This is a genomic window from Streptomyces sp. NPDC050439, assembly GCF_040655335.1.
In the GTDB taxonomy this organism is placed as follows: Bacteria; Actinomycetota; Actinomycetes; order Streptomycetales; family Streptomycetaceae; genus Streptomyces.
Genome location: NZ_JBFAJT010000006.1, coordinates 495,376 through 550,449 on the forward strand (window position 1 = coordinate 495,376; position 55,074 = coordinate 550,449).

Here is a 55,074-nt window from a genome sequence, read left to right on the forward strand (position 1 = left end):
CGCGCCATCGCGGACTCCGGGGTCAACATCGACATGATCGTCCAGAACGTCTCGGCCGCTTCGACCGGACTCACGGACATCTCGTTCACCCTGCCCAAGGCCGAGGGCCGCAAGGCGATCGACGCCCTGGAGAAGACGCGGTCGGCCATCGGCTTCGACTCGCTCCGCTACGACGACCAGATCGCCAAGATCTCGCTGGTCGGCGCGGGCATGAAGACGAACCCCGGCGTCACCGCCGCCTTCTTCGAGGCGCTCAGCGACGCGGGCGTGAACATCGAGCTGATCTCGACCTCCGAGATCCGCATCTCGGTCGTGACCCGCGCCGATGACGCGAACGAGTCCGTGCGCGCCGTGCACACCGCCTTCGGCCTCGACTCCGACACGGACGAGGCCGTGGTTTATGGAGGCACCGGGCGATGACCGGAAAGCCGACGCTCGCGGTCGTCGGAGCGACCGGGGCCGTCGGCGCGGTCATGCTCCAGATCCTGTCGCAGCACGCCGACATCTGGGGCGAGATCCGACTCGTGGCCTCACCGCGCTCGGCCGGCAGGAAGCTGGCCGTGCGCGGTGAGGAGATCGAGGTCCACGCGCTCGCCGAGGAAGTCTTCGACGGCGTCGACGTGGCGATGTTCGACGTCCCCGACGAGGTCAGCGCGCAGTGGGCGCCCATCGCGGCGTCCAAGGGCGTCGTCGTCGTGGACAACTCCGCCGCCTTCCGGATGGACCCGGACGTGCCGCTGGTCGTCCCCGAGGTCAATCCGCACGCCGCGCGCGTACGCCCGCGCGGCATCGTGGCCAACCCCAACTGCACGACGCTCTCGATGATCGTGGCCGTCGGCGCGCTGCACGCCGAGTTCGGTCTGCGCGAGCTGATCGTCTCCTCGTACCAGGCCGTGAGCGGCGCCGGGCGGGACGGCGTGGACACCTTGCGCCGCCAGCTGAAGCTGGTGGCCGGTTCAGACCTCGGCACGAGCCCCGGTGACGTACGACGCGCTGTGGGCGACGACACCGGGCCCTTCCCGGAGCCGGTGGCGCTGAACGTGGTGCCGTGGGCCGGGACGCTGCGGGACGACGGCTGGTCGTCCGAGGAGATGAAGGTGCGGGACGAGTCCCGCAAGATCCTCGGCCTGCCCGACCTGAAGGTCGCCGCGACCTGCGTACGCGTGCCGGTCGTGACCACACACTCCCTGACCGTGCACGCGCGCTTCGAGGACGAGGTCACGGTGGACCGCGCGCGCGAGATCCTGGCCACCGCCCCGGGCGTCGTGCTGTTCGACGACCCGGCCGCCGGGGAGTTCCCGACGCCCGCCGACGTGGTCGGCACCGATCCCACCTGGGTGGGCCGGGTGCGGCGCGCACTCGACGATCCGACGGCCCTCGAGCTCTTCGTGTGCGGGGACAATCTGCGCAAGGGGGCCGCGCTGAACACGGCCCAGATCGCGGAGCTGGTGGCGGCGGAGCTCACCGGGCGCCAGCGCTGACCGGACCTGATCCCGTCCCTGACCGGACCTGATCTCGTAGCTGACCGGTCCCGATCGCATCCCTTGTCCGGTCCCCGGCGCGGGGGTGTCTGTGGGATCTGTGTAAATTCTGTGTCCAACTTGGTGGCCGGGATCGCTTGATCTGGACCATTGCCGCGTTCGAAGATTCGCAATAAGCGTTCGAAGATATTCGTCCCCGTCCTCTGCAACCAGCAGCAGGGCGGGGCGCGTCTTTGCGAGCGCCCTCCCGGGGGCGTGACCTGAGCGCTGCGAAAATTGGGCATAGGGGAAGAGCTGGTACGCATGGGGGCAATTGATGCAGCGTCACCGACGGCGACGCTGCCTGCCGCAAACGCGCCGCGCGATGCGTACAACCCTCCAGGGGGTAGGCGTGTCCAACTGGCGTGGCAGAGGTTCTCGATTTCACAGCGGTACAGGCGAGGGGTGCGACCCTGCGCCCGCCCCGCCGTCCCCGTGCGCCCGCCGGCATGCCGGTGATCGCCCCCATGCCCACCACGAGATCGGCCCGCATCCCGACGCAGCGCGAGGGCGCTGAAGAGGCGATGAGCGCGGGCACCACAGTCGACCACCTGACCGAGACCTACCGCGCCCACTACCGGTCGCTCCTCGGCCTGGCGGCGCTGCTTCTCGATGACACGGCCTCGTGCGAGGACGTGGTGCAGGAGGCGTTCATCCGGGTGCACTCGGCGCGCAAACGCGTCCGGGACCCGGAGAAGACGCTCGCCTATCTGCGGCAGACCGTCGTGAACCTCTCGCGGTCCGCGCTCCGTCGCCGCATCCTCGGGCTGAAGCTGCTCTCGAAGCCGATGCCCGACATGGCGAGCGCCGAGGAGGGTGCGTACGACCTCCTGGAGCGCGACGAGCTGATCAAGGCGATGCGCGGCCTCCAGCGCCGTCAGCGCGAGGTTCTGGTCCTGCGGTACTTCGCGGACATGACCGAGGCGCAGGTCGCCGAGACCCTGGGCATATCGCTGGGGTCGGTGAAGGCGTACGGCTCGCGCGGGATCGCGGCTCTGCGGGTCGCCATGGAGGCACCGGCATGAGCAAGCATGAGTACGGGCGCGAGCAGGACGAGAGCGCCGAGTTTGAGCAGCGTGCTGGGGACGGAACTGTGGAACACGGCCAGGGCGACGAGCCCACCGCCTCCGAGAACGAGTCAGGCGCGGCAGAGGGCGCGGCGGAGTCCGAGGGTTCCGGGGCCGAAGAGGCCGCGGAGGCTGTCGAGACCGTCAAGTCCGTCGAGACGGTCGAGACGGTCGAGACGGTCGAGACGGTCGAGAGCAAGGGTTCCGGGGCGGGTTCCCCCTTGGACTCGCTCTTCGGCGGTGACGAAGGCTCCGGTGCCGACGAGCTGGCGCTGCGCAGGATGATGCGCTCGGCGGTCCAGGAGATCGAGCCCGGAGACCGCGCCCTGGAGCGTCTGCGGCACGCGGTCCCGGCGCGGCGACAGCGCAAGCGGCAGGCCGTGGTCGGCATGGCTGCCGCCGCGCTCTTCATCGGCACCGCCATCCCCGCTCTCGTGCACGTGACGAACTCCGGCGGCGGCTCGGACGACCGGCCGTCGATCGCGGGCAACAGCGAGCAGACGCAGGGCGGTTCGAGCCAGGGCAAGGACGCCGGCGGCGGGGAGAAGGGCGAGAGCAGCGGCTCCGGCCCCTCCAAGTCCAAGGACAAGAAGGACAAGAAGGGCAAGAAGGACGGCAAGGGGAAGGGTGAGGCCAGCGGCGGCGCGACCGGCGGCCCCGACCCGGCGGGCACGGAGTCCGCGGGCTCACCCGCCTGCGCGGTGGACCAGCTCGGCAGCGCCTCGGGCAGCGCGGGCGTGGCCGAGGCCGACGGCAAGGTGTACGGCACGTTCCGCGTCGCCAACGTCTCCGGCAGCAGTTGCACGGTCAGCGCCCCGGGCAGCGTGAGCACGGCGACGACGGGGGCGGCCGACCCCGCGAAGATTTTCGTCACCGAACACGTGGCGGGCGACGCGGCGACGGGTCTTCCGGATCCCTCGCAGGCGGTCAGCTCGCTGGTCCTCCAGCCGGGTGCCGCGTACGAGGTGAAGTTCGCCTGGGTGCCTTCGGAGGCATGCCCGACGGACAGCGGAGAGCCTTCGCCCGACCCGACCCCCACCGAGAACGGCGGCGGCACGGACGGCGGCACACCCGGTGGCGCCGAGCCCCAGATGGTGCGCGAGGACGGCGGCGTACAGGACGGCGGCGTGACGGTGTCCCTGACCGCCGCCCAGGGTTCGCCCGCCGCGGGGGCGACAATCGTCAACGCGTGCGCGGGGACGGTGTACCGGACGGGGATGCTGTCGGCGTCGTAGGCGCGGACATACGGACGACGGACAGAGACGGCCGGGGCGGAACCTTTGAAAGGTTCCGTCCCGGCCGTCGGCGTATGGGCGGAGTCAGCCCGCGCGGACTCCGGCAGCTGAGTCACTCACGCCGTCACCCGCGGCCGGATCCTCCGGCAGCAGCCCCAGCTCGGCGTCCCGTGCGAACTCCCGCTCCCGCCGGAACAGCCGGAACCACATGAAGACGACGAACCCCGCGAACACGAACCACTCGCCGGTGTAGCCGAGGTTCTGGAAGGCCTTGAGGTCGAGCCCGGAGTTCTCCGGCGCGGCCGCGGGCACCGCCTTCATCCCGGAGTCACCCTTCGCCAGGGTGACCCAGGCGTCGTACACATCGTCCTGGACCACGTTCACCAGCGAGGCCGCGCTGATGGCGCCCAGCTGTCCGTCCGGCAGCCCGCCGGCCGCGCTGACCCCGTTCGACCCGGGGCTCTCGGAGGCCTGGAGCGCGCCGGTCACGGTGACCTCGCCGGAGGGCGCCGCGGGCGCCTTCGCCGCGCTCGCCCTGCCGGGGAGCCAGCCGCGTACGACGGGCAGGTCCTTGCCGCTTTCGGTACGCAGCAGCGTCAGGACGTAGTACCCCGACTTGTCGTCCAACTCCCGGCCCGGCACAAGGAGTTGCCTGCCGTACCGTCCCGTGGCCGACACCTGTTCCCCGGACGTCTCCTTGTCCACGGGGAGCATCGAGTCCAGCGGCCGGGCCTTCTGCTCGGTCCGGGTGGGCGAGGCCTGCCGGTCCGCCTGCTGCTGTGCGGCGTCATGCGCCTCGACACGGTCCTCGAACCGCCCCAGCTGCCATGACCCCATGAAGACGCAGAAGGGGATGGCCAGCAGTACGAAGACGTTGATCCCCCACCAGCGGGGCGTCAGCAGGAACCGGTACACACCCCCACGGTACGGGGGCGTCCGCGGGGGAGAGGCCGCGGGGTTGCCGAACCCGCCGCCCCCCGACGCCCGACCCTCCGCCCCCCCCGGGGACTCCGCGCGCCCCGGGCTAGCGGAGGTGCCGCTCGGCGAAGTCCAGTTCCAACCGCACCTGCTTGATCCGCTCGTCCACGACGAGCGATCCGTGCCCGGCGTCGTAGCGGTACACCTCGTGCACCGCGTCCCGCGCCTTGAGCCGGTCCACGTAGTTCTCGACCTGGCGGATCGGGCAGCGCGGGTCGTTCACGCCCGCGGAGATGTAGACCGGGGCCTTCACCGCGTCCACGTACGTCAGCGGGGACGAGGCCTCGAAGCGCTCCGGGACCTCCTCCGGCGTACCGCCGAGGAGCGTGCGGTCCATGGCCTTCAGGGCCTCCATCTCGTCGTGGTACGCCGTCACGTAGTCCGCGACGGGGACCGCGGCCAGGCCCACCGCCCAGGAGTCGGGCTGCGTGCCGACGCCGAGGAGCGTGAGATACCCGCCCCAGGAGCCCCCGGCCAGGACCATGCGGTCCGGGTCAGCGAGGCCCGACGTCACGGCCCACTCCCGCACCGCGGCGATGTCCTCGAGCTCGATCAGGCCGACCCGGTGCTTGAGGGCGTCCGTCCACTCCCTGCCGTAACCGGTCGAGCCGCGGTAGTTCACGCGCACCACCGCGTACCCGTGGTCCACCCAGGCCGCGGGGCCCGCCGCGAACGCGTCGCTGTCGTGCCACGTCGGGCCGCCGTGGATCTCGAAGACCGTGGGGAGGGGGCCGGTCGCGCCGGCGGGCTTCTGTACGAGGGCATGCGCCCGGCCGCCGGGACCCTCCACCCACACGTCCTCCACCGGCACGGACGCCGGTGCCTTCATGCCGGGCGGGTCGAGGACGACGCCGCCCGACGTCGAGCGCACCACCGGCGGCTCGGCGGCCGACGACCACAGGTACTCCACGCTGCCGTCCGGCCGTGCCGTCGCCCCCGACACCGACCCCGCGGGCGTCTCGACCCTGACGAGGTCACCCGAGGCGAATCCGTACCGGAACAGCTCGCTGCGGGCCTCGAAGCTGTGCGCGATGAGCAGGGCGGAGCCGTCCGGATACCACTCGGCGCTCACGTCACCCGGCAGGTCGAGCGCCAGGTCCCTCTCCTCGCCCGTCGCGACGTCCCACACCATCGGCTCCCAGCGGCCGCGCCGCTGATGCCCGACGAGGAGCCGCGTGTCCCCGTCGACCGGCGCGAAGCCGAGGACTTCAAGGCCCAGCTCGACCGTGCCGCCCTCGGTGTCGTCGAGCTCGGCGACCGTGGAACCGTCCGGCCTGATCACCCGGAGGGTGGAGTGCATCGCGTCGCCGTGCTCCGTGTGCTCCACGGCGATCAGCGAACCGTCGTGGGAGAGGTCGCCGACGCCCGCGGACTCGCGATGGCGGTAGATCTCCACGGGGTCCGCGCCGGGGGACCGTACGACATGGATCGTCGAGCCCTCGTCGTCCGTCGAGCGGCCGATCACGGACATCCGTCCGTCACGGGCGAGCACGAGACCCGCCGGATACGACGGGTCGAGTCCCGGCACCGCGGGTTCGTCGGTGCCGCCGCCCGTGAACGGCTGGCGCATCCACACGCCGAATTCGTCGCCGTCCGTGTCGTTGAACCACCAGATCCACTCGCCGTCCGGCGTGAGCAGCCCGTCCGTCGTGCCGTTCGGCCGGTCCGTCACCTGGCGCTGCTCGCCGGTCGCGCGGTCCCACGCGTACAGCTCGTACGTCCCCGTCGCGTTCGACACGAACAAGGAGCGGTCAGGGGCGTCCTCCGCCCAGTCCGGCAGGGAGACCCGCGGCGCACGGAACCGCTTCTCCCAGTCCGGCATCGGCGCACCCGCGTCCCCGCCCGCGCCCGTGTCCCCGCCCGCTGCCGTCGGCGTCGTCTTCCCTGCACCCGCACCCAAGTCGCTCATGGACCCCATAGTGCACGTACGCGCCGACAATCCGCTGGCGAGGGTCCCCAGCCTGTGGATAACTTTCTGGAATGTACTCACCGACCCCGTCCGACTGGCGCGAGGCCAACCGAAAACGCTGGGACGAGCGGGTGCCCCTCCACCTGGCCAGCGACTACTACGACCTCTCGGCCTTCCGCGCGGGAAAGGACCCCCTGCGCGCCTTCGAGCTCGCCGAGGTCGGTGACGTCACCGGACGCTCCCTGCTCCACCTCCAGTGCCACCTCGGCCTCGACACCCTCTCGTGGGCCCGGCACGGCGCCTCCCGCGTGGTCGGCCTCGACTTCTCCGAGCCGGCCGTGGACGCGGCCCGCGACCTCGCGGCCGAGCTCGGCCTCAGCGCCGACCAGGCGTCCTTCGTGGCCGCGGACGTGTACGACGCGGCGGATGCGGTGCCGGACTCCTCGTACGACATCGTCTACACGGGAGTGGGCGCCCTGTGCTGGCTCCCCGACATCCAGCGATGGGCCGAGACCGCGGCCGCGCTCGTCGCGCCCGGCGGCTTCCTCTACCTCTCGGAGTTCCATCCGCTCACGGACATCCTGGACGACGCCACGGGCTCACGGATCGAGTACGACTACTTCGCCCGCGACGCCTGGATCGAGGAGACCCCCGGCGGCTACGCGGACAACACCACCCCCACGGTCCACAACCGCACCGTGGAATGGCAGCACCCGGTCGGCGAGGTCGTCTCGGCCCTCGCCTCGGCCGGCCTGCGGATCGAGTTCCTCCACGAGCACGACACGACGCTCTTCGAGCGCTTCGGCACCCTCGAACTCCGCGACGGCCACTACCGGTTCCCGGCATCGCGCCCCCGCATCCCCCTCATGTACTCCCTGCGGGCGAGCAAGGACCGCAAGGCGAGAACCTGAGGTCGCGCCTGCTTGCGAGGCAGCTCAGGGCCGCGCGCCCGTCGGCCGCACCCACCCCTCCCACACGAGCCCGTCGGGCTGCGCCGCCTCGCTCTCCCCTCGGCGGGGCGGGGCCGTAGAACCTGGTCCCGCCGGATCGAACTCCCCGAGCTTCGTCCAGCCCCACGAGCGCAGGACCTCGCGCCCCAGGTCGTCGTCCCGCTTGATGACCGCGACGACCAGATCCGTGGTGTGCCGGATGAGCAACAGGGTGCGCAGGCGTTCCGAGATGCCGAGGCGCCGGTAGGCGGGCACCACCATCAGCTCGGTCAGGAGGAAGACCCGGCCCGAGGCCGTGCTCTCCTCCACCTCTACGGGCAGAACACCGCGGAACCCCTTCCACCAGTCGCCGGTACGGTCCGCGCGGTAGCCGTAGAGGCAGCCGACCAGGCCCGCCGCGTCGGCGACGACCATGTCGAAGTCGGGCCGCTGCACGGTGCTCTCGAAAAGCCGCAGGAACCCCTGCCGGTCGCGGTATTCGGCGCCCGCGTCCCCTTCGTAGGCCTCGACATAGACGTCGGCGACCGCTTCCCGCTGCTGCTCCGCCTGCCACCGGGTCAGCCGCCGCAAGAAGACCTCAGTCATTCGTTCCTCCGCCCGCCCCCGTCGAGGGTCCCCTCGACACCCCTCGACACCCCTGGACTCCGCATGGTGACACCACGGAACGGCTAGCGGAACGGGGCGTGTGGGGGCCATTTCCACGGCGACGTCACGAGGGGGAGCCGGCGGCGGGGCGATTGTCGAGGGCGGCGGCGAGAAGGGCGCGGAGGTGATCGGCCTCCGGGAGCAACGTGGCCTCGATCTCGTCGTCGGTACGGCCGGCCAGGGTGAGCTCCTGGATACGCCGGAACAGGAGCCGGTCCGCGGCGGCGATCAGGGCTGCGTCGGCGCGGTGGGAGATGTCCGGGGCGGAATCCGAAGGGGCGGCGGCGGCCAGCGCGGCGGCGAGTGACTCCTCGCGCAGGTCGTGCAGTTCTCGCAGGCGGGCGGTGAGGGTGGGGCTGTCGGCGACCATGCGGGCGAACGCGAGGCCGGTGAAGCCGACGACGGGGCTGTGCGCGAGGAGGGCGGCACGGAACGTCCGCCCCAGGGCGGTGAGCGGCTCTTCGCCGGGCTCACGCTCGGCGACGGTCCGGGCAAGGCCCTCGGTGAAGGCCTCGTGGTGGTCGAGGGCCAGATCTTCCTTGCGAGGGAAGTAGTTGGTCACCGTCTTCTTGGCCACGCGGGCCGCGGCGGCGATCTCGGTGATGGTCGTCTGCTCGAAGCCCTGATCGATGAAAAGCCTGGTGGCGCAGTCGGAGATCAGCTGCCTGGTCTCCTGCTTCTTGGACTCGCGGAGCCCCATCTCGGTGGTGGTCATGAGGGAATCTTACACTCGGGGCAAAATTATGCTTGACCGACTGGGTGGGCGCGGCTAAAGTTACGTCCGTTGCAAAGTTATCCCGAGGAAACGAACCTAGACGCAAGTCCGCCCGCTCAACTGCCGACCGAAACCGCCGAGTTCACCCGGCCGCAGAGCCCGCGCGCTTGCTCGCCCCCATCACACCCCGACCTGCCAGGAGATGCCCTGAACGTCACCGCTTCCACCCTCTCCCTCACCGTCGCCGACGTGGACGCCTCGCGTGAGTTCTTCCGCACCCATCTCGGCTACGAGGTCGCCATGGCCGCCGAGGGCTTCGCCTCCTTGACCCGAGGTGACGGAGCCGCCGACATCGTGCTGCTCCGTGGCGGCAGCGAGGTGCTCCCGCCCGAGCAGCGGGACCAGCGGGCCACGGGCCTGATCTTCGCGCTCACCGTCACCGGAATCGAGGCCGAGGAACGCCGCCTGCGCGAGGCCGGAGCCCCGATCACCATGCCGCTGCGCGAAGAGCCCTGGGGCGAGCGTCTGTTCCAACTGACCGACCCGAACGGCGTCGTGGTCCAGTTCGTCGAGTGGGCGACGCAGGACGCACCCACGCAGACCGAGTAGCCAGACCCGGGCCCGGACGGGCTGTGACCATCAAAGGTTCCACCGATCCACAGCCTGAGATTAAAAGGTTACAAAGGCGAAACGCCTATCATTCAAGGGAAATTGGAGGCGGAATTATGGCTTCCGCCACAGCGTGTCCGTTCTGGGCGTGATGGAGTTGATCTTGACCATAAGGCCCGACTAGCACCCCTCGCCCCCACAGGGCCGGGTTGCGAGCATTGCCTGCAAAAGCACGTTCAAAGGAGTACGGCGCGTGCAGAACAGCACACACCGTCACCAGCTCAGCAAGCTGTCCCTGGCTGCTGTGTCCGCCACCGCCGGGGCAGCCCTGTTCGCCTCGGCGATTCCGGCCAACGCGGCCACCACCACCCGGCATTCGGATGGAGCGGCCCGGGCTGCCGCAGTCGTGGAATCCGCTACAGGGACAACTGACATCGCCGCGTCGACGGCGGCTCCGGGCACGCCGGCCAAGGCGGTAACCGCCGGGGACGGAGCCGCCCTCACGGTCACCGCACCGGAGAAGGCGAACGGCGCCCTGCACGCCGCCGACGACAACGGCTCTACGTTCGGCCTGACGCTGCCGGGCGCCAAGGACGTCGCCGGAGTCAAGGCCGGCGCGGGCACGGTGATCTACCCCGACGCCGCTCCCGCCACGGACATCGCCGTGCAGCCGACGAAGGACGGCGGAGCCCGCACCCTGGTCACGCTCAAGGACGCCAAGGCCTCCGGGACCCACCGCTTCCGGCTCAACATCCCGCAGGACGCGAGCATCACCGAAGACGGCCAGGGTGGCTACGAGATCACGCGTGAGGCCGGCGAGGGAGTCCACGTCCCGGTCGCCACGATCGACGCACCGTGGGCCAAGGACGCGAACGGCAAGAGCGTGCCCACGAGTTACAAGCTGGACGGCACCGACCTCATCCAGACGGTCGAGACCACCTGGAACACCGCGTTCCCGGTGGTCGCCGACCCGAAGATGACGTGGGGCATCGTGACGGGCACCGCGTACTTCAACAAGAAGGAGACCAGGGCGATCGCCACCAACGGCGCTCTGTCCGGCGTGGTCTCGGGCTTCCTCCCGCCAGGCCTGAACATCTACTGGAGTGCGCACGCCGCGGTCATCACCACGACGGCGCTGAAGGCGAAGAACGCCAAGAAGTGCATCAAGGTCAAGTTCGCGGCAGGAATCTTCATCCCCGGCCAATACTCCGGCGGAAACTGCAAGTAACACCACTAGCAACACGAGCACCACCAGCACCACAAGAAACACGAGCGGAGATCGGCTTTGAGCAGCACGTGGCTCATCTACGGCGGAGCCCTGATGGTGCTCCTGTCCATAGGAACCCTGTTCTTCACAGGCAGACCCACCACACCCGCCTGGCGTGACACCACATCGATAGCCTGCGGCGTCGTCGTCTTCGCCGTGGTGTGTGTCCTGGCGCTACTCCTCGACGCACCGGCCGGAACCGCGGTGTCCGGCGCCTGCTTCTGGATGGCCGCAACCATCACAGCCACACACGCGGTACGAGGCCGCACCACCACGCAGAACTGACCCCCACACACGTGAGCCCCTGACCACCGCCACCGGCCAGGGGCTCACGCGGGTCCACACGCACACAGAAACAGGTGAGGCGCCTACCGAATCCGGTAGGCGCCTCACCTGGTATTCCAGCTGTCGGGGTGGCGGGATTTGAACCCACGACCTCTTCGTCCCGAAGAAAGTCCCGGAACGTCGCTGACCTGGTCTACTTCGCTCCAGTGCAGGTCAGGGTATTGGTCTGCGTCGGTCCGGAAGGGTGGGGTCGACGCCGCCGTTCTTGATCCACTCCCCGCTCACTCCCCGGGGAGTGAGCGGGGAGTGGATCAGAGATCAGAGGTGGAGCATCGTCATGACCTCGGGGCTTCGCACACCCGTCGAGACGGCAGGGATCTCTACACCGGGGCGGATCCAGCCGGAGCGCTCTGCTGCGGCGACAGCCAGCTTCTCGGCTTCGTCTGCTAGGGAGTTCAGCGCTTCGTCCGCGCCGAGAGAGCTGGCTCCCGCCGCAGCGGATGCAGCCAGTGAGGCTTTGAGCGCGGCCTTGCATGCAGCGAGCGATGGTTCGGTGTCGCCGTCGACGAGCTGCCCCATCTGGGAGGCCTGCGCGGCGGAGGCAGCCGAGTTTCTGGCGCAGCGAGAGTCTGCGGCTGGGTCGGGTGGGATCTCCGAGAGCACTGCGAGCGCTTGTGCCGCTACACGTGCGGCGTGAGCTGCCTTCCAGATGGCGTTCTCGTCGGCTTCCTTGCCGTCCGGCCGCTCTCGCGCGACGCGCTCGATGTAGTGGCTGATGGCTGCCGCCCGAGCTGCTGCACTCTCGGCTCGTGCGGCGTGCCCTTGTCTGAGGGCTGATGCCTCAGGTCCGTTCATCTCCCGGTCGCGTTCGCTCATCGGCCTCTCCTCATCTGCCAGAACGATGGTGCGCCGTACGCAGGCTGCCCGCCCAGCGTGGTCCACGGTCCGTGGAAGGCGGATGTGCCGGGCAGGGTGGCATGCCGCGGCGCAACAGGCCAGACAAGCGCACGAGAGGAGGGCGAGTTGCGCGTCTTGGACGCCGGCGCCCAAGCCGTCGGCTTCGGGACCAACTCGCCTAACGGAACGTGGCTACGGATTCCGCGGCGATGGCGGGAGCAACAGGTCCCGCTCCGGGTGCTGTTCGCCCGTCACACTGCCGCTCACACCGAGGTCCTGGCGAGCGGCGTCGTGGAAGGCGGTGATCGCGCGGAATACCGCTCGGTTCCGGTCCCGCCACTCCTCAAGCGTTCCCGACACCTTGCCGTTGGCCTGCCAATCAATGCTGAGAGCAACGGCGTTCAGCCTGTGTGCGGCCTCAATGACCTCGTCCCCTGCGAGCAACAAGATGCGTTCGAAGGCACGCCCTCGAAGATGGCTGGCCTCCAACACCTCGGCACGGACATCCCTCTCGCTCTGCTGACTCTCGCGCAGGCCCTCTCTGAGCTCGTAGAGATGAACAGCGAGAAAGACGGAGGTGCGGACCGTATCGATGTATCCCTCGTACGCGTCCAACTTCCTGTCGTCCCAGCGGACCAGGAGCTCATGCTTCTGGCGGCTGCGGTTCATGAGGTAGTTGGTCAGGTGCGTCGTCAACGCGCCCAGCAATACCGCTGCGACTGTTACGAGCTGCTCACCCGTTCCCACCGTTCCCCCAGGTCAGCACGACTCCTAAAGACGACTGGACGATGTTACGAGTGCAGCGGGGGAAGGGGAAGCCGATGGCTGAAACACGGGGGGCCATGGCTTGTGCGAGTCGATCAGGCCAGCGGAACGGGGTGGGTGACGCTGTGACGGGTGTGACACCCCGTGTTGCAGCGCTCTTGATGCGCTTCGTTGGGTTCGCGGTGGTCCCACGTCGAGCGAGGTGCAAATAAGCTCCGTATGGCTCGTAGCAGAACGGCGGCCCAACGTGGCGATGGGGAGAGGCTGTTGACCGAATACATGGGGCCCGAGGATCAGAGCAGGTTCAGTCGCTTGCTGAAAGACCGCAGGCTGGTCCTACTGCGATTCACTGGTGCGGAAGCGGCCGCAGCGGAGGTCAAGGCGATCGAGAGGGCCCTCCATCGCCTCGCCGCCGCGAACTACGGGTGGTGCGAACTGTGCGGAGCGGAGATCGGCCACGTGCGGTTGGAGCAACAACTCACGGCCACTGCGTGTGCCGACTGTCAGAAGCTTGGGAGTTCCGAAGAAGGTCAGGCTGGAGACGCTTCCGATAAGGCCTAGGTCGGGCCTAGTCCAGCAAACCGGGCTCGCTGTCCGGTCGACAGTGCGGTCAGGCATCGATCGGTTCGTACAGGGCTCCGTGTGATCCTCCCTGCGCCTCGTCCTTCGCTCGGACCCTAAGGTCACGCAGGGAGACTGGACCGTTACGCCTCTGATGCACTACGTGAAGTGTCCGTTCCATTGCATAGCGTGACAGTCGTCACTTCGAAAATCCCTTGTTCTGTAGTGCTAATTCGAAGCACGATGATCATCGACTGATCGACCAAGGGGGAAGTGCGTGAGTCTGGATCGTAAGATAACTGTGCCTTTCATTGTCGCAATGGGGGCGGTGACCATCTCGCTCTGTGCGCCTGCGGCGAACGCACAGGTTCAGGATTCTGGTCGCATGGTGCAATCCGTGGAGACCAGGGCCGACAAGTGCAAGAACCAGAACAGCAAAAAGATTGCCTACACGTTCAACCGTGGGCCTGCACGGATACCTCTGCGCTGTGGCACCGTGAACTGGGGGCACAAGCACCTCGTCGAGCGCGGCAGGTGGAGCACGTCTTTCAAGAACAAGATCAATGAGACTCTCTGGAAGGGGTACGAGAAGAGCCCCGGCGTGATCTTCCGGTACAAGCCGGGTACCGGGTGCTCCCCGAACCCCAGGAAGAACTTCAAGGTGGTGTACAACAAGGGTCCGCTCGGCGGTAGGCCCGGCGGGGTGACGCCCCAGGGGGTCATCACGGCTAGCGTCGAATACACGCCGCGAAGTGCGAGCGCTTGCTAGAAGGATGATTTATGGCCACCGCGGAACAGGTGCAGGAAAAACTCGGAGAAAAGCTCCTGGGGGTCCAGAGGCAGGGGCCGGGGGTCCCTATCGAAGTCCTACGGTTTCAGGTAGATGGCGTTTCGCCTGCCCTGCTGATCGAGCTTGATGTTCGGGTTTCAGGTGAGGTCTGGCGCGTTTCTCTGCACTATAAGGGTGAAGAGGCAAGCTTCGTCAGTGGTGACCTATTCGACGAGACGCTTGAGTATCTCGCCCTGCTGCTGCGAACCCACCTTTTCGAGTGGTGGCACACGAAGGACACTGAAAAGGTCGCCAAGCGTATGGGCGTGAGGCTGGAATAACTGCAGTGACGGCTACGCCGACTCCGCAGGGGTTCCGCAGCGTGCTGTGCCGCTCGGTTCTCGGGTCCGCATGATCAAGGGCTCGCGGGAGGGGTCGGGGAGCCGCCATGAGCGGCTGCCCGACCTTTGCTGCTTGAGGGGGTAGTGGTCGGTGCTTGACGATGAACAGGCCGATCGGTCCGCTGTCCCGGCCGGAGCCGAGCCGCGGTGGATCTCTAGAGGAACAGCTCGAATACCGAATCGAGCGACCAGACTTGCCAGCTCATGCCGAGGAGAGCGGCGACCGAGATCAGGGCCATCATGAAGTTCTGCCCCTGCTCAGCCCAGTCGTGGATCATCAGCACGAAGTAGATCAGGTTGAGTACGAGGCCGCCGACGAGCGCGATCGGCGTGAGGAAGCCGAAGATGAGGCCAAGCCCGAGGGCCAGCTCCGCGTAGGCGACTATGTACGCCATCAGCTGCGGCCGGGGCCTCACCGTCAGGTCGAAGCCGGACCGGACGAACTGCCAGCGGTGCTTCTCGGCAATGCCCACGGCCCAGCCGATGCCGCCTCCGGTGAACCAGGTCTTCTTGTCCTTGTGGCGCCAGCTCTCCAGCCACCACAGGCCGAGACCGATCCGCAGTACGGCAAACCACTCGGCTCCGCTGAGCCACATCGTCTGCATCGCGCGTGCCCTCCCTCAACCTGACCTGACGGCTCGTCAGTTCAGCCGATCTCGACCGATCGCGCAAGGGGTCGAGTTTCAAGCGGACTGTTGCCGTCACCGGTGTGACGCCATAACCTCAATCTGATGGTCCGTCAGATGCATGTATGGGAAACCGGCAGGTAGTAGGGGGCAGAGCAGTGGAGAACATCGAGGTCGGGGCCAAAGAGCTCCCCCGCGTCATCAGCGTGGATGACCACGTGATCGAACCCGCGCACCTCTTCGAGAAGTGGCTCCCGAGCAAGTACCGCGACCGGGGCCCGAAGCCCTTCACCGCAGGTATCGGCGAGCTTGAGTACATCGGCGGTAAGTACAAGTTCACGACGGACCCGGAAGGGCAGGTCACCGACTGGTGGGAGTACGAGGGAGAGATCTTCCCGTACAAGCGGATCATCGCTGCCGTGGGCTTCTCGCGGGATGAGATGACGCTCGACGGCATCACGCGTGAGCAGATGCGCCGTGGCTGCTGGGACCCGAAGGCCCGCCTGGAGGACATGGACATCAACCATGTCGAGGCCTCCCTCTGCTTCCCGACGTTCCCGCGCTTCTGCGGGCAGACGTTCTCTGAGGCCAAGGACAAGGAGGTCGGGCTCGCTTGCGTCCGGGCGTACAACGACTGGATGGTGGAGGAGTGGTGTGGTGACAGCCGCGGAAGGCTAATCCCACTGTGCCTCATCCCGCTCTGGGACGTGGATCTCGCTGTCGCCGAGATCAAGCGCAATGCTGCTCGCGGCGTGCGAGCAGTGACCTTCAGCGAGATCCCGACGCACCTCGGGCTGCCGTCGATCCACTCCGGCTACTGGGATTCGTTCTTCGCGGCGTGCGAGGAGACCGGCACGGTCGTGAACATGCACATCGGTTCGTCATCGCAGATGCCGGCGGCATCGCCCGACGCGCCCCCCGCCGTCCAGGCCTCCCTGAGCTTCAACAACGCGATGGCCTCGATGATGGACTTCCTCTTCTCCGGGGTCCTGGTGAAGTTCCCCCGCCTCAAACTCGCGTACAGCGAAGGGCAGATGGGGTGGATTCCGTACGCCCTGGAGCGCGCCGACGATGTGTGGGAGGAGCACCGGGCCTGGGGTGGCGTCAAGGACCTGATCCCGGAGCCCCCGTCGTCGTACTACTACCGGCAGATCTACTGCTGCTTCTTCCGGGACAAACACGGTGTCGCCTCGATCGAGACCGTGGGCGTCAACAACGCCACCTTCGAGACCGACTATCCGCACGTCGACTCCACGTGGCCCCACACGAAGGCAGTGGCTGAGGATCACGTCGGCCACCTCCCTGAGGACGTGGCGTACAAGCTGCTCCGCGGGAACGCGATTCGGATGCTGGATCTGCCGTTTGACCGGGATCTCTAGGGGCGTCCGCTCGTGGTGGGCCGGTAGGGGCCGGCTCCACCGCCGGGCTAGCGCTCGGTCAGCGCAGCGTCTCGGCGTCGATGCGAGAAAAGATCAGCTCGGTCTCACCGACGATGGGGCCGCGCCATCGAACCGGAGGCTCCGGCCGGCGCAGGGCGCGGGGGTAGTTCTCCGGCCTGTAGTCGGTCGGCAGCCGGTAGGTATGGAAGCCGTGCTGAGCCATGGTCTCCAGCAACTCGTCGATGGAGTCGCCGAGCTGGGCCATGCGGTCTGGAGTGACCTCCACGGCGATCTCCACATCCGGGCGGAGCTCCTCAAGGGCGGGGGCCAGCCCCCTGATGACGCCGCCCTCGGCACCTTCTACGTCGATCTTGATCACGCGGGCCCTGCTGAGTTCGTCCTCGTCCAGGACCTCAGGCAAGGGGAGAGCCTCCATCTCGAAGCTCGACTCAGCCGGACCGTCGTACGGGATGATCGAGTTCGCGCCCATGTTGTTCGAGCTGGCGAGTATGAACGTCAGTGTCTTGTGGCTGTCGGAGACGGCCGCGTTGACGGCGCGGACGTTGTCGCAGTCGTTGAGACGGACGTGCTGCAGTACGCGGTTGTGGAAGGTGGGTGAAGCCTCGATGGCCACCACCCGCCCCGTGCTGCCGACGAGGCGTGATCCCAGGACCGCGAAGTAGCCGATGTTGGCGCCCACGTCGATGAACGTGTCTCCGATGCCCAGCCGGCTCTGCAGCCACCGCGTCATGTGCGGCTCCCACACCCCGTAGAGGCTGATGAACCGCTGGATGAGATCGCGGGAATCGCACGCGAAGCGCGCGTCGAACCGCGCCTCGACCACGCGCTGGCGCGGGTGGTCACGGAGGTACGGGTTGAGGTAGTGGGCAGCTAGCGGGCCCTTGAGCAGCGAGCCCGGTGCGTTGCGTACGTAGCCGCGGCCGAGAGTGACCAGGAGTTCTGAAGCGCAGCGGAGAAGAGCGGGAGGCATAGCACGTGACCGTACGAGTCTGTTCCAGCATGGGCAAGATCGGATGGCGGCAGGCCGCGCCTCAGCCGCTACGCGCGTGGTGGCAGGAAGGGCGGTGCCAGGATCAGTCTGCGTGGCACATGGCGGCTTTACCTGCATTCTTGACAGGGACTGCATCTCCGTCGGTTTCAGCGTAACCGCTCTGCATCGAATGCCGAACGAGTGAGCCCTGTAGGTTCCTTATCCATCCGCTACCGTCTGAGGTGTAGAAGGTGATCCCTACCAGGTGGAACGGGTTTTTTCTCGGCTTCGGATCGCCATATGGGTTCCTGATGATACTTGCGAGCTTCGCTACTCTTAACATGTCGATCTTGCTGTGAGAGCAAGGAGGAAGAGCTGTAAGCAGCGTCATCGGAGTCGTATCCCGCAAGTCCATTCGCTCCAACTCGTACCCGTTGATCCGTACCTCGTTGGCAGATTCTTTGTAGAGAAGTCCCCAATTGACGACGGGGTCCGGTGACCGATTAATGAGGTGGAGATCCTTGTATTCGCCTTTGTGGGTCTCGATCCAGGCGCTGACCCGACCCGCTCGGGAGCGCAGGGCTTGATTGTCCTCGCTTACTGACTGCGTGCGTTGGTCGCGAAGTGCGGCGACGGTTGCCCAGGTGGCTACCCCGCTGACGAGTAGTCCGGCAGCGGCGGCCATCGCTGAGATGAAGGTGCCCCAAGTGGTCAGTCGGTCTCGTCCTGAACTTCCGGTCCTGGGCCTTGCCCGTCGACTGGCAACCCGCAGGGCTCGGCGGGTGAATGCGTGCACGCTTCCCCGGCCTCGGGTCTCCCGCCCCCCGTTGCTCCCTCGGCGTGGTTGAGTCACGGATTGTCAACGAGGGCGTGCTGCACACGGTGTTGGGCGCTCAGCAAGTCGGCAGTGCACTATCAGTTCAGTCGGCTGCGTGAGCGCGGCCTGGCTGTACGGGACAACCTTCGTAGCCGCTTCTCAGAGCTGTCTTGACGGACCCCATAACTACCGGGATCCAGCGGCCGGCGGGCGGGGTTGCCGGAGGTATGCCCCGGCAACCCCAGCCCTGGTCTATGTCGGTGAAGCGGATCCGCCCACTGCCGGGTCGGTGATCGTGGCGTTGAAGTACTGGAACGCCGACAGCTCATAGTCGCTGTGCCGCGTCATGCCGGCGTGCCTGAGGCACCACAGCTGGGCGTCGTCCGGGTCGGCCGTGTCTACCGAGCGTTGACTGCACGCGAGGCACTTGCCGATGTGGTGCACAGACATGGCGGGCACAGCCGACAGCGTCCACTCGATGGGCCGGTATCGGCCCCGATCCAGGGCGCTGTCCTCGCTCATCCGAACGCCCCGGCAGGAAGGCGCGGCCCATCGTCATCCGGGTCGTCGTCCGAACTGATCGCGTCCGGATCATCATCGGGCAGCGTCAGCCGTGCACCCCTGCTGTCCGCGATGCGCTTCACGTCGCGAAGTGCCTCGCTCGTGCGCGCGAGCGCGTAGCGGAGTTGATCGCTGCTGGCCTTGGGGTCCGTCAACAGGTCGTCCGTGTGGGCAAGCAGTTCGTCGGCCATGCCCAGTTGAACGGACTCGATGTTGTCCGCGACGCGGGACAGGTAACTGCCCGGGTCGTCGCTCGCCAGGTAGCAAGGTTTCCCGTCCGGGGTGGACCACGGCAGTAGGCGCGTCGCCTGTGTCGGAATCATCGGGCGCCCTCCAGATCGGGGTCCGGAGTTGGAGCATGCGCCGTGAAGACGGCCTCTGCGCTGTGGCCGGGGAGCACGAGGAGAGACGCCTCCACCACCCGGCCGGCGGAATCGGTCGATACCCGCTCGATGCCGAGTACGGGTGTACCGGCGCCGATGCGGAGGGCCCAGGCCTCCTCGGGGTCGGGGAGCCGGGCGGTTACACGCGAAGCGCTACTGGCCACGTGGACCCCAGCCTTCTCCAGTAGATCCAGAACGTCTTCTCCCAGCGGTGAGCCGCTCGCCCTGGGGACGTCGACCCGCGCCACGTCGCACGGCACGTAGACCCGGGCCAAGGCGTACGGGAACTTCATGTGGTGGCTCAAGAAGGCGTACTCGATCAGTGCGGTGGCCGGTGGCGTGCGCAGCAGCGAGGCTAGTTCCTTGCCGGCCGCTGTCTCCTTCGTGCTCACGTTCACCTCTATGGCGGCGTTGACGGCTGCTCGCCGCTCCCGGGACAGGCTGTCCGCCGCGTACGTGATCTGCCCGGACGTGTGGCGAACGAAGTTGCCGCGTCCATGAAGCCGCATGATCAGGCCCTCGTTCTCCAGCACGGAGAGGGCGTCACGGATGGTGGGTCGGCTCGCCCCGAACAGCTTCGTGAGTTCGCTCTCGGCGGGGAGCTGGTCGCCCGCCGAGAACATGCCCGTGGTGATCTGCTGCCGGAGCTCGCCCGCGATGGACGCGTATCGATTGAATGCCATGCGACGCGTCACCCCCTTCTGACTGCCCGGGTCACGGACAGCCGCGTCTTGGAGTGAATGGTCAGGACCTCACCCGTGGTGAAGCGCAAACCCTTTGCCTGGCCGTGGAGTTCGAACATGTTCAGCACCTCAAAGCGCTGGCCGCCGATGTCCACGACGTCGTGCTGCTGGATCGTTTGCGAGGTGACCTCAAGGGTGGTGACGGTGATGTTCCGGGGGTTGATCACTGGTCCTCCCCGCTGGCGTGCTCGGCGGGAGGGGATGCGCTGGACCAGGCCCCCGCGGCGTGTGCGGAGGGCCGGGCGCGTCGCTGCCTGGCCCATGGTCCGGGGCTACGGATACGGTCGAACACGCTGTTCAGCTCCCTAAGGCTGATGGCCGTGCCCCCGGACGAGTCGGATCGTCGCGGGGGTTTCCTTGCGTACGGCGGCCCTTGCTGTGGTGCCGCTCGCGGTCGTGTCGAGCCCGAATCCGTCGGACGTCATGAGGAGCGTGAGAAGCCGCTGCCATGACTCGGCGGAGACGGAGCTCGGCACCTTCGTCTCTATGGAGATGCGGTCCGCGTGGTGCTGCAGCCGCGGCGTGAATCCAGCAGCAGAGAGGCCCGCCACGATCTCGTCGGCGCGAGCTTCTGGTGAGGGCACAAGGCGTTCCTCCATGACATAGATCTAGATAGCTAACTAGAAGCTAGCTATCTAGATTAGAGGTCGTGGACTAGATTTTCTATATGCGTGACCAACCGCCATACCTTCGGATCGCTAACGTGCTGCGACGGCGAGTTGCCGACCGCGAGTGGACGCCAGGAGACCGGTTGCCTTCGCGCGCGCAGCTCGCGCAGGAGTGCGGTGTCGGCGAGGCCGTCATCCGCCGGGCGCAGGAGACGCTGATTTCGCAGGGCGTTCTGGAGGGGCGTGCCGGCTCGGGCACTTACGTTGCCGAGCCCCGCGAGCGTCTGAGGATGGTGCGCTCGCAGCATCGCGAGCAGTCTGGCGGATCTCCGTTTCGCGTGGACATGGCCGCGCTCGGCAAGGACGGGACATGGGAGAGCCGGAGCGACGCCATGATCCCGGCGCCGCCGGACATCGCCGCTCGCCTCGGTATCGCCGAGGGGGAGTACTGCGTCCGCACCGCTTATGAGTTCCTCGCCGATCGGCGGCCCGTCCAGGTGTCCACGAGCTGGGAGCCGTACAGCCTCACTTCCGGCTCACTCGTGGTGCTCCCCGAGGGCGGTCCGCTCGCCGGAACTGGCGTGGTGCGCCGCATGGCGGAAGTTGGCATTACGGTCAGCCGAGCCGTGGAGCAGCCGGAGCCCGGACACGCGAATGCCGAGGAGGCTGTGCTCCTCGGCATCCAGCGCGGTGCGCTCGTGACACGCATTCAGCGGACGTACTACAGCGACGACGGACGCCCGGTCGAGACGGCTGACATCGTCGTGCCCGCTGCCTCCTGCGAGATCGTCTACGAGGTTCCGGTCAATCAGTGATGATCAGTCAGAGCTGACGGGGTAGCGCCACTGGAAGTAGTCCAGTGCGCGCGCCCTCGCCTCGACGACGGCCATGCGTGCATCGCGCTCCGCCGTGTCGACGTGCGCTGCCTGGCCGGTCGCCTGACCTTCCCACTTGCGGTAGAGCAGGCCGACCTCGGACGAGAACCAGCCGCGTGAGGTCGAGTTCAGGGCGAGCAGAAGGCCCGTGTCCTCGGACGCCGGCAGCGCCATCCAACCGCCGAGGGCCATGAGCAGGTCGCGGCGCACGAAGAGGGTCGCCGGGTGAACCTGCGCGCGATAGTCGTGAGACGCCCAGTAGTCGAGCACCTCCTGACGCTCGACCGGCCCCGGCTCCGGGTCGCCGGGGAAGCCGACGGTGGATCCATCGGGGAGCAGATCGAGTACGCGAGACGTAGCCCAACCGATGCTTCGATCAGCTTCGAGGGCCGCGAGGTCGCGAGCCAGGGTGCCCGGCGCCAGTTGGTCATCGGCGTCCAGGACCTTGACGTACTCGCCGTCCGCGTGGGCCAAGGCGATGGTGCGAGCAAGCCCGGGGCCCCCATGGCGCCCCTGCCTGAACGTGATCCGGTCGTCCTCAGGAACGTGGGGCGCGACCTGATCAGTCTTCCCGTCCTCCTGGATCAGCCAGTGCCACTGCCAGCCGGCGGGCAGCTCCTGCTCGCATATGGACTTGTACGCGTCAGCCAGGAAGTGCGCCGACGGTGCATGGACGGCCGTGACGATGATGATGCGCCGGCTCACGGCTCACCACCTTTCCAAGGGAGTCGTGAACAGTATTTCTGTGCGGTCGCCGGGGAGCGTGATGTCGGACATCTCGACGATGCGGTTGTCGGTGTCGTACTGGGTTTTACGCAGGACGAGAACCGCGGTACCGGGCGGCAGGCCCAACTCCTCCGCCTCTTCGACCGTCGGAGGCCGGGCCGTCACACGCTCTTCTATGCGGTCGATCTCGATGCCCACGGTGTACAGCTGGTTCCCCGTCCCGCCTGGCCACGGCTCCTTCGTGTCGTCAAGGAGGTCGGGGTTCCCCTTGACGATGTCGCGGATCAGGTACGACGTGACGAGGTTGAACGGGTTCCGCTCGGCGCTGTATCGCGTCCGGTAGGACCGCTCGACGAGAGCCGTGCCTTCCTCGACGCCCATGGCCTCTGCGATCTCCTTGGGAGCCTCGATCTCGCGGTACGCGGCGTGAAAGACGAGGTCGTCGACCTCAAGACCGGTGTCGTGCTCGGTCGCTCCTGTTTCCAGGCGCTGCTGCTCGGGGGCGCGAGCACGGTCCTTCTCCCACTGGTGCCGCGTGTTCGCACGCTGAACCTTCGTGCGCGGGCGGCGCACGAAGGTTCCGCGGCCGTGCTGCTTCTCGATCAGCCCTTCCGACTGGAGCAGGCGTAGAGCCTGTTGGACGGTCGGCCCGCTGCGCCCCGTGCTCTTTATGAGAGCGGCTTCGGAAGGCAGTCGGTCCCCTGGGCCGAGCTGGCCTGCGCGGATCTGTGCGCGGAGTTCGTCCGCGATCTTCTCGTAGGCCTTTGCCATCCGTGCTCACCGTCCTGTCGTTCAAGCGCGCCTCAGCATACGACTCCTAAAGAGGTCTTGACGAGTGGAGGAGTGATACGTCATAGTCCTAGCAACTCCTAAAGAGGTCTTGAGGACTTGACCTCTTTAGGAGTGGCCACGCACGGAGGAAAGCCCGAGAGGGTCAGTACGAAGGAAGCGTCCGGTCCTTGAGAACTCCACATCGTCTCGAAACGAACGAGTGCTTTTGATCCGCGGCGTCGTCAGCGCAGTTGGCGTCGTCGCAGGTCATGACCACTCGTCGACTGAGTGGTCTCCCCTGAACCACGCCGGCGTGGCCTCGTGCCCGCTCGGTTCCTGCCTCTACTCCCGAAGGGGGACCTTCATGCGTCTTGCGATTGGCGACGTGGTCCGTGATCGCAACGACATGGTGATCGGGACCGTCGCGAGTCTCGACACAAACGCCACCCGGCTCGTCGTCATACACGTGCCGGGCAGCACGCCACGCGTCACCGATGCCCGGGACCTGCAGATCGTGGCCCGCAACTCCTGCCCTCCGACGACACTGGATCGCCTCTTGGCCCTGTTCACGTTGGTCGTCGCTCTGCTGGCCGCGTACGTCGCGGCCCGCTCTGTCCTGGGGCTGGGAGGTAGTTGGCTGCTGACGTTCATGGCCGCTCTCGGCGGCTTCACGATGTTCGCTGTCGCGTACCACTGGGGGCTTCGCCTGACTGGGCCTCGACGCATCCGCATCTGAGCACCGCTCAAGCCGGTGCCGGTGGCCGCCGGGTCACATCAGCCCACCGCGCTGGCTTCCCCATCCCTTCCAGGAACTTGGAGAAGTCCATGTACTCGTACGTCGGTAACCAGCGGTTCCTCGGCTCCCTGGAGTTCGCCGAGCTCGCCCAAGGGTTCGACGACATTCAGGACGCGACAGCGCCGGACCTTCCTGACGATTTCCGGGACCTGTTTGTCGGTGAGGTCGGCGAGTCCGAGAAAGCCTTCGCTGCCCGAGCGGCGGCTGCTGAGGACGTGTTCGCCGAGCTGATCGAGATCAAGCAGGCGGACGAGAACGACTCGATCGCCGCCCTCAACGCGCTCTATGCGTCGAGCCTTATGCACGTGACGATGCTGCGACCCAACAGCCGTACGCAGATCGTGGGTTCGCCGCGGAAGGCAGCCTGAGCGTGGTTTTCGCGAAGGCTGAACAGACACCCCCACTGACCCAGGGCGAGAAGCTGCTCCTCGGCTTCGCCGTGGTTGCCGGGGTGGGCGTCGGGGGCCTCGGCCTCGCGTCCTCATACGACTCACTCAGCGGGGCAGCGGCCCGGTGGGGCTTCTCCGATCCGTGGATGGTGCCGGTCGGGATCGACGTCGCCATCCCGGTGTTCACCGCGGCTCGACTGCTGTTGATCCGACTGAACATGCCACTGGCCTGGGTGCATCTCGCACCGTGGGCACTGACGCTCGTGACGTGCTGGCTGAACATCGCGGCCGGCACGACGGTGTCCGCGAAACTCGCTCACGGCTCCATGCCGCTTTTGTGGGTGGGGCTGAGTGAGATCGCTGCTCACGTCTACGCCGTCCGTATTGGCGCGGCGACGGGTCGGCGGATGGAGCGCATCCGACGGTCACGTTGGCTGATCGCTCCTCGCACGACGCTCATGCTGTGGCGCCGGATGGTGCTGTGGGAGACCACCGACTATCGCAAGGCGCTTGCCCTGGAGAAACAGCGGCTGTTGGTCCGTGCGGAACTCCGTGAGGACTACGGTCGGGGCTGGCGAAGGAAGGCTCCGGTTCGGGACCTCGTCCTTCTGAAACTGGGCGAGCTGGCTCCCGACGGATTCGTCCCGACTGACGAAAGCGACGAGCCAGAGTCGGTTGATGAGTCGGGCGAGACGCGCAAGCCTCGTCGGCGACGACCGGCGAGGACCGACAAGAACAGCCCGCGCATGACGTGGGACCAGGCCCTCGCGAAGGCCCGCGAGAAGACATCGGACTGGCCGGCCGATCGCCTGGACGCCGAGCCGATTCGCAGAGTCGTCGGCTGCAGCCAGGACCGGTCGCGCCAGCTCCGGGACGCGCTCCGCGCCGAGCGCCAGGAGGCCGAAGCGCCGGCCGTCGGCGCGGGCTCCTGAAGCCCCTGGCGATCTATCTCATCTCAACTTTTCAGCACAGGGCCCGCCCGCTGCTTTGGCGGGTAGGGGCGGGCCCTGGCAATCCCTCCAGTCCAGGAAGGAAGTGTCAGTGAAGCACGAGGACCACGGAGATTCGGAGAACGAACTCTTTGAGCGCCTTGAGAAGGAGATGGGGGAGGCCGACTCTGGCGGGCCGGTACTCGACTTCCTCAAGCGGAGATCGGGACGCGGAGGTTCGGATGGTCGGCCCGACTCGGAACCGACCGACGTGGGCGACTCCGATCCGACCAGCACCACCAACGTCGACCGACCCGGCGGCCCTTCGGGCGTCGGCTTCATGGAACGGGTACGTGGCGCCAAGCGTCGCGCGGTCATTCCCGAGTGGGTCCGCTCGATCGAAGAGTTCAAGCAGGCGGGCAGGGGCGTCGTGGATTACGCCTGGCACATCGCCTCGTATCACGCGATCCGCACTCCGTGGTACGCGGCGAGGCTCCTCCTGCAGTCGCCTCGCGGAGCCGCTCGATTCATCGGGGACAGCCTGCGGTGGATGAAGGACGCCGAGGGTGACGTCTTCCGGAAGGAAGCCGCCGAGAAGGCCGACATCGACCGCTACCTGAAGCTCTCCCGCCAGCGTGACCGGCGGGTCCGGTGGCGGACGGTCGTCGGCGTCGCGGCTTCCATCATCGGATTGACCACGGCCCTCGCCCTGTACGTTTTGGCCCCGAACTGGCTGCTCCTCGCGGTTGGCGCGGCGGCCGGGCTCGCGCTGGGGTGGCTCGGGCAGGCAGCAGACGCCCCGGTTATCCACAGGTCTGTGGAGATACCCAAGGCGACGAAGCTCACCAGCGACATCGTGCTTCGGGCGCTCGGTTCCCTCGGGATCGCGGCGATCGGCCAGGCCCAGGCCAAGGGCGAGGAGGGCTTCACCTTCACCGCCCCGATCACTCGCGACGGCCCCGGCTGGATGGCGGAGGGCGATCTTCCGTACGGCGTGACTGTTACGGACGTCATCGAGCGGAGGCACAGGCTCGCGTCGGGACTTCGGCGGCCGCTTGGGTGCGTGTGGCCCGAGCCTGTGCCGGACGAACACACAGGTCGGCTTCGGCTCTGGGTGGGCGACCAGGACATGTCGCAGGCCGAGAAGCCCAGGTGGCCGCTCGCCGAGTCGGGGAGCGTCGATCTCTTCAAGCCCGTCAAATGGGGGACTGACCAGCGCGGACGCTGGGTCGGGCTCACCCTGATGTATATCGCGGGCATCATCGGAGCCGTGCCCCGCATGGGCAAGACGTTCCTGCTCCGCCTGCTTCTCCTCATCGCGGCGCTGGACGTACGAGCTGAGATCCACACGTACGACCTCAAGGGAACCGGTGACCTCGACAGCGTCGGCGACCGTGTTGCCTACCGGCACCGGGCAGGCGACGAGATCGAGGACATCGAGTACGCGGTTGCCGATATGCGGGAACTGCAGGGCGAACTTCGTCGCCGGGCGAAGGTGATCCGCTCGCTGCCCCGCGACATGTGCCCCGAGTCCAAGGTGACCTCAGAACTCGCCTCCAAGAAGTCCCTCGGGCTCCACCCCATCGTTGTTGGCGTGGACGAGTGTCAGATCTGGTTCGAGCACCCCAAGCACGGCGCCGAACTCAAGGAGATCTGCACGGACTTGGTGAAGCGCGGACCGGCGACCGGCATCGTCCTCCTGCTCGCGACCCAGCGGCCGGACAAGGACGCCATCCCCACGGCGATCAGCGCGAACGCCTCGGCCCGCTGGTGCCTCAAGGTCATGGGCCAGATCGAGAACGACATGGTGCTCGGAACCGGCTCCTACAAGCGCGGTGTCCGCGCGAACATGTTCGCCTGGGGCGACAAGGGCATCTGCTACTTCCTCGGCGAGGGAGCGGACGCCCGCATCGTCCAAGGGACCTTCGTGGACGCCGTGGTGGCCGACCGCATCGGCCTTCGAGCCCGCGCTCTACGCGAGCGCGCCGGCACCCTCTCGGGACACGCGCTCGGGGAGCAGCTGGAGAGGGCATCGGTCACGGTGCATGACGTCCTGAGCGACGTCCTCGCCGTCGTCCCGAGCGAGGAATCCAAGGTCTGGTCCGAGACGCTCCTCGCTCGGCTCGTCGAACTTCGCCCTGACATCTATGGCGAGTGGACGTTGGAACAGCTCGCTGCGGCACTCAAGCCGCTCGGCATCCGCACCGGTCAAGTGTGGGGCACCACTGGGAGCGGCAAGGGCGTCAACCGGCGCGGTATCAAGCGCGCCGACATCCTCAAGGCCGTCGCGGTGCGTGACGGGAACGCCGAAGCCGCGTAGCCGATTCGACCGCTGGACCTAGCAGGCACCCCTGCTAGGTCTAGCACCCCCGCTAGCGCCCCATATTGCCTCTGACCTGGGTTCTAGCTTCTAGCGCCACCTTCCGAGCACCTACCCAAAACCGCCCTGAGAGGGGTTTTGCATGCCCGCGTGGCTCTCGTACCTGCCCGGTCTCCTGTTCATCACGCTTTGCTACACGGCGATCTGTGCCGTGAGCCCGTTCGGAACCTGCCGCAAGTGCAAGGGCTGGGGCTCGAAGATCTCCGTCGGCCGCTTCTCCGGACGGTTGAAGCGAGGCCGCGAGTGCCGTCGCTGCCGCGGCTACGGATACCGGCTCCGCATAGGCCGCCACATCTACAACGCCACGATCCGCCTTCGCCGCGAAGGCAACCGCTGACCTTCCGAAAGGGGACCCCGTGGCCTTCTCCATCTCGGCCGTCGTGCTCTTCGGCTTCCTCCTGGGGCTGCTGATCAAGTTCAAGACCGTCGGCCCTGGCTCCGCCGTGGTCGGCGTGCTCTTCGGCTACTACCTCGCGAACAGCGGCGCCGCGTCGACCATCGACGACCTCATGTCGTCGCTCTCCCACACGATCAGCTCCTTCTGAATGCCCAGCTCGAACTCACCCCTGGGGGAAACCGTGTTGCACGCCAAGTCCACCGCCCCGCCCCGTATTTCGCTGATGGCCTCCGGCGAACTTCGCGACGCGCTCACCGCCGTCGAAGAGGGCAAGGGCCCTGCTGCGATCGCGGCGCTCATGGCCATCGACTCCGAGTCTTGGCAGGCGATCGAGCACCGGCTCACCGCTGTCATCGGCAGCGATCTTCGAGAGCTGCTCTTTGCCGCGACTGATCGCGGCTCCGATCAGTCGACCTTGGCCTGACGCATCTCCGTGGGTCTCACCCGCCAGCCGGTTGAGGCCTCGCGGAGGGACGGACAGACCGGCCCGCGCTCACCCTGAGAGGAACCTCGATGTCCGACACCACCCGAGTGTGGTTCCACGACCTGACTGAGAGCGTCTTCGCCGTTGGTGCCGCCGCTCGTGAGTACCGCACGGCACACCAGGCGGCTCAGGCCGCCGCCTGGCACTTCGAACCCGCTCGGATGGCCCCCGAGGACGGAGCCGTGAGCGTGGTCGGGCGGTACTTCAGTCACCCCCACCACGAGGCGCTCAGGTACCTCAAGGAGATCCAGGACTCCACGGAACTGCGGATCAAGCTGCGGTACGAGAACACCGCGCTGGCGTACGCGTACGGCACAGCCTGCGCCGTGGCGGGGGTCGTGAACGGTGAGCGTCCCCGGCACCTGGAGTTCGTGCGCCGTGATGGCCTCTACGAGCTGCCCACCGAGGCGCTGCCGAATTTTGAAGACGCACTTGCCGAGTGGTCGGGCGGCCCGAACCTCGTCGCGCTCGGCGAGATCCTCACGGAGCACGTACGCGCTCGCGACCTCGCTCGCGAATTCTCCTTCTACGAGGACTTCGCCGACTGCCACAGCCCTGAGGCGGCGGAGGCCTCGGAGTTCGCCGCTGGCCTGGCAGACGCCGCGTACGTCTACGGCGTAGCGGCCGAGCGTGCTCTTCAGTTCGTGCTCCTCAACCTGCAGAAGCACCACGTCGCCGAGGAGAGCAAGTGACCGACCCGAAGCGCCTCGCGCCCGAGGCGGCATACGCCGACGCCCCCACCATCGCGCAGGAACTTTGCCTGATCGCCGAGGCGTCCGACTCCCATCCCACCGACGTCAGCACGGACCGCGAGTTCCGCCTTCGTAAGGCCGCGCTCCTCGACCGTCTTGCCCTTCAGGAGCAGGCCCGGAACGGCAGGCTCGCCGCGGCGGACGCCGACGAGGCAGCAAACGTCGCTGCGGAATGGCTCGTCGAATACGACGTAGCGAACCGCAGCCTGAGCCGCAAAGGAATGGACCTGGTCCTCGCCGAGGACTACCGGGACTACGTCCGGGCGGAATACGCCGCCTGGGGTCCCTCGAAATCTCGCTGAATCTGCCCGGAGCAGCGGCCGACGGGTCAACGAAGCCCGCTGCTCCGGTCCTCCCCATCCCCTTCCAGGAATCAGGAGGTGCCTCAAGGATGCACCAGAACTCCTCTGTCCCGCTGCCGCGCGCCGCGCGCTGCGCGGCCGAGCGCGGATGGCACGTCTTCCCGCTCGTTCCCGGCACGAAGCGCCCTGCCATCCGTGCGTGGGAGCAGCGTGCGACCACGGACACCGAACGGATCGACCGTTGCTGGTTGACGGCGGACTGCAACCTCGGCATCGCGACGGGCCCGTCCGGCCTCGTCGTCGTCGACCTCGACGTACCCAAGCACGACCAGGACGTGCCCCCGGCCGGCGCTCAGAACGACGTCGTCGACGGAGCCGGTGCTTTGGCACTCCTTGCCGAGAGGCACGGTCAGCCGTGGCCCGGCAACACGTACACCGTGCGTACGCCGAGCGGTGGCACGCACCTCTACTTCGCGGCTCCGGAGAGCGCGAAGCTGCGCAACACGGCTGGGTCTCTCGGCTGGAAGGTGGACACCCGCGCGGCCGGCGGCTACGTCGTCGGTGCGGGCAGCACGGTGAATGGCCGGTCCTACACCGTCGTACGCGAGCGTGAGGTGGCCCCGCTGCCCGAGTGGTTGACGAGGCTCCTCACCCCTGCGCCGCTTCCGCTGCAGCGTCCGACGACTGTTCCGCTGGTCGCCAACGGCCGACGCGGTGCCTACCTGGCCGCCGCCGTTAACGCCGAGATGGCACGGGTCACCGACGCGTACGAGGGCAATCGCAACAACGCGTTGTACCAGGCATCGGTAGCCCTTGGGCAACTCGTTGCCGGGCATGAGCTCAGCGCGACGTACGTGTGCGAGCGGCTCACCGAGTCTGCCCTCTGTGTCCACCTGGACGAAGGCGCCGCGCGCCGCACCATCGCATCCGGCCTCCGCGCCGGCGCCCGGAAGCCGCGGACCTTCGGGCGAAGGGATGCGGCATGAACCTCAGTGTTCAGGACACGTACTTCGGCTGGCGCGGGCTGGCACACCGCTCCGACTGCAGGAGCCCCGCGTGGTCCGTCGACGTACGTGTGGACGAGGGCTTCCGCCCGTCATATGGAAGCGCGCTTGGACAGCACGTCTGCTCGGACGAGGACTGCGACCACAACAGCAGCTACACCCGTACGACGCTTCGTGTGATCTGCCCGTCCTGCCACACCGCGCACGTCATCCGTGGCGAGGCGATGACCGACGCCCACACCACGACGAAGGCTGTCGGCTTCGGCGAAGAACCGCGCAAGATCGCGGGCCTGCTCCTGTGGCCGGGGGGAGCCTGGTTCGACGGCGAGCCCCACGAGTGGATCGTCACCGGGCGGAAGATGGCGCGGGTCCAGCGGTCGGACGTGATGGGCCAGATCAGCGAGGGTCGAGGCCCGCGCGGCGGCAAGCAGGACGCGGCCGTGGCACTGCCCACGCCCGACGGCACATACGGCTTCGGCAAGGACCGTTGGGCCCGTGCCCGCAATGGCTTCAAGTCCCTTCCCGCCGCTGCGAAGTGGATCGCGGAACAGAACCACGAGGGTGTGGAGAGTAAGTGAGCGACAACCCGTACGACAACGAAGCGTCGCCCCATCTGAACTCCCCATACCCCGCCCCTGAGCCCCAGCCGTTGCAGCCCGCACAGCAGCGCATCCGTACGGCCTGGACCGCCGACGAGCTCATGAACATGCAGTTCCCGGATCCCAAGTGGGCGGTACCGGGGCTCATTTCCGAGGGAGTCAATCTCCTCGCTGGTCCGCCGAAGGTCGGCAAAAGCTGGCTCTCCCTCGGCCTGGCTCTTTCGGTCGCGGCCGGAGGCACGGCGATGGACACGGTTCCCGTGGACGGCGGGCCGGTCCTGTACCTCGCCCTTGAGGACACGCCGCGCCGACTGCAGTCGCGCATGGGCAAGATCCTCGGAGATAGACCGGCGCCCTCCACTCTCACGCTGGCGACCTCGTGCCCACCGATTCCGCAGGGCGGTGGCGAGCTCATCGGCCAGTGGTGCGAGCGCAACCCGGAGGCCCGCATGATCGTGATCGACGTGTTCGCGAAGATCCGCGGAACGTCGGCCCCTGGCTCGTCGGCCTATGACGCGGACTACGCGGCTGTAGGCCACGTGAAGCGGATCGCGGATCACTACGGCATCGCCGTGGTCCTGGTCCATCACGTCCGGAAGGCAGGTGCGGACGACTTCCTCGCGGAGGTCTCTGGCACTAACGGCATCGCGGGAGCCGCCGACGCCACTCTCGTGCTGAAGCGGTCCCGTGGGCAGGCCGACGGCGTACTGCACGTCACGGGCCGCGATGTCGACGAGTCGGAGTACGCGCTTCGCTTCTACTCGGAAGCCGGCGCCTGGCAGCTCCTCGAAGGACCCGCTACCGACCACACCATCGGTGACAGTCGGGCCACGATCCTGCGATACGTCCGAGAGCACCCCGGAACCAAGCCGAAGCAGATCGCCGAGGGAACCGGGCTGCAGTCCGATCTCGTACGGCAGACCTGCTCGCGCATGGCGAAGGACGTCCAGCTCATCCGCAAGGACGGGGGCTACGTCGTCCCCGGCGAGAACGGGGGACAGGCATGACCAGTCACACCAGTCACAGTGTCACCGCGGTCACCCTGTCCCAACTGCCTCAGCTCTACCGGCCATCAGAGATCGCCGAGGCGCTCGGGGTCTCCGAATGGTGGGTGAAGGAGCAGGCCCGACAGGGGCGCATTCCGTTCACGAAGCCCGGCGGTTCCTACCGCTTCACGGCTGAGCACTTCGAGGAAATCGTCAGGCTCTTCGAGGAGCGACCGGGACGAGTCCAGGTGCCGGCCCAGATGGACCCGTTCACACGCGCTCGCGCACCGAGGCGGATCGCCCCGACCGCTACACCGCGCCTCCGAGCAAGGAGGCCGCGCCGGGGTGTCCGTGCTGAGTCTGAAGCAGCAGTCGCCTGAGGGTGTGAAGAAGGAGTTGGTAAACGTGGGATACGGAGAGAAGCGCGGCAGCTACTACCGCGGTCGGTACTGGCTCGCTCCGGGCGTACTGCGCACGGTCGTTGACGACAACGGCCAGACGGTGCGGTTTACCACCAAGCGCGAGGCTGCCAAGGCAGCAAATGACCTTGAAGCCAAGGTCAGGGAAGGCAGTTGGCGAGACCCGAACGCAGGAAAGATCACCTTCGCCGAGTACGTGAACGAGTGGTACGCGGCGCAAGAACTAGCCGCGTCCACCATGCAGAACTACAAGCGTCACATCGAGGAGCATCTGCTCCCGGAGTTCGGAGAGGTCAACGTCTCAGACATCGAGCGTCGTCACGTAGGGGCCTGGGAGAAAAAGGAACGAGAGCTGTACGCGGCTTCGAGCGTGAAGACCTGGCACGGCACGCTGCACCTCATCATGGGCGACGCAGTCGAAGAGGGGCTTCGGGACAGCAACCCAGCGAGCAAGCGGCGGGGAAGGGGCAAGCGGGCCGGGCGGTCCCGCAATCGCGCACCGGAGAAGGCCGTGACGGACGCCCTCGGCATCTTGCTCATCGGCGAACGGATGTCCCTTCTCTCCGGCCGTGACGACGAGTTCGTGGCCACAGTCCTCAAGGGCTATACCGGCAAGCGCTTCGGCGAAATCGTCGGGCTGGAAACCAAGTTCGTTCGCCCTGGCTCGATTCGGGTGGAGTGGCAGCTGTACGAGCTGGACTCCGGCGAACTACACCGCTGTCCGCCCAAGGACGACTCCTACCGGGACATCGACACCCCGGAGTGGCTCGCTTCTCTGGTCCTGGACCACATCGGACGGACCAGGCCAGGCCCGTGCTCCTGCCACGGCTTCACCTACGTCTTTCAGGGGCTCAGGGAATCCAACGGGGCTGCCCGGCAGGCGGGCCCGAAGCTCGTGGACGTGGCTCGCCGTGCCGGGGTATCCACCGGCACGGTGTCCAACGTCCTCAACCGGCCGGCGGCAGTCGCGGAGTCGACGCGAATCAAGGTCGAGCTCGCCATGGCGGAGCTTGGCTACGTATACGGCGGCCCACCTGGAGAGACTGCCGCGCACTGGCGGCGCAATGGATTCGCCACTTGGTTGTTCCAGCCCGCAACAACGGGCTGGTACCCCAAGAAGGCACCGCAGGAGGCACGCCCGGCTCCCGTGATGGCCGAGCCCTGGCCTGGCATTCCGGTGCGCGGGCGGAATGCCTCTGGCCGGGCGGACGCGTGCTGGCTCCCGATCGCTAAGGGACTGACGCCGCATGGACTACGACATACGCACAAGACGGTCATGGAGGAGCTTGGGACCCCACCGAAGCTCATGGACGAGCGGATGGGCCACGAAGATGGTTCGGTCCAGGCGCGCTACACCCACATCACACCGGGCATGCGCCGGCGCCTGATGGATGGGCTGACCGAGCAGTGGGAGGCAGCCCTGGCCGTACGCGCTGCGCTATCTGCGAGCTCGCCGGTCGCTGCGCTTGATGAGCTGCTCAGGTCTCGCCGGTAGTCAGCGTCCAAAGCCAAATTCGCTGCATTTTCAAGCCATCATTCAGGCCCGACTCGCTAACAAGTGAGCCGGGCCTGATGTGCGTTACACGAGACCCAGCGTCGCGAAGCATGGCCCCACCACTCAGTTGGCTCACCGGTACTTAGCGGGTGCTGTCGTAATTTGGGCCACCTGGCCCCTCGTTCCCAAAAGTATCGGGAACTGGGTGCCTAGCAGATGGCGGCCCCAAGGCGCCGCTGAGTGGTGGGAGCACGAAAGCGCCCGACCGCTGGCGACGGGGGATGCACCAGCGATCGGGCTATGGCCAACGGTAACAAGGCTGTTCGAGTAAGGGGAGGCAACTACTCCGTCAAAGTGTGGAGTTGTGACCGGGATCACGTAGCGTGATCCGCAAGGGGAAGGTGATGAATCGCTACTCATCGCAGGGTGGCGCGTACGAGAGGCGAGGCAGATACTCCTGCCATTTTTCCTGAGTCAGAACGCCTTGAGTGGTTGAGCAAATCCGGCGAATCGCCTCGTCGGCGTCCAAGTTCCAAAGCCGGACCGTATCCGTACCGCTCGAAACTCCGAGCATCTCGCCCCTGGGACTGAACGACAGGAAGCTGCCCGTCTTGGCGTTGGGGCTCATGGATTGACCAATGGGGGAGGCGTCAGAGGGGTGGGCGACATCCCAGAGCCGGACCGTGTTGTCGTCGCCGCCACTCGCCAGAGTGCGACCGTCCCGGCTGAATGTCAGTGACACCACCGCGTCCGTGTGGCCCGCGAGCGAGGAGCCCAGCTGGGCTGCCTTGAGAGGGTCGGCGACATTCCAGAGGCGAACGGTGCCGTCGTCGCTGCCACTGGCCAACGTACGGCCGTCCGGGCTGTAGGCGAGCTCATTGATGGGGCCCAGATGCCCCCGGAGCGGCTTGCCGAGTCGGGCGGCATGGCGAGGGTCGGCGACGTTCCAAAGGCGGATCGTGCTGTCCGCGCTGGCGCTGGCCAGAGTGCGTCCGTCTTTCCCGAAGGCAAGGGAATTGACGTAGCCCTTGTGGCCCGTGAGCGGCGTGCCGAGCTTACGGAGACGTGACGGGTCGCTGACGTCCCACAACTGAATGGTGCGGTCCGTATCGGCGGTCGCCAGAGTGCGCCCGTCCGGGCTGAAGGCGAGCGCAGCCGCGAACCGCGTCCGCAGGGCCACAGGCGGCCCGTCGGGGACGGGATCCGTGGGATCGGAGACGTCCCACAGCTGCACTGCGCGGTTTCCCGTCAGTACTGCCAGTGTGCGGCCGTCGGGTGAAAACACCGGCGAACGCACCTCGCCGTCCCGGGGCTTGAACGGTTTACCCAACGCCACGGGCCGGTTGGGGCGCTCCACGTTCCATAGCCGGAGTTGCTCGTCGCGCGCAGCGGTGGCGAGCACCTTCCCGTCAGGGCGGAACGCTCCGATCCTGCCCACCACGTCCGACGTTGGTATCGACCACAGGCGGACCTTGTTGTCGCCGCTCCCTGTGGCGAGGGTTCGCCCGTCGGGGCTGAAGCCCAGGGCGTAGATCTCCCCGCTGCTGCCCGCGAGAGGCTCGCCGACCTGCGACGGATGTGCCGCATCGCGGACGTTCCACAGGCTCGCCGTGCTGTCCGCACTGGCTGCAGCGAGCATGGTTCCGGCGGGGTTGAAGGACACGGACCATACCGCGCCGGTATGGCCTGTGAGCGGTGCGCCGAGGGGTTTCGCATGGCGGGGGTCGCGCATGTTCCAGAGACGGATGGAGTTGTCTTTGCTGCCGCTGGCGAGAGTGCGGCCGTTAGGGCTGAAGGCCACTGAGTGCACGGTTCCCGTGTGGCCGGTCAGTACGTTGTCGACTGGCTTCGGGCGACGTGGATCTGCCACGTTCCACAGGCGGATCGTGCCGTTGTCGCCACCGGCCGCCAGTGTTCTGCCGTCGGGACTGAAGGCCACGGAGCGCACAGCTGCGGTGTGGCCGGTCAGCTTGCCGAGCGCCTTCGGTCGGCTCGGGTCGCTCACGTTCCACAGACGAACGGTGCGGTCGTCACTGGCCGAGGCCAGAGTGCGCCCGTCGGGACTGAAGGCGACCAGATAGATCGCACCCTTATGGCCGGTCAAGGGCGAACCCAGCGGGCGCGGGTGGCTGGGGTCGCGAACGTTCCACATCCGGACCGTGCCGTCGTCCGAAGCGGTCGCGAGGGTGTTGCCGTCCGGACTGAAGACCGCGCTGCTCACCCAACTCTTGTGGCCAATGAGGGGCTTGCCCAAGGGCTTGGGATGAGACCGGTCCGACACGTCCCACAGCCGCACGGTCCTGTCGTAGCTGGCGGTGGCCAGGAACCGTCCGTTCGGACTGAACGAAGTGAGGTAAACGGCGCCCTTGTGGCCAAGGAGCTGCGTGGCCAACGGCGCGTTCACGATCGAGAGCAGCCGGTTCTTCGTGTCCTCGTCATCAGGCCGCAAATCATGTGCCACCAGGTCGAGCTGTGCCGACAGCGACGGATCTGCGTCTTGGACACGATCAGCCTCGGCGACCACTTGCTCGAACACTGCATCGTCTCGTTGCTGCCACGCGACGACCGCGGAGACGACGGCCACCATGGCGAGAACGACCAGAACCGCCACTGCACCGCGGATGATCAGGACCGTGCGCCTACGGAGTCGGGCCGAAGCAGCCAGGAACTCCACCGCCCCCTTGGTCAGGAATGTGCCCCCGGCGGTCTTCCTCCAGGCACGGGCTTGCTCAAGACGGGAACCCCGGTAGAGCAGCGACGTATCGCGGCCGGAGTCCTCCCAGGTCCTGCCGTCTTCTTCAAGGCGCTGTCGCAGCAGGTTGTCGTTTCTGTCCTCGTCGATCCAGTCACGCAAACGGGGCCAGGCGTGGAGCAGCGCTTCATGTGTGATCTCCACGGTCTCGGCGTCGAGAGTCACCAACCGAGCACGCACCAGCGCTTCGAGCGATTCCTCGGTCTTACTGGGGTCCGTCGATTCCTCGGCCAGTTGCCGCCGCGCCCCTCGCCTGCGAGTGGCCTGCGTGTCTTCGCCGAGCCGGACCAGCCTGAGGAGGAGCAGGCGAGCGGCCGTGCGCGCGGCCGGGTCGAGGTCGGACCAGGCACGCTCGGCGCTGGCCGCGACCGCCCCCTGAATTCCCCCTGCCGCGCGGTAGCCGGCCAGCGTCAGCCTGCCCGTCTTCCGCCGCTGCCAAGTAGCGAGCAAGGCGTGGGAGAGAAGCGGCAGCACTCCCGCGTCGTGCGTCCCGCGGGGTCCGTCGGTGCTCACTTCCCGAACGATCAGTTCCGCAAGTCCCGGTTCGAGCTCCAGCCCCACGGCTTTGGCCGGGCCGGTCACGGCGTCGCGCAACTCCGTGGTGGTCAGTGGCCCGAGCACCATGTGCCGATGCTGCAGCGCATCGGCCAACTCGGGATACCTGAGGCACTGCTCGTAGAAGTCGGCGCGAATGCCCAGAACCACGAGCGCGGGAGCCGGCTCATCGGTGTCGCTTCGCGTGCTTGCGGCCTGGAGGAGCTGGATGAAAGCACGCTTGCTCGCCTCGTCGGAGGAGAGGGTGAACGTCTCCTCGAACTGATCAATGATGAGGACGGGGCGAGCGATCGAGGACGTCTGGCGTCGGGCCCAGGCTGTGACGGACTCTTTCACCGCCTTCGCGGAAAGCGGAGTGCCAGCCTCCTTCACCGCCGCTGCCGCTCCCGTTTCCTCGGCAGCGGAGACGGCATGCGCGAGCTCAGGTATCTGGCGGGTCAGCTCGGCGAGGGGGTCGCCTCCCGGCACGAATTGCAGCACCGGGCCAGGTTGGCTGCCCTCGTCGCTCAACACGCCGTTTTGCAGAGCGGGCACCAGGCCGGCGTTCAGAAGGGAGGACTTCCCCGCCCCTGAAGCGCCGACGAGCATGACCAGGCCGCCCGTCTTCTCTGCGGCACGCAGTTGAGCAACGAGGGCGTCTGTACTCCGCTCTCGTCCGAAGAACCACCGGGCGTCTTGCTGACGATACGAAGCCAGCCCTCGGTAGGGGCACACACCTTGGACGGCAGCCGGAGTGTCGGCCTGAGGCTGTTCCTGATCTTCTGCGGAAGCAGGGGCGGAGCGACCGTTGGCGGGGTCAGCCACCGCGCGCTCCCAAAGGAGCTGCCACTGGGCCATGTCGTACAGGCCAGTGGACACCGGCACGGGCTGCTCGCGACGTGCTTCAGGAAGCAGCACATGGAGCACCGCTGAGAGAGCAGCAAACTGGGCAGGCACGTTTTTGGCCCGGCGCCAGTCGCTGATCCGCTGTGCGGATACCCGTACGATCCGCCCGCGTTCGTCGACCCGCTGATGCCGGACGACGGCCTCGGCCACGCGCTGGAGGGGAGGATTGCCAGCTTCCTTGTACAGCAGCGCGAGACGTTCCGCGAAGGCTGTGCGTGCCCCTGAGTCGGGACTCAAGGCCTCCACCCCTTACTTCCCCCGCACGTGGACATCCGGACCGGAAAACTCACTTTATACGGCTGACCTGCGCTTACGGGGGCCGGACGTTGACGGAACCTCCTCTTCCAGCACCCCTACTGGCAGGATCACGAACCGGTAGCGAACCAACCGCGCAGCGTCAGGGCAGGTCATCAGCACGAGGTGACTCGCTGAGGTAGATCGCGACGCTGCACGTGCTCGGCTGGTTTTCGCCGATCACCTCCGGACCGTTGTCGCGTGGACTGCGGATCCGCCTTTCCTCGATCCGCGCCCTTACGCCGACATGACGCGGATCGATGCAGCCCGTCGTTCGGTACCGGTCCCCACAGGGGAGGGACCGGTACCGAAACGACGTGGCGAGGGCAGAGCCCGGGCCCGTAACTGACCTTCTGTCGCCAGCATGATCACTTGCCGCACCTTCGACAGTGCTGCGCGCCTTCATGCACGAGGTGCGGTGGAACGGGCTGGCCCCGCAGCGGCCCGACCTCGCAACACGCTCTCCAACTGTGGTGGTGGTCCCAGGGGCTCTGGACGGGGCCGTTCACCTGCGTTCATGGACGACCGGTCGTCTGGGCAGCTACCGCCTCCGGTCCCGTCTGAACGGCTGTGAATGGCGCTGAATGAGACGGAAACCGAGACGGCCGTCCGCTTCCACCGCGACCACGGGGACCACGCTTGGCTGCTGGTTGGTGCTGCTGTTTTTGGTCGTTGATGTCAGCGAGCCCGTGAGGGGCTGTGATCCACAATCGCACGGCGAGCAACGACGTCTTGCCGCCCAGCCCCACTAGTTCCGGCGCACGTCCCGATGCCCTTGCGGGAGTGCATGGTTGCTGGATGCTGGTCACCGATGAAGCTGTGCTGTCAACTGAGAGGTCGGCTAGCTCGACACTGTTCTATGGTGAATCGCCTCAGGCGTCGACTAGGGGGTTGCGATGTTGAGCGAGGTCTTGGCAGCCGTTGCGGCAGCGAGCGGGACAGCGGTGGTACAAGCAGCCGGAACAGACATTTGGATGGTTGTACGTACCCGGGTAGCGACACTGTTGGGTCGAGACAATGCGGCGCAGCAGGCTGCACTTGTACGGCTCGATCGGACCGTGACCGAACTCCAAGATGGTCGCCAACCTGATGAACAGCGGCAAGTGCGACTTGCGGAAGCGTGGCGAACGCGATTCGAGGACTTTCTGGAAGACCTTCCGCCCGAAGAACAGGAATGCGCGGCACAGGCACTCCGAGACATCGCCGCACTGGGAGCGTTGGGGCAGAGCAACACCTCGTCTGGTGATCAAGGGCTAGCAGTGGGCCGAGATCTTCATGTACAGGCAGAACACAGTTCCGTAGCCGGCGGGGTCCTGAATGTGGAGGGCGGTTTGAGCCTCACAAACCCTCCTTCGCCGGAGTCGGGCAAGGGTTAACCGTCTCCGGTAAATCACAAAGCCATCATATTTCAGCAGAGACCTCCGTGATTGCTAGTAACGGGGGCCTTGCAGCTGGAAGTATCGGCCAGCTATTCTTATCTCCACAGTCGCAAGCAGCGGAAAATTCACCCATTCTGATCGGCAGTCCACCAAGGGAAGCCGACTGTTTTCAAGAGAGAAGCGAAGTTGAGCGACTAGCTCAAGCGTTTATAGCGACTGATCCATCGACAAAAATTTGTTTGCTGGTTGGCGCTGGCGGGATGGGTAAGTCACAGCTCGCCGCCCACTATGTGCGGACTTCCCTGACCCAGCGATCAGTTGATGTCGTTATCTGGGCTTCGGCTAATAGTCGAGAGTCAGTGCAATCTTCTTACGCCAAGGCTGTTAACGCGCTCACGGGAGAAGATTCCAGTGACACGGAAGGTGCTGCCACACGCTTTCTAGCCTGGACGCACACCACTGATCGCAGATGGTTGGTGGTGTTGGATGGCCTGAACGCCCCCTCCGCCCTCAGGGGACTTTGGCCTCCCGAAAGCAAAAGCGGGAAGGTCTTGGTGACAACCCGACGAAGGGACGCGGCCCTCTCTGGTACTCGATGGTGTCGCATTCCTGTCGGACTCTTCAAAGCGAACGAGTCCGTGAGATACCTCACCGACAAACTCCGTGCCGGGGGGCGCGCGGTGGACCGCAAAGAACTGAGATACCTGGCCGAAGATCTAGACCATTTGCCTTTGGCGCTAGCTCAGTCTGCCGCGTACTTGGTTGACTCGGGTCTCGACTGTTTCCAATACAGGGAAGCACTCACTGATAGGCGTCGATCACTGCAAGAACTATTACCAGATGCTGAGAGCTTGCCTGACGACCATAATGACATCGTGACGGCTACTTGGTCACTCTCTGTGGAACAAGCAAATTCTCTTGTCCCGAACGGACTAGCTCGCCCAATTCTCAAAATTGCGGCCGTGCTTAATCCTGACGGCTGCCCAAGACGGGTATTCACTACTTCCACCGTGCGCAAGTACGTAGAAACCTGCAATGACGATGCAGGGGATCAGCCGATCACCGAGGCTCACATAAAAGCCACATTGCGTAACCTGCACAAGCTAAGTTTGATCGATGACGATGCGTCTGCCGCGGCCGACGCGGAAGTCCGAATGCATGCTCTTGTGCAGCGGGCAGTTGCCGAATCGCTGACAGACGAGACATACGGGCAGGTCGTACAAGTGGCCGCAGATAGCCTACTCGAATTGTGGCCAAATGGTCGGGTGCAGTCAGACCTGGTACATGCGCTGAGGTCGAATACCGAATTCATGCTTAATGGCTGCATGCCCCAACTGCTCTCTGATGGCTGCCACGAGCTTCTGTACAGGCACGGTGAGAGTCTTACGGCAGCTGGCCTAGCGGCAACTGCCGTTGAGCATTTCGTCACGTTGCGCACCAGTATCGAGGAGTCCGATCCGGATCATCTCGATATCGCTTTCCTGACGCTGTCACTGGGTGACGCGCTTGAGGAAGCGGGTCGGTTCTCTGACGCGTTGAAGGAGTATCGACAGCTTCTTCGGGACGAGCTAAATCGACGCGGTAGCGATGATGAAGGTGCCCTACATGTTCGTAGCGTCTTGGCTGAATGCCTGGGGCGTGCTGGCGACGCTAAAGGGTCAGTCCGTGCATTCGAGGAACTGCTAAGAGACAGAGTGCGAATCCATGGCCCAAGTCACGAACTTTCCTTCGATACGCGCCGCCGTCTGGTAAGTGCACGGAGTCACGCCGGGGACGTCGCTGGAGCTATTGCTACGTGCCAAGAATTGCTGGCAGATGAATTACTGGTACGCGGGCGAGATCATCCACATACTCGGCACACTCAAATGCACCTTGCTGACGAGATAGGCGCTTCTGGTGATGTGGATGGCGCGATCGAAATCCTAGAGACTTTGCTCTTGCAGGTTACCCAGATGTATGGCGGGAACCACGAAGAGACATTTTCGATTCGCCATAATCTCGCACATTGGTATGCTGGTGATGGTCGCTATCAAGCGGCGATTGAAATCATCCGCGTTTTGCTTGAAGACGAGAAAGAGGCTTTAGGGGAAAGTCACCCAAATATACTGGACTTGCAGAGTCATCTTGCCGACTTTATCGGTGCGGATGGCAACCCAGAAGAGGCGCTCCTAATCAGCCAGGAAATCCTTGAGTTGCACCTATCGGAGCGCGGTCGCGAGCACCCCGATACGCTGGATGCCAGAGGATTGGTTGCCCATTGGAAGGGGCGGTCGGGTGAATTTGCTGAGGCGGCCCAAGAATATATGCTGCTTTTGAAAGATTGCGAGGCAATCTTGGGTCCTGACCACATTATGACGGTTAGAATGATTCAGCACCTAGCGTCAGCGCTGCGCCAGGTTGGGGATATGTGTGGGTCTTTGCTCGCTTTAGAGAGACTTGCCTCAGATAGAGAGCGAATTCACGGATCTGATGATCCGAGAACGCTGGAGGCTCGCGACTATCTAGCCTACCATTGCCTTCTGATTGGAGAGGATGAGAAGGCGCTGAAGGCTTTTAAGGATCTCCACACTGATCAGGTTCGCCTTCTCGGTGAAGACCATCCGCAAACGCTTCACTCACGCGAGCACATTGAGGAAATGGAGAGTTAACTCTAGGCGTAACCCGCGTTCGGATTGGCCTGGGAGCCGACCGCCCCAGCCACGATGTACCCATTCTCTGAGGTCAGTTGGCCGCCAGCTCTTGTCGCGCGGCCTGGTGGACCGGGCCGGAGCGGGGCGGATACAGGAGCGGCGGCCCGGGGAGCCGGGCCGCGCGCGGGGAGCGGAGCGAGCCGCCTTGAACCAGTAGAGAAGGTTGTAACTGAGTTGGTGGTGTGGGTTGGTGGTACTCCGGTATTGGAAGCCGAAGCTGTTCTCTTACGCTGGTGCCATGGATTGGCTTCCTCTTGCGAGCGCGGCCCTGGGAGGCGTGATCGGCTCGGGATCGACCTTGCTGGCGGACCGGCTGCGATGGCGCCGTGAGCGCGAGTTGCGTCAAAGCGACCTTGCCCGGGAGGCGGTGGAGCGCCAGACAGCCCTCCGCCGCGAGACCTACACGCAGTACCTGGCCGCGTTGTCCAAAGCGCGCAACGGCCTGCGCGAAGTGGCCCACGCCCCGACGCTTTCTCACGATGAGCGGGTCGACAAGCTGCGGGAGCTCTTCCTCTCATCAGGGGCATACGAGCTGCGCTTTCAGATGCAGCTTTCTGCCTCGACTGATCTGGTCGACCTCGCTGAGGCTGCTTACAAGTCGCTGAGGATCCTCAGGACCCGCATCGAGGACGGTGCCATGTTCAGCGACGGGCTGTACCTCGCGGCGCGCGATGCCTATCACGGCGCTTTGCGCGACCTGCGTGCCGGCATGAGGGACGAGCTTGGCGTTGATCCCATCTGACGTGCACGGTCTGCGAGTGGAAGGAATGCACTGGCTGATCGCCCATGTGATGCGAGTGCCCGCGTCAGCGATCGATGTCGTGCGTCGGCCTGGCCCGCCGAGCAGCCACCGCAGGATGCCGTGAGCGTTGCCTGGCCGATTCCGGTCGGGTCTTTCGTCTAGCGTTCGCACCAAAGCCGCGGGTGAGTTCGTTGCTCAGCCTGCAGCTCTCCCGGTGCTGCCTCTACGACGAGTTCCGCGGCGCCTGTGCAGGCGGCCAGGCTGTCGTGCACCACTTGATCAAGTAGAGAGACTCGTAACGCCTCGCAGGCCGTGGGCGAGGTGGCTTGTCGAGAGTCGGATCTTGCCGCCACTCCCCGGAGCCGGGGGTTTCCTTGATCCACTCCCCGCTCACTCCCCAAGAGGCCCCAGACAACAAATCAGGCCCGGCTTCCATTTCTGGAAACCGGGCCTGACCTGCTGTTTCAGCTGTCGGGGTGGCGGGATTTGAACCCACGACCTCTTCGTCCCGAACGAAGCGCGCTGCCAAGCTGCGCTACACCCCGATGTCGTTGCTCCACCTGCCCGCATTGCTGCTGGCCGTGGCGACATCGATTACTTTAGCGGACCGGCGCCCGGAGACGAAATCCGGTTTTCGCGGGCCGGGGTTCCGGGCCCGCGGCGGCGCGGGCCCGGGCGGAGTCGGTCCAGGGCGACCAGGAGCAGGGCCAGGGCGTAGAAGGCCAGGCCGAGGACGGCGGCGTTGACGAGGACACCCGCGTAGCCGTGGGCGTCGACGTCCAGGAACGGGTAGGGGTAGCGCGCCGGTGAGCCGGGAGCCATGAGCGCCCCGCGGATCAGGGCGAAGCCCAGGTAGGCGAGCGGGTAGAGCAGCCACAGCGCCGCGTGACGCCAGCGGAGACCGCCGATCGAGGTGGCGCTCCAGGCCAGGGGCGCCAGGGGCGGTGTCAGCAGGAGCCAGTCGAGGAGCGCCCCGATCGGGGTCACGGTGTGCAGCAGGTGATTGGCGAGGGAGCGCCAGCCGGAGAGCGAGCCGACGTCGTCCGTCATGGCGAAGCCGCTGGAGCCGTTGGCCAGGACGAAGTGGTAGACGAGGCCCGTGATCGAGATGAAGAGAAGCGTGCCGCCGGTCACCACCGGAGGCAGCGCGCGCCGGCCCTGCCACGCCCGGCGTGCGCCGAGCGCGAAGACCACCGCCACCAGGATGTTGCTCTGAATGGTGAAGTAGCTGAGCACGCGCAGCGGGCTGCCGACGGCCAGGTCGATGACGATGCCGGTGACCGCGGCCAGGGCGATCAGCGCCCGGAAGGCCGCGGTCACCGGGCGGCACACTCCGGGCAGCGTGATGTCGGTCGGGGCGTACGACGACGTTGTCCGCGCGATCATGCCCCCACGCTAAGCACCGTTCCGCTCACGCGCGCGCCAGGCGCCGACCGCGGTTGCCCCCAGCCTCAGCTGCCCGCCACCAGCGTCAACAACGTCGCCTCCGGGGGGCAGGCGAAGCGCATCGGGGTGTAGCGGTTCGCGCCGCAGCCCGCGGAGACGTGCATGTACGACGTCCGGCCCTCCGCCTCATGCGTCGAGAGGCCCTTCACGCGCTCCGTGTCCAGGTCGCAGTTGGTGACGAGCGCCCCGTAGAAGGGGATGCACACCTGGCCGCCGTGCGTGTGGCCCGCGAGGATCAAGGGGTAGCCGTCGGCTGCGAAGGCGTCGAGTGCGCGCAGATACGGAGCATGCACGATGCCCATGGAGAAGTCGGCATTGGTGTCCGGACCGCCCTCCACGCGCGCGTACCGGTCGCGTTTGATGTGTGGGTCGTCCAGGCCGGTGAGCCCGATCTCGTAGCCCTCGATCTTCAGGGCGCCCCGCGTGTTCGTCAGGTTCACCCAGCCCGCGGCGTCGAAGCCGTCGCGCAGGTCCTCCCACGGGTTGTGGATCACGCCGACGGCTGGTGCGTTGCCGTTCAGGCCGTGCTTGCCCTGCGACTTCTCGACCAGGTAGCGGACGGGGTTGCGCGGCTTGGGGCCGTAGTAGTCGTTCGAGCCGAAGACGTACGCCCCGGGGAACTGCATCAGCGGGCCGAGCGCGTCCAGCGTCTCCGGCACGCCCTCCGGGTCGGAGAGGTTGTCCCCGGTGTTGATCACGAAGTCGGGGCGCAGACCGGCGAGCGAACGCAGCCAGCGCTGCTTCTTGCGCTGGCCCGACACCATGTGGATGTCCGACACCTGGAGAACTCTGAGCGGTCGCATCCCGGGCGGAAGGACCGGCACGGTGATCCGTCGCAGTCGGAAGAAGCGGGCTTCGAAGCCCACCGAGTAGGCCAGACCGGCGGCGGCCGTCGCCGCGATTCCCAGGGGTACTGCGTATTGCGCGCGCATCCTCCCATCGTGTCAGACCCGAAGGCCCCGTAAATCGGCGGGCGTCGGGCCGTACGCACCTGCGACAATCACCGCATGACCACGCTCAAGTCGAAGCTTCAGGAAGACCTCACCGCCGCGATCAGGGGGCGTGACGAGCTGCGCTCCTCCACGCTCCGGCTGACCCTCACCGCCATCACGAAGGAGGAGGTCTCGGGCAAGACGGCCCGCGAACTCTCCGACGACGAGGTGCAGAAGGTGATCGCCCGCGAGGCCAAGAAGCGCCGCGAGGCCGCGGAGGCCTTCGCCCAGGGCGGTCGCGCCGAGCAGGCCGCCAAGGAGAAGGCGGAGGGCGAGGTCCTCGCCGAGTACCTGCCGAAGCAGCTCTCCGAGGACGAGCTCCAGGCGATCGTCGCCCAGGCCGTCGAGGAGGCGAAGGCCGCCGGCGCCGAGGGGCCGCGCGCCATGGGCCAGGTCATGAAGATCGTGAACCCGAAGGTCGCGGGTCTGGCCGAGGGCGGCCGCGTCGCCGCCGTGGTGAAGCAGCTGCTCGCGGGCTGAGCAGGCAGGTACGCGAATGGGGGCGCCCCTGATCAAAGGGGGCGCCCCCATTCACGTACCCCTGTTCACCTGCTGGGAACAGGATTGACTATTCACCTGCTGGGAACAGGATCGACTGTTCACCTGCTGGGAACAGGATCGACCGGGCCCGGCCTACCGGCCCCAGCCGCCGATCCCGCCCCCATTGCCGTTACCGCCCCCGCCGTTCCCGCCGCCGCCGATGACGTCCGGCGGCAGGGAGATGTCCGGCCAGGGATCGCCGCCCCCGTCGCCACCGCCGTTGTTGCCGCCACCCCCGCCGCCGTCACCGCCACCGCCGTTGCCGTTGCCCGGCGGCTTGTTGTCGTCGTGGTGCTTGTCCTTGTCCTTGTCGCCGCCCGGGATGTGGACGGTGTTGAAGCCCGGCGCCGGCTTGCCCGTGAGCGCCCCGCTCATCGCGTCCCGCCAGATCGGACCGGGGACCTCACCACCGAAGACCTTGCCGTACGTCCGTCCGCCGATGGTGATGTCGACCATCTGCCGCTTGTGCTCCGGGTCGCCGACCCACACCGCGCCCGACATGTTCGGGGTGTAGCCCACGAACCAGGCGGCGTAACGGAAGTCGGTCGTACCCGTCTTGCCCGCGCTCGCACGGGAGCCGAGGCCGGCCTGCTTGCCGGTTCCGTCCTCGACCACGCCCTTCAGCAGGGTGTTGATCGTGTCCGCCGTCTTCGTCGACATCGCGCGCGAGCACGTCGACTTCGGCACCGGCAGCGACTTGCCGCCCGGAGCGGCGATCGACTCGATCGCGACGGGCGAGCAGTACTTACCGCGTGCGGCGAACGTCGCGTACGCGCCCGCCATCGTCAGCGGCGACATCTCCTGGGTGCCGAGCGCGATCGACGGCGCCTGGTCGATCTTCTTGCCGTCGGCCCGCTCGACGCCCATCTTCTCGGCCATCTGCGTCACCGGGCAGATCCCGATGTCGCCGATCATCTCCACGTAGTACGTGTTGACCGACTTCGCGGTCGCTTCCCGCATGTCGTACGGGCCGACCTCGGCCTCGTTCTCGTTGGTGAGCTTCCAGTTCCCCGTGTTCGCCCACTTCTTGCCGTCACACGCCGCGACGCTGCTGGGATACGGCATCTCGTACGGGGAGTCGTAGCTCTTCGTGGCGGGCATCCCGCCCTCCAGGGCGGCCGCCGCCACGATCGGCTTGAAGGTCGACCCCGGCTGGTAGCCCGCGCCGCCGCCCATGGCGTTGTCCACGGACAGGTTCATCGAGGTCTCATTGGCCTTGAGATTGATCCCGTACGGCCGTGACTGGCCCATGCCCAGGATCTTGCCGGTGCCCGGCTCGACGATGGTGGCCGCCGTCGCCACGTCGTCCTTCTGGTTGACGTGATCCTTTATCGAGGCCTGCACCGACTTCTGGGACTGCGGGTCGAGGGTCGTCTTGATCCGCAGACCGCCCTGGTTCCAGACCTTGGCGCGGTCCTTCTGGGTCTTGCCGAAGACCGGGTCGGAGAGGAATACCTCGCGTACGTAGTCACAGAAGAACCCGGCGCCGCTGACCGCCGTGATGCAGCCGTTCTTGGGCTTGCTCACCTTCAGGCCGAGCGGCTTGTCCTTCGCCTCCGCGGCCTCCGCCTGCGTGATGTCGTGCGTCTCCGCCATCCGCTGCAGCACCGTGTTGCGGCGCTTGGTGGCTTCCTCGGAGTCGTTCACGGGGTCATACCGGCTGGGGGACTGCACGATGCCGGCGAGCAGCGCGGCCTCCTGGACCTGCAGGTCCTTGGCGGGCTTGGAGAAATAGCGCTGGGCCGCGGCCTCGACTCCGTACGCCTGCTGCCCGAAGTAGGTGATGTTCAGGTAGTTGCTGAGGATGCGCTTCTTGCCGAGCTTGTCCTCGACCTGGATCGCGTACTTCAGCTCGCGGATCTTGCGCCCGAGGGTCTGCTGGGTGGCCTCGGCGACCTTCGTCGGGTCGTTGCCCGCCTCCTCGACGAAGACGTTCTTCACGTACTGCTGCGTGAGCGTGGACGCGCCCTGCGAGACGCCGCCGCTCTGCGCGTTCTGGTTCAGCGCGCGGAGGATGCCCTTCGCGTCGATCGCGCCGTGCTCGTAGAAGCGCGAGTCCTCGATCGCGACGATCGCCTTCTGCATGTACGGCGAGATCTCCTTGAGGGGGACCACCGTGCGGTCACGCGAGTAGACCGTGGCGATGGAGCCGCCCTCGCTGTCGAGGATCGTGGTGCGCTGACTCAGCGGCGGCTGCTCCAAGTTGGACGGGATCTCGTCGAACTCCTCCACCGAGCCCTTCGCCGCGAGGCCGAGCGCACCGGCCGCGGGCAGGGCGATACCTGCCAGCACGGCTCCCGCGAGCACGCTGACACCTAGGAACTTCGCGGCCTGCTGAGTTGGTGACAGACCACCGCCCGAGCGCTTCTTTCCCATGGGGGCAGCCTACGTTCTGATTCGCCGGACACGCCTCAATGCCTTGGCCTAAGCTGCTCTCAACTGTCACAGCAGTGCGGTTCGGCAACAACCCCTCTCTCGGTCCCGAATCCCGAACGGGGTCCCCCCTCTGCTCATCCAGATGGCCCGGGGAAGTGCCCGAATTCGCCTCATGCGGCATTCGATGCCCGTTGTGACTCAGCTGAAGTGCCCGCATTTGCCGGGTTAATCACGCATGTCGCCAGCTCACTCCGTCGGGTGATCTGCCGCTTACGCATAGTCCGTTCGGGCCATTCAAGATTGGGCCCGAAGGGGGTGTTGCGCTGTGCCCACCTTCCGTAACGTCCTCAACTGGCGGCGGTGAATATGCCGCTGCCGCCGTGGGGGAGCCTCGATTCGGGAGAGGACGGCGCCGGTATGGGCTGGGTAACCGACTGGAGTGCGCAGGCGGCCTGCCGCACTACCGATCCAGATGAACTGTTCGTTCAAGGAGCAGCGCAGAACAGGGCCAAGGCGGTGTGCACCGGATGCCCGGTGCGCACGGAGTGCCTGGCCGACGCGCTGGACAACCGCGTCGAATTCGGCGTGTGGGGTGGCATGACCGAGCGGGAGCGCCGCGCATTGCTGCGCAGGCGTCCCACGGTCACCTCCTGGCGCCGTCTGCTGGAGACGGCGCGCTCCGAGTACGAGCGTGGCGCGGGCCTGCTGCCCGTGGACTTGGAGGACGACGAGACGTACGAGAGCTACGCGGCAGTGGGTTAGCGCCCGTCGGCCGCGTGGCGGTGGGGAAGAGCCCCCACCGACCGCGTGGCAATGGGTGGAACCCGCTGCTCAGGCAGCTCCGGCCGAATCACCATCAGTACCGGCCGCGAGCCGTTCCCCGATGGCCCGAAGGCCTGCCAGGTCGTGCACGTCGCCCGGCAGCGCCGTCACTTCGGCCACGGCCACCTCGGGGTGAAGCGCGGTGAAGCGGTCGCGCGTGCGCTGTTCGCGCGCGAGCAGCCGCATGCGTTCCGCGTGCAGTCGCAGCAGACCGGCGGTCAGCTGTGCCACGGGCTGCTGCTGCTTGTCATGAGGTTCGGCGAGGGCTTCTTCGGCAGAGGTCTCGTCGGAAGGTGTGTCAGAAGGTGCGGGGGTCTCGGAACTGCCGAGGGCCTCGTGGGAGTTGCCGGGAGCCTCGGGGGATGCCTCGTGGGACGCCTCGGTAGAAGCCTCGCGGGAGCTACGAACAGCTTCCTTCCCGTCCTCCTGATCCACAATGCGGCTCTCATCAAGATTTTCCGCGGCGGCAAGCGCCCGCTCGGCCGAGAGCTGAGCGGCGCCGCTGCTGTGCACCCTGTTCAGCACGAGACCGGCGAGCGGCATGTCGTCGGCCGCCAGCCGCTCCACGAAGTACGCCGCTTCCCGCAGCGCGTCCCGCTCCGGCGACGCCACCACCAGGAACGCCGTGCCCGGCGCCTGGAGCAGCCGGTACGTGGCGTCCGCACGGGTGCGAAAGCCGCCGAACATGGTGTCCATCGCGGCCACGAACGTCTGGACGTCACGCAGCAGTTGCCCGCCGAGCAGCTTGCCCAGGGCGCCGGTCATCATCGACATCCCGACGTTCAGGAACTTCATCCCGGCCCGGCCGCCGACCTTCGCGGGGGCCATGAGCACCCGGATCAGCTTCCCGTCCAGGAAAGAGCCGAGGCGCTTCGGCGCGTCGAGGAAGTCGAGGGCCGAACGGGACGGCGGCGTGTCGACGACGATCAGGTCCCACTCGTCACGGGAGCGCAGCTGCCCCAGTTTCTCCATCGCCATGTACTCCTGCGTGCCCGCGAAGCCCGCCGAAAGCGACTGGTAGAAGGGGTTGCCGAGGATCGCGGCCGCGCGTTCCTTGTCGGCGTGCGCCTCGACGATCTCGTCGAAGGTGCGCTTCATGTCGAGCATCATGGCGTGCAGCTCGCCGTCGCCCGACGTGCCCTCGATGGCCTTGACCTGGCGCGGGACGTTGTCGAGCGAGTCGATCCCCATGGACTGCGCGAGCCGGCGCGCCGGGTCGATGGTCAGGACGACGACCTTGCGGCCCCGTTCGGCGGCGCGCAGGCCCAGCGCGGCAGCCGTGGTCGTCTTGCCGACGCCCCCGGAGCCGCAGCACACCACGATGCGGGTCTTCGGGTCGTCGAGCAGGGCGTCCACGTCGAGCGTGCGGGCCGGGTCCAGGGGGCGTGTCGTGTCGGGGTGTCGTGCCGGGTCCGGGTGTCGTGCCGGGTCCGAGGTCATGCGATCCCTTGCTTCCGCAGTTCCGTGGCGAGTTCGTAGAGGCCCGCCAGGTCCATTCCCCCGGCCAGCAGGGGGAGTTCGTGCAGGGGGAGGCCCAGATCGCCCAGAACGGCCCGCTGGGAGCCCTCCAGGGCGTGCCGCTCGGCGTACTCGGCGGCCTGCTCCAGGAGCGGGTCCACGAGGCGCTCGGCGATGCCGCCGCGGCGGGCCCCGCCGAGCCCGGCGGCGGACAGGGACTTGGCGATGGCCGTACGCGGTGCCTGGTCGAGCCCGAGTTCCAGCGACGCCTCGTCGAGGAGCGCGGGCCGCACCATGTTCACGATGACGCGCCCCACGGGGAGCTTGGCCGCGCGCAGCTCCGCGATCCCGTCGGCGGTCTCCTGTACGGGCATCTCCTCGAGGAGCGTCACCAGGTGGACCGCTGTCTCCGGAGACTTCAGCACGCGCATCACGGCCTGCGCCTGATTGTGTATCGGGCCGATCTTGGCCAGCCCCGCGACCTCGTCGTTCACGTTCAGGAAGCGCGTGATGCGGCCGGTGGGCGGCGCGTCCATCACCACGCAGTCGTACGCGTAACGCCCGCTCTTGTCCTTGCGGCGTACGGCCTCGCAGGCCTTGCCGGTCAGCAGGACGTCCCGCAGACCGGGCGCGACCGTGGTGGCGAAGTCGATGGCGCCGAGTTTCTTGAGCGCGCGTCCCGCGCCCCCCAGCTTGTAGAACATCTGGAGGTAGTCGAGCAACGCCAGTTCAGGATCGATGGCGAGGGCATACACCTCCCCGCCCCCGGGAGCGACGGCGATCTTCCGCTCCTCATACGGCAGCGCTTCGGTCTCGAAGAGCTGCGCGATGCCTTGTCTGCCCTCGACCTCCACGAGGAGGGTGCGCTTGCCCTCCGTCGCGAGGGCGAGCGCGAGTGCGGCGGCCACCGTGGTCTTGCCGGTACCGCCCTTGCCGCTGACGACCTGGAGCCTGCTCACACTTCCGAGCCTAACCAGTCGCCGTCCGGGCTAAGCAGGAGGCCACCGTGAGCAGTGCCTCACAACGGCTACAGTCGGCCATATGACCAAGTGGGAATACGCAACCGTGCCGCTGCTCGTCCACGCAACGAAGCAGATTCTGGACACCTGGGGCGAGGACGGCTGGGAGCTCGTCCAGGTCGTGCCCGGGCCGAACAACCCTGAGCAGCTCGTGGCCTACCTGAAGCGGGAGAGGCAGGCATGAGCGGCAACGTCGAGGCGAAACTGGCCGAGCTCGGCCTGACGCTGCCCGAGGTCGTGCCGCCGCTCGCCGCCTACCAGCCGGCCGTCCAGTCGGGTGTGTACGTCTACACCGCGGGCCAGCTCCCGATGGTGGAGGGCAAGCTTCCGATGACCGGCAAGGTCGGCGGAGAGGTGACCCCCGAGGAGGCCAAGGAACTGGCCCGCACGTGCGCGCTGAACGCGCTCGCCGCGGTGAAGTCCGTCGCCGGTGACCTCGACCGGATCGCCCGCGTCGTGAAGGTCGTCGGCTTCGTGGCCTCGGCCCCGGACTTCACGGGCCAGCCCGCGGTGCTCAACGGCACGAGCGAGCTGCTCGGCGAGGTGCTCGGCGACAAGGGCGTGCACGCCCGCAGCGCCGTGGGTGTGGCGGTCCTGCCGCTGGACGCGCCGGTCGAGGTCGAGATCCAGGTGGAGCTGACCGAGGCGTAGTCCGGCCTCTACGGGGCTTGATCGCTGCCTTCTGGCACCCGATAGTTGCCTCTCGAACATCAGCCCACCAGGGGATAGCCTCCGCCCATGGCTAATGGGCAGTGGTACCCCCCGGAGTGGCCCGACCGCATCCGTGCGCTGAGCAGCGGCGAACTGACGCCGGCGACTCCGCGCCGGGCGGCCACGGTCATGCTCCTGCGGGACTCCCCGGTTTCCGGTGACTCGCGTGACTCCGTGGCGGGCCCCTCCGTACACATGCTGCGCAGACGCGCCTCCATGGCCTTCGCCGGAGGCGCGTACGCGTATCCGGGCGGGGGAGTGGACCCGCGGGACGACGACCGTCTCGTGCGCTGGGCGGGTCCGTCCCTCGCGACGTGGGCGGCGCGCCTCGGCGTGGACGAGCCGGGGGCCCAGGCGATCGTGTGCGCCGCCGTGCGCGAGACGTTCGAGGAGGCCGGCGTGCTGCTCGCGGGGCCGACCCCGTCGAGCGTCGTCGGCGACACCACGGGCGACGACTGGGAGGCCGACCGCGAGGCGCTGGTGGCCCGCGCGCTCTCCTTCGCGGAGTTCCTCGACCGCAGGGACCTGGTCCTCCGTAGCGACCTGCTCGGTGCCTGGGCCCGGTGGATCACTCCGGAGTTCGAGCCGAAGCGCTACGACACGTTCTTCTTCGTGGCGGCCCTCCCGGAGGGGCAGCGCACGCGCAACGCCTCCACGGAGGCCGACCGTACGGTGTGGATCGCTCCGGGGGAGGCCACGGCGGGCTACGACAAGGGCGACCTCCTGATGATGCCGCCCACCATCGCGACCCTGCGCCAACTGAGCCCCTACGGGTCGGCCGCGGACGCCCTGGCCGCGGCCCCGGAGCGCGACCTCACCCCGGTCCTGGCGCAAGCACGTCTGGAGGAGGGCGAGTTGGTGCTGACGTGGCCGGGCCACGAGGAGTTCACCAAGCACATCCCTACGGGGGGTTCCGCATGACCACGGCCACGACCACGGCCACGACCACGGTCACGGCTGCTCGGCCCGCCAGCCCTGCTTCCCCTGCCACGAACCGGACGGGAGTCACCCCCGCATGACCGAAGCCGCCGCCCTTCCCGGGCAGCCCCGGGGCGGAGTCCTCAGCGGTCCCGCCACCGCCCGCGCGGTCAATGTCCTCGCCCCCAACGCGTCCGCGATGACGCTGGACGGGACGAACACCTGGATCGTGTCCGAGCCGGGGTCGGGGCTCGCGGTCGTCGTCGACCCCGGCCCCTTGGACGACGCGCACCTCCAGCACGTCATCGCCACGGCCGAGAAGGCCGGGCAGCGGGTCGCGCTCACTCTCCTCACCCACGGCCACCCCGACCACGCGGAGGGCGCCGCACGCTTCGCCGAGCTGACCGGCACCAAGGTCCGGGCCCTCGACCCCGCGCTGCGTCTGGGCGACGAGGGCCTTGGCGCGGGTGACGTGATCACGACGGGCGGCCTCGAACTCCGGGTGGTCCCGACGCCGGGCCACACCGCGGACTCCCTCTGCTTCCATCTCCCGGCCGATCAGGCGGTCCTGACGGGGGATACGGTCCTGGGCCGCGGTACGACGGTCGTGGCGCACCCTGACGGCCGCCTGGGGGACTATCTGGACTCCCTGCGGCGCCTGCGGTCCCTGACGGTCGACGACGGCGTGCACACGGTCCTGCCGGGCCACGGCCCGGTCCTGGAGGACGCCCAGGGCGCCGTCGAGTTCTACCTGGCCCACCGCGCGAACCGCCTGGCTCAGGTCGAAACAGCCGTGGAGAACGGCCACGCGGCCCCATCGGACGTGGTCGCCCACGTCTACGCGGACGTGGACCGCTCCTTGTGGCCGGCAGCGGAACTCTCGGTAAGAGCACAACTGGACTACTTGCGGGAACACGGCTTGATCTAGGCCCGGCACGAGGCTCCCTCGCTGCTCCGCTGTATTGGGGGGCGACGGACCCCGGGGCGTCAGGCGCCCGCGTTGGGCGTTACGCGCGCGCTGTCCGGCGGGCGGCATCTACTGGAGGCGATGCGCTCCCGTCTGGCCGGGGTGTCAGGCATCCGCCTCGAGCGTCACGCACGCAACGGCCGGGGGCGGCCGGCATCCGCCGTGGCGACGGGCTCCCATCCAGCGGGGCGTGCGGCGCTCGCCTTGGGCAGCACGTACGGCATCGCCCCGGGCATCACGTTTTCGATCGGCCAGGGTGCCTGCAACCGCCCCGGACGTCACCTAAGCACTCGCCCCGGGCCACACGCCCCTGCCGTCCAGGGCGGCAGGCGTCCACGCCGGATACGCACCTGCCTCACCCGGCACGCGCTCGCGCACCACCCGAGGCGGCACGTGCTGACCCGCCCCGAGGTCACGCGCCCGCCCGGCTGAGTCAGCACGCGCCCGCCTGCTCCGGGGGCACGCGCCCACCCAACCGAGCCAGATCCGCCCACACCGCGGGGCAATCGGGTGGGTGGGTGGGAAAAGTTTGGGGGAAGCGCG

General features: G+C 67.0%; 57 protein-coding genes, 1 tRNA gene and 1 pseudogene (1 of these 59 only partly in view). 36 read left to right on the top strand and 23 right to left on the bottom strand.

The genetic code is table 11. The features are described 5' to 3' along the window. From AB0I66_RS26800 to AB0I66_RS26815, 4 genes are all read left to right on the top strand, one after another. On the top strand, positions 1–420 hold the 3' portion of the coding sequence (locus AB0I66_RS26800) for an aspartate kinase (protein ID WP_249588720.1). 852 nt of this gene lie to the left of the window's left edge; 420 of the gene's 1,272 nt are visible here — the last part of the coding sequence; the start codon falls outside the window, past its left edge; the stop codon is at positions 418–420. After that, positions 417–1,481: an aspartate-semialdehyde dehydrogenase gene (locus tag AB0I66_RS26805; protein ID WP_363210485.1), complete on the top strand. Its 1,065-nt coding sequence runs from the start codon at positions 417–419 to the stop codon at positions 1,479–1,481. Before AB0I66_RS26800 ends, AB0I66_RS26805 begins: the two co-directional genes overlap by 4 nt. 404 nt (positions 1,482–1,885) lie before the next feature. Further along, complete coding sequence (locus tag AB0I66_RS26810) at positions 1,886–2,545, top strand: SigE family RNA polymerase sigma factor (RefSeq protein ID WP_363210486.1); 660 nt, start codon at positions 1,886–1,888, stop codon at positions 2,543–2,545. After that, the gene (locus tag AB0I66_RS26815; protein ID WP_363210487.1) at positions 2,542–3,822 is read left to right on the top strand and encodes a hypothetical protein; all 1,281 of its coding nucleotides are present in this window, start codon (positions 2,542–2,544) and stop codon (positions 3,820–3,822) included. The genes AB0I66_RS26810 and AB0I66_RS26815 overlap by 4 nt, the downstream gene beginning before the upstream one ends. 84 nt (positions 3,823–3,906) lie before the next feature. On the opposite strand, the gene AB0I66_RS26820 is transcribed toward AB0I66_RS26815, so the two are convergent. Both AB0I66_RS26820 and AB0I66_RS26825 read right to left on the bottom strand, forming a co-directional pair. Next, on the bottom strand, positions 3,907–4,737 hold the full coding sequence (locus AB0I66_RS26820; RefSeq protein ID WP_363210488.1) for an SURF1 family protein: 831 nt from the start codon (positions 4,735–4,737) through the stop codon (positions 3,907–3,909). 109 nt (positions 4,738–4,846) lie between these two features. Continuing rightward, positions 4,847–6,622, bottom strand: a complete 1,776-nt coding sequence (locus AB0I66_RS26825; protein ID WP_363210676.1) for a prolyl oligopeptidase family serine peptidase — start codon at positions 6,620–6,622, stop codon at positions 4,847–4,849. Between the two features lie 158 nt (positions 6,623–6,780). On the opposite strand from AB0I66_RS26825, the gene AB0I66_RS26830 reads away from it, so the two are divergent. After that, a complete protein-coding gene (locus tag AB0I66_RS26830; protein ID WP_363210489.1) occupies positions 6,781–7,620 on the top strand; it encodes a class I SAM-dependent methyltransferase in 840 nt (279 codons plus the stop codon). 24 nt (positions 7,621–7,644) lie between these two features. On the opposite strand, the gene AB0I66_RS26835 is transcribed toward AB0I66_RS26830, so the two are convergent. Beyond that, positions 7,645–8,244 (bottom strand): hypothetical protein, encoded by a 600-nt coding sequence (locus AB0I66_RS26835; RefSeq protein WP_363210490.1) that lies wholly within the window; start codon positions 8,242–8,244, stop codon positions 7,645–7,647. Between the two features lie 124 nt (positions 8,245–8,368). Continuing rightward, complete coding sequence (locus AB0I66_RS26840; protein WP_363210677.1) at positions 8,369–9,004, bottom strand: helix-turn-helix domain-containing protein; 636 nt, start codon at positions 9,002–9,004, stop codon at positions 8,369–8,371. A 222-nt stretch (positions 9,005–9,226) separates the two neighbouring features. Between AB0I66_RS26840 and AB0I66_RS26845 the strand changes: the two genes are divergently transcribed. The 3 genes from AB0I66_RS26845 to AB0I66_RS26855 all read left to right on the top strand — a co-directional run bounded on the left by AB0I66_RS26845 (position 9,227) and on the right by AB0I66_RS26855 (position 11,180). After that, entirely contained in the window at positions 9,227–9,628 is a 402-nt protein-coding gene (locus AB0I66_RS26845) for a VOC family protein (protein ID WP_363210678.1), read from the top strand. 253 nt (positions 9,629–9,881) lie between these two features. Further along, a complete protein-coding gene (locus AB0I66_RS26850; protein WP_363210491.1) occupies positions 9,882–10,856 on the top strand; it encodes a hypothetical protein in 975 nt (324 codons plus the stop codon). Positions 10,857–10,913: 57 nt separating this feature from the next. Then, a complete protein-coding gene (locus AB0I66_RS26855; protein WP_363210492.1) occupies positions 10,914–11,180 on the top strand; it encodes a hypothetical protein in 267 nt (88 codons plus the stop codon). Positions 11,181–11,498: 318 nt separating this feature from the next. Here the strand turns inward: AB0I66_RS26855 and AB0I66_RS26860 are convergent, their stop codons facing one another. Both AB0I66_RS26860 and AB0I66_RS26865 read right to left on the bottom strand, forming a co-directional pair. After that, positions 11,499–12,056: a hypothetical protein gene (locus AB0I66_RS26860; protein WP_363210493.1), complete on the bottom strand. Its 558-nt coding sequence runs from the start codon at positions 12,054–12,056 to the stop codon at positions 11,499–11,501. Positions 12,057–12,269: 213 nt separating this feature from the next. Next, entirely contained in the window at positions 12,270–12,773 is a 504-nt protein-coding gene (locus AB0I66_RS26865) for a hypothetical protein (protein ID WP_363210494.1), read from the bottom strand. A gap of 348 nt (positions 12,774–13,121) precedes the next feature. Here AB0I66_RS26865 and AB0I66_RS26870 point away from each other — a divergent pair, with 348 nt between their 5' ends. The 3 genes from AB0I66_RS26870 to AB0I66_RS26880 all read left to right on the top strand — a co-directional run bounded on the left by AB0I66_RS26870 (position 13,122) and on the right by AB0I66_RS26880 (position 14,513). Then, positions 13,122–13,403, top strand: a complete 282-nt coding sequence (locus AB0I66_RS26870) for a TraR/DksA C4-type zinc finger protein (protein ID WP_363210679.1) — start codon at positions 13,122–13,124, stop codon at positions 13,401–13,403. Positions 13,404–13,800: 397 nt separating this feature from the next. Beyond that, positions 13,801–14,172, top strand: a complete 372-nt coding sequence (locus AB0I66_RS26875) for a hypothetical protein (protein WP_363210495.1) — start codon at positions 13,801–13,803, stop codon at positions 14,170–14,172. A gap of 11 nt (positions 14,173–14,183) precedes the next feature. Further along, entirely contained in the window at positions 14,184–14,513 is a 330-nt protein-coding gene (locus tag AB0I66_RS26880; protein WP_363210496.1) for a hypothetical protein, read from the top strand. Positions 14,514–14,728: 215 nt separating this feature from the next. Here AB0I66_RS26880 and AB0I66_RS26885 read toward each other — a convergent pair whose 3' ends face one another. After that, positions 14,729–15,178, bottom strand: coding sequence for a DoxX family membrane protein (locus AB0I66_RS26885; protein ID WP_363210497.1), 450 nt, complete (start codon positions 15,176–15,178; stop codon positions 14,729–14,731). Between the two features lie 179 nt (positions 15,179–15,357). Here AB0I66_RS26885 and AB0I66_RS26890 point away from each other — a divergent pair, with 179 nt between their 5' ends. Next, complete coding sequence (locus tag AB0I66_RS26890; RefSeq protein WP_363210498.1) at positions 15,358–16,578, top strand: amidohydrolase family protein; 1,221 nt, start codon at positions 15,358–15,360, stop codon at positions 16,576–16,578. Positions 16,579–16,636: 58 nt separating this feature from the next. Here AB0I66_RS26890 and AB0I66_RS26895 read toward each other — a convergent pair whose 3' ends face one another. The 7 genes from AB0I66_RS26895 to AB0I66_RS26925 form a co-directional block, all read right to left on the bottom strand. After that, positions 16,637–17,569 carry an FkbM family methyltransferase gene (locus AB0I66_RS26895; RefSeq protein ID WP_363210499.1) on the bottom strand — a complete coding sequence of 311 codons (933 nt, stop codon included), beginning with the start codon at positions 17,567–17,569 and terminating at the stop codon, positions 16,637–16,639. A 103-nt stretch (positions 17,570–17,672) separates the two neighbouring features. Beyond that, positions 17,673–18,254, bottom strand: a complete 582-nt coding sequence (locus AB0I66_RS26900) for a hypothetical protein (RefSeq protein ID WP_363210500.1) — start codon at positions 18,252–18,254, stop codon at positions 17,673–17,675. A 384-nt stretch (positions 18,255–18,638) separates the two neighbouring features. Next, positions 18,639–18,908, bottom strand: coding sequence for a hypothetical protein (locus AB0I66_RS26905; protein WP_363210501.1), 270 nt, complete (start codon positions 18,906–18,908; stop codon positions 18,639–18,641). Next, positions 18,905–19,270 (bottom strand): hypothetical protein, encoded by a 366-nt coding sequence (locus AB0I66_RS26910; RefSeq protein WP_363210502.1) that lies wholly within the window; start codon positions 19,268–19,270, stop codon positions 18,905–18,907. The genes AB0I66_RS26905 and AB0I66_RS26910 overlap by 4 nt, the downstream gene beginning before the upstream one ends. Next, the gene (locus tag AB0I66_RS26915) at positions 19,267–20,013 is read right to left on the bottom strand and encodes a GntR family transcriptional regulator (protein WP_363210503.1); all 747 of its coding nucleotides are present in this window, start codon (positions 20,011–20,013) and stop codon (positions 19,267–19,269) included. The genes AB0I66_RS26910 and AB0I66_RS26915 overlap by 4 nt, the downstream gene beginning before the upstream one ends. 8 nt (positions 20,014–20,021) lie before the next feature. Next, complete coding sequence (locus AB0I66_RS26920; RefSeq protein ID WP_363210504.1) at positions 20,022–20,240, bottom strand: hypothetical protein; 219 nt, start codon at positions 20,238–20,240, stop codon at positions 20,022–20,024. A gap of 138 nt (positions 20,241–20,378) precedes the next feature. Further along, positions 20,379–20,672, bottom strand: coding sequence for a hypothetical protein (locus tag AB0I66_RS26925; protein ID WP_363210505.1), 294 nt, complete (start codon positions 20,670–20,672; stop codon positions 20,379–20,381). Between the two features lie 68 nt (positions 20,673–20,740). On the opposite strand from AB0I66_RS26925, the gene AB0I66_RS26930 reads away from it, so the two are divergent. After that, positions 20,741–21,496, top strand: a complete 756-nt coding sequence (locus AB0I66_RS26930) for a GntR family transcriptional regulator (protein WP_363210506.1) — start codon at positions 20,741–20,743, stop codon at positions 21,494–21,496. A gap of 3 nt (positions 21,497–21,499) precedes the next feature. On the opposite strand, the gene AB0I66_RS26935 is transcribed toward AB0I66_RS26930, so the two are convergent. After that, entirely contained in the window at positions 21,500–22,261 is a 762-nt protein-coding gene (locus AB0I66_RS26935) for a glycosyltransferase family 2 protein (RefSeq protein WP_363210507.1), read from the bottom strand. 3 nt (positions 22,262–22,264) lie between these two features. After that, the gene (locus AB0I66_RS26940; RefSeq protein WP_363210508.1) at positions 22,265–23,053 is read right to left on the bottom strand and encodes a GntR family transcriptional regulator; all 789 of its coding nucleotides are present in this window, start codon (positions 23,051–23,053) and stop codon (positions 22,265–22,267) included. Between the two features lie 364 nt (positions 23,054–23,417). Here AB0I66_RS26940 and AB0I66_RS26945 point away from each other — a divergent pair, with 364 nt between their 5' ends. The 14 genes from AB0I66_RS26945 to AB0I66_RS27010 all read left to right on the top strand — a co-directional run bounded on the left by AB0I66_RS26945 (position 23,418) and on the right by AB0I66_RS27010 (position 33,985). Next, positions 23,418–23,789 (top strand): hypothetical protein, encoded by a 372-nt coding sequence (locus AB0I66_RS26945; protein ID WP_363210509.1) that lies wholly within the window; start codon positions 23,418–23,420, stop codon positions 23,787–23,789. 89 nt (positions 23,790–23,878) lie between these two features. After that, a complete protein-coding gene (locus AB0I66_RS26950; RefSeq protein ID WP_363210510.1) occupies positions 23,879–24,217 on the top strand; it encodes a hypothetical protein in 339 nt (112 codons plus the stop codon). 2 nt (positions 24,218–24,219) lie between these two features. Then, a complete protein-coding gene (locus AB0I66_RS26955; protein WP_363210511.1) occupies positions 24,220–25,170 on the top strand; it encodes a DUF2637 domain-containing protein in 951 nt (316 codons plus the stop codon). 169 nt (positions 25,171–25,339) lie between these two features. Then, the gene (locus AB0I66_RS26960) at positions 25,340–27,487 is read left to right on the top strand and encodes a cell division protein FtsK (protein ID WP_363210680.1); all 2,148 of its coding nucleotides are present in this window, start codon (positions 25,340–25,342) and stop codon (positions 27,485–27,487) included. A 142-nt stretch (positions 27,488–27,629) separates the two neighbouring features. Continuing rightward, complete coding sequence (locus AB0I66_RS26965; RefSeq protein WP_363210512.1) at positions 27,630–27,884, top strand: hypothetical protein; 255 nt, start codon at positions 27,630–27,632, stop codon at positions 27,882–27,884. Positions 27,885–27,903: 19 nt separating this feature from the next. Further along, on the top strand, positions 27,904–28,092 hold the full coding sequence (locus AB0I66_RS26970) for a hypothetical protein (RefSeq protein ID WP_363210513.1): 189 nt from the start codon (positions 27,904–27,906) through the stop codon (positions 28,090–28,092). A gap of 33 nt (positions 28,093–28,125) precedes the next feature. After that, positions 28,126–28,368 (top strand): hypothetical protein, encoded by a 243-nt coding sequence (locus tag AB0I66_RS26975; RefSeq protein WP_363210514.1) that lies wholly within the window; start codon positions 28,126–28,128, stop codon positions 28,366–28,368. Between the two features lie 89 nt (positions 28,369–28,457). Further along, positions 28,458–29,120, top strand: a complete 663-nt coding sequence (locus AB0I66_RS26980; RefSeq protein WP_363210515.1) for a hypothetical protein — start codon at positions 28,458–28,460, stop codon at positions 29,118–29,120. Beyond that, positions 29,117–29,482, top strand: a complete 366-nt coding sequence (locus AB0I66_RS26985) for a hypothetical protein (RefSeq protein ID WP_363210516.1) — start codon at positions 29,117–29,119, stop codon at positions 29,480–29,482. The genes AB0I66_RS26980 and AB0I66_RS26985 overlap by 4 nt, the downstream gene beginning before the upstream one ends. 89 nt (positions 29,483–29,571) lie before the next feature. Beyond that, complete coding sequence (locus AB0I66_RS26990; RefSeq protein ID WP_363210517.1) at positions 29,572–30,468, top strand: bifunctional DNA primase/polymerase; 897 nt, start codon at positions 29,572–29,574, stop codon at positions 30,466–30,468. Continuing rightward, positions 30,465–31,064 (top strand): hypothetical protein, encoded by a 600-nt coding sequence (locus AB0I66_RS26995; protein WP_363210518.1) that lies wholly within the window; start codon positions 30,465–30,467, stop codon positions 31,062–31,064. The genes AB0I66_RS26990 and AB0I66_RS26995 overlap by 4 nt, the downstream gene beginning before the upstream one ends. Continuing rightward, complete coding sequence (locus AB0I66_RS27000) at positions 31,061–32,092, top strand: AAA family ATPase (RefSeq protein WP_363210519.1); 1,032 nt, start codon at positions 31,061–31,063, stop codon at positions 32,090–32,092. Before AB0I66_RS26995 ends, AB0I66_RS27000 begins: the two co-directional genes overlap by 4 nt. Then, entirely contained in the window at positions 32,089–32,451 is a 363-nt protein-coding gene (locus AB0I66_RS27005; protein WP_363210520.1) for a helix-turn-helix domain-containing protein, read from the top strand. Before AB0I66_RS27000 ends, AB0I66_RS27005 begins: the two co-directional genes overlap by 4 nt. A 25-nt stretch (positions 32,452–32,476) precedes the next feature. Continuing rightward, on the top strand, positions 32,477–33,985 hold the full coding sequence (locus tag AB0I66_RS27010; RefSeq protein WP_363210681.1) for a LacI family DNA-binding transcriptional regulator: 1,509 nt from the start codon (positions 32,477–32,479) through the stop codon (positions 33,983–33,985). A gap of 412 nt (positions 33,986–34,397) precedes the next feature. Here the strand turns inward: AB0I66_RS27010 and AB0I66_RS27015 are convergent, their stop codons facing one another. Further along, on the bottom strand, positions 34,398–38,423 hold the full coding sequence (locus tag AB0I66_RS27015) for a WD40 repeat domain-containing protein (RefSeq protein ID WP_363210521.1): 4,026 nt from the start codon (positions 38,421–38,423) through the stop codon (positions 34,398–34,400). Positions 38,424–39,894: 1,471 nt separating this feature from the next. Here AB0I66_RS27015 and AB0I66_RS27020 point away from each other — a divergent pair. The 3 genes and pseudogenes from AB0I66_RS27020 to AB0I66_RS27030 all read left to right on the top strand — a co-directional run. Then, positions 39,895–40,476 (top strand): annotated as a pseudogene (locus tag AB0I66_RS27020) (NB-ARC domain-containing protein); the annotation flags it as partial. 225 nt (positions 40,477–40,701) lie between these two features. Next, on the top strand, positions 40,702–42,498 hold the full coding sequence (locus AB0I66_RS27025) for a tetratricopeptide repeat protein (protein ID WP_363210682.1): 1,797 nt from the start codon (positions 40,702–40,704) through the stop codon (positions 42,496–42,498). A 280-nt stretch (positions 42,499–42,778) separates the two neighbouring features. Then, on the top strand, positions 42,779–43,282 hold the full coding sequence (locus AB0I66_RS27030; RefSeq protein ID WP_363210522.1) for a hypothetical protein: 504 nt from the start codon (positions 42,779–42,781) through the stop codon (positions 43,280–43,282). A 471-nt stretch (positions 43,283–43,753) separates the two neighbouring features. Here AB0I66_RS27030 and AB0I66_RS27035 read toward each other — a convergent pair. The 3 genes from AB0I66_RS27035 to AB0I66_RS27045 form a co-directional block, all read right to left on the bottom strand. After that, positions 43,754–43,827, bottom strand: a tRNA-Pro gene (locus tag AB0I66_RS27035). A 49-nt stretch (positions 43,828–43,876) separates the two neighbouring features. Continuing rightward, on the bottom strand, positions 43,877–44,668 hold the full coding sequence (locus AB0I66_RS27040) for a Pr6Pr family membrane protein (RefSeq protein ID WP_363210523.1): 792 nt from the start codon (positions 44,666–44,668) through the stop codon (positions 43,877–43,879). Between the two features lie 65 nt (positions 44,669–44,733). Further along, entirely contained in the window at positions 44,734–45,660 is a 927-nt protein-coding gene (locus AB0I66_RS27045) for a metallophosphoesterase (protein WP_363210524.1), read from the bottom strand. 75 nt (positions 45,661–45,735) lie between these two features. Between AB0I66_RS27045 and AB0I66_RS27050 the strand changes: the two genes are divergently transcribed. Next, positions 45,736–46,200: a GatB/YqeY domain-containing protein gene (locus AB0I66_RS27050; protein WP_363210525.1), complete on the top strand. Its 465-nt coding sequence runs from the start codon at positions 45,736–45,738 to the stop codon at positions 46,198–46,200. 153 nt (positions 46,201–46,353) lie between these two features. Here AB0I66_RS27050 and AB0I66_RS27055 read toward each other — a convergent pair whose 3' ends face one another. After that, positions 46,354–48,636: a transglycosylase domain-containing protein gene (locus AB0I66_RS27055; RefSeq protein ID WP_363210526.1), complete on the bottom strand. Its 2,283-nt coding sequence runs from the start codon at positions 48,634–48,636 to the stop codon at positions 46,354–46,356. Positions 48,637–49,053: 417 nt separating this feature from the next. Between AB0I66_RS27055 and AB0I66_RS27060 the strand changes: the two genes are divergently transcribed. Next, the gene (locus AB0I66_RS27060; RefSeq protein WP_167828965.1) at positions 49,054–49,398 is read left to right on the top strand and encodes a WhiB family transcriptional regulator; all 345 of its coding nucleotides are present in this window, start codon (positions 49,054–49,056) and stop codon (positions 49,396–49,398) included. Between the two features lie 69 nt (positions 49,399–49,467). Here the strand turns inward: AB0I66_RS27060 and AB0I66_RS27065 are convergent, their stop codons facing one another. Beyond that, positions 49,468–50,898, bottom strand: coding sequence for an ArsA family ATPase (locus AB0I66_RS27065; protein ID WP_363210527.1), 1,431 nt, complete (start codon positions 50,896–50,898; stop codon positions 49,468–49,470). Next, positions 50,895–51,875 carry an ArsA-related P-loop ATPase gene (locus tag AB0I66_RS27070; RefSeq protein ID WP_363210528.1) on the bottom strand — a complete coding sequence of 327 codons (981 nt, stop codon included), beginning with the start codon at positions 51,873–51,875 and terminating at the stop codon, positions 50,895–50,897. The genes AB0I66_RS27065 and AB0I66_RS27070 overlap by 4 nt, the downstream gene beginning before the upstream one ends. 82 nt (positions 51,876–51,957) lie before the next feature. Here AB0I66_RS27070 and AB0I66_RS27075 point away from each other — a divergent pair, with 82 nt between their 5' ends. The 4 genes from AB0I66_RS27075 (at position 51,958) to AB0I66_RS27090 (ending at position 54,492) form a co-directional block, all read left to right on the top strand. Then, positions 51,958–52,119, top strand: a complete 162-nt coding sequence (locus AB0I66_RS27075) for a DUF4177 domain-containing protein (protein WP_010986011.1) — start codon at positions 51,958–51,960, stop codon at positions 52,117–52,119. Beyond that, entirely contained in the window at positions 52,116–52,586 is a 471-nt protein-coding gene (locus AB0I66_RS27080) for a RidA family protein (protein WP_363210529.1), read from the top strand. The genes AB0I66_RS27075 and AB0I66_RS27080 overlap by 4 nt, the downstream gene beginning before the upstream one ends. Before the next feature lie 87 nt (positions 52,587–52,673). Continuing rightward, positions 52,674–53,567, top strand: a complete 894-nt coding sequence (locus tag AB0I66_RS27085; RefSeq protein ID WP_363210530.1) for an NUDIX hydrolase — start codon at positions 52,674–52,676, stop codon at positions 53,565–53,567. Positions 53,568–53,661: 94 nt separating this feature from the next. Next, entirely contained in the window at positions 53,662–54,492 is an 831-nt protein-coding gene (locus AB0I66_RS27090) for an MBL fold metallo-hydrolase (RefSeq protein WP_363210531.1), read from the top strand. Positions 54,493–55,074 lie beyond the last annotated feature (582 nt).

Excerpts from the sequence above, each read along its gene's own strand:
- AB0I66_RS26950 (WP_363210510.1), top strand. The coding sequence starts at position 23,879 with ATGTACTCGTACGTCGGTAACCAGCGGTTCCTCGGCTCCCTGGAGTTC.
- AB0I66_RS26805 (WP_363210485.1), top strand. The coding sequence starts at position 417 with ATGACCGGAAAGCCGACGCTCGCGGTCGTCGGAGCGACCGGGGCCGTC.
- AB0I66_RS26940 (WP_363210508.1), bottom strand. The coding sequence starts at position 23,053 with ATGGCAAAGGCCTACGAGAAGATCGCGGACGAACTCCGCGCACAGATC.
- AB0I66_RS26990 (WP_363210517.1), top strand. The coding sequence starts at position 29,572 with ATGCACCAGAACTCCTCTGTCCCGCTGCCGCGCGCCGCGCGCTGCGCG.
- AB0I66_RS26815 (WP_363210487.1), top strand. The coding sequence starts at position 2,542 with ATGAGCAAGCATGAGTACGGGCGCGAGCAGGACGAGAGCGCCGAGTTT.
- AB0I66_RS27050 (WP_363210525.1), top strand. The coding sequence starts at position 45,736 with ATGACCACGCTCAAGTCGAAGCTTCAGGAAGACCTCACCGCCGCGATC.
- AB0I66_RS26870 (WP_363210679.1), top strand. The coding sequence starts at position 13,122 with ATGGGGCCCGAGGATCAGAGCAGGTTCAGTCGCTTGCTGAAAGACCGC.
- AB0I66_RS26965 (WP_363210512.1), top strand. The coding sequence starts at position 27,630 with ATGCCCGCGTGGCTCTCGTACCTGCCCGGTCTCCTGTTCATCACGCTT.
- AB0I66_RS26835 (WP_363210490.1), bottom strand. The coding sequence starts at position 8,244 with ATGACTGAGGTCTTCTTGCGGCGGCTGACCCGGTGGCAGGCGGAGCAG.
- AB0I66_RS27030 (WP_363210522.1), top strand. The coding sequence starts at position 42,779 with ATGGATTGGCTTCCTCTTGCGAGCGCGGCCCTGGGAGGCGTGATCGGC.
- AB0I66_RS26880 (WP_363210496.1), top strand. The coding sequence starts at position 14,184 with ATGGCCACCGCGGAACAGGTGCAGGAAAAACTCGGAGAAAAGCTCCTG.
- AB0I66_RS26930 (WP_363210506.1), top strand. The coding sequence starts at position 20,741 with ATGCGTGACCAACCGCCATACCTTCGGATCGCTAACGTGCTGCGACGG.
- AB0I66_RS26900 (WP_363210500.1), bottom strand. The coding sequence starts at position 18,254 with ATGGCCGCCGCTGCCGGACTACTCGTCAGCGGGGTAGCCACCTGGGCA.
- AB0I66_RS27090 (WP_363210531.1), top strand. The coding sequence starts at position 53,662 with ATGACCGAAGCCGCCGCCCTTCCCGGGCAGCCCCGGGGCGGAGTCCTC.
- AB0I66_RS26915 (WP_363210503.1), bottom strand. The coding sequence starts at position 20,013 with ATGGCATTCAATCGATACGCGTCCATCGCGGGCGAGCTCCGGCAGCAG.
- AB0I66_RS26830 (WP_363210489.1), top strand. The coding sequence starts at position 6,781 with ATGTACTCACCGACCCCGTCCGACTGGCGCGAGGCCAACCGAAAACGC.
- AB0I66_RS26905 (WP_363210501.1), bottom strand. The coding sequence starts at position 18,908 with ATGAGCGAGGACAGCGCCCTGGATCGGGGCCGATACCGGCCCATCGAG.
- AB0I66_RS26925 (WP_363210505.1), bottom strand. The coding sequence starts at position 20,672 with ATGGAGGAACGCCTTGTGCCCTCACCAGAAGCTCGCGCCGACGAGATC.
- AB0I66_RS26980 (WP_363210515.1), top strand. The coding sequence starts at position 28,458 with ATGTCCGACACCACCCGAGTGTGGTTCCACGACCTGACTGAGAGCGTC.
- AB0I66_RS26945 (WP_363210509.1), top strand. The coding sequence starts at position 23,418 with ATGCGTCTTGCGATTGGCGACGTGGTCCGTGATCGCAACGACATGGTG.
- AB0I66_RS26895 (WP_363210499.1), bottom strand. The coding sequence starts at position 17,569 with ATGCCTCCCGCTCTTCTCCGCTGCGCTTCAGAACTCCTGGTCACTCTC.
- AB0I66_RS27045 (WP_363210524.1), bottom strand. The coding sequence starts at position 45,660 with ATGCGCGCGCAATACGCAGTACCCCTGGGAATCGCGGCGACGGCCGCC.
- AB0I66_RS27075 (WP_010986011.1), top strand. The coding sequence starts at position 51,958 with ATGACCAAGTGGGAATACGCAACCGTGCCGCTGCTCGTCCACGCAACG.
- AB0I66_RS27040 (WP_363210523.1), bottom strand. The coding sequence starts at position 44,668 with ATGATCGCGCGGACAACGTCGTCGTACGCCCCGACCGACATCACGCTG.
- AB0I66_RS26885 (WP_363210497.1), bottom strand. The coding sequence starts at position 15,178 with ATGCAGACGATGTGGCTCAGCGGAGCCGAGTGGTTTGCCGTACTGCGG.
- AB0I66_RS27080 (WP_363210529.1), top strand. The coding sequence starts at position 52,116 with ATGAGCGGCAACGTCGAGGCGAAACTGGCCGAGCTCGGCCTGACGCTG.
- AB0I66_RS26860 (WP_363210493.1), bottom strand. The coding sequence starts at position 12,056 with ATGAGCGAACGCGACCGGGAGATGAACGGACCTGAGGCATCAGCCCTC.
- AB0I66_RS27055 (WP_363210526.1), bottom strand. The coding sequence starts at position 48,636 with ATGGGAAAGAAGCGCTCGGGCGGTGGTCTGTCACCAACTCAGCAGGCC.
- AB0I66_RS27085 (WP_363210530.1), top strand. The coding sequence starts at position 52,674 with ATGGCTAATGGGCAGTGGTACCCCCCGGAGTGGCCCGACCGCATCCGT.
- AB0I66_RS26825 (WP_363210676.1), bottom strand. The coding sequence starts at position 6,622 with ATGCCGGACTGGGAGAAGCGGTTCCGTGCGCCGCGGGTCTCCCTGCCG.
- AB0I66_RS26960 (WP_363210680.1), top strand. The coding sequence starts at position 25,340 with ATGGGGGAGGCCGACTCTGGCGGGCCGGTACTCGACTTCCTCAAGCGG.
- AB0I66_RS27065 (WP_363210527.1), bottom strand. The coding sequence starts at position 50,898 with ATGACCTCGGACCCGGCACGACACCCGGACCCGGCACGACACCCCGAC.
- AB0I66_RS27060 (WP_167828965.1), top strand. The coding sequence starts at position 49,054 with ATGGGCTGGGTAACCGACTGGAGTGCGCAGGCGGCCTGCCGCACTACC.
- AB0I66_RS26910 (WP_363210502.1), bottom strand. The coding sequence starts at position 19,270 with ATGATTCCGACACAGGCGACGCGCCTACTGCCGTGGTCCACCCCGGAC.
- AB0I66_RS26840 (WP_363210677.1), bottom strand. The coding sequence starts at position 9,004 with ATGGGGCTCCGCGAGTCCAAGAAGCAGGAGACCAGGCAGCTGATCTCC.
- AB0I66_RS27005 (WP_363210520.1), top strand. The coding sequence starts at position 32,089 with ATGACCAGTCACACCAGTCACAGTGTCACCGCGGTCACCCTGTCCCAA.
- AB0I66_RS26995 (WP_363210518.1), top strand. The coding sequence starts at position 30,465 with ATGAACCTCAGTGTTCAGGACACGTACTTCGGCTGGCGCGGGCTGGCA.